General features: G+C 72.3%; 45 protein-coding genes (1 of these 45 only partly in view). 31 read left to right on the forward strand and 14 right to left on the reverse strand.

Annotated features, from left to right (window positions below; all coding sequences use genetic code 11):
* Positions 1-109 carry the beginning of an ATP-binding protein gene (locus tag ACIPAE_RS22390; RefSeq protein ID WP_402447421.1) on the reverse strand. Its footprint begins 512 nt before the window's first position, so only the first 109 of its 621 coding nucleotides appear in the window; it begins with the start codon at positions 107-109; its stop codon lies off the left edge, out of view.
* 262 nt (positions 110-371) lie between these two features.
* On the opposite strand from ACIPAE_RS22390, the gene ACIPAE_RS22395 reads away from it, so the two are divergent.
* From ACIPAE_RS22395 to ACIPAE_RS22445, 11 genes are all read left to right on the forward strand, one after another.
* The gene (locus tag ACIPAE_RS22395) at positions 372-1628 is read left to right on the forward strand and encodes a helix-turn-helix transcriptional regulator (RefSeq protein WP_402447423.1); all 1257 of its coding nucleotides are present in this window, start codon (positions 372-374) and stop codon (positions 1626-1628) included.
* Positions 1629-1647: 19 nt separating this feature from the next.
* The gene (locus tag ACIPAE_RS22400; protein WP_366412383.1) at positions 1648-2016 is read left to right on the forward strand and encodes a hypothetical protein; all 369 of its coding nucleotides are present in this window, start codon (positions 1648-1650) and stop codon (positions 2014-2016) included.
* A gap of 73 nt (positions 2017-2089) precedes the next feature.
* Complete coding sequence (locus tag ACIPAE_RS22405; RefSeq protein ID WP_366412384.1) at positions 2090-2608, forward strand: ArsR family transcriptional regulator; 519 nt, start codon at positions 2090-2092, stop codon at positions 2606-2608.
* Entirely contained in the window at positions 2599-3846 is a 1248-nt protein-coding gene (locus tag ACIPAE_RS22410) for an MFS transporter (protein WP_329365549.1), read from the forward strand. The genes ACIPAE_RS22405 and ACIPAE_RS22410 overlap by 10 nt, the downstream gene beginning before the upstream one ends.
* 266 nt (positions 3847-4112) lie before the next feature.
* Entirely contained in the window at positions 4113-5420 is a 1308-nt protein-coding gene (locus ACIPAE_RS22415) for a M20 family metallopeptidase (protein WP_402447426.1), read from the forward strand.
* A gap of 154 nt (positions 5421-5574) precedes the next feature.
* Positions 5575-6603 (forward strand): BMP family ABC transporter substrate-binding protein, encoded by a 1029-nt coding sequence (locus tag ACIPAE_RS22420; RefSeq protein ID WP_328468381.1) that lies wholly within the window; start codon positions 5575-5577, stop codon positions 6601-6603.
* 306 nt (positions 6604-6909) lie between these two features.
* Complete coding sequence (locus ACIPAE_RS22425; RefSeq protein WP_329373999.1) at positions 6910-8520, forward strand: ABC transporter ATP-binding protein; 1611 nt, start codon at positions 6910-6912, stop codon at positions 8518-8520.
* Positions 8517-9632 carry an ABC transporter permease gene (locus ACIPAE_RS22430; protein ID WP_329365547.1) on the forward strand — a complete coding sequence of 372 codons (1116 nt, stop codon included), beginning with the start codon at positions 8517-8519 and terminating at the stop codon, positions 9630-9632. The genes ACIPAE_RS22425 and ACIPAE_RS22430 overlap by 4 nt, the downstream gene beginning before the upstream one ends.
* The gene (locus ACIPAE_RS22435; protein WP_366412385.1) at positions 9629-10921 is read left to right on the forward strand and encodes an ABC transporter permease; all 1293 of its coding nucleotides are present in this window, start codon (positions 9629-9631) and stop codon (positions 10919-10921) included. The genes ACIPAE_RS22430 and ACIPAE_RS22435 overlap by 4 nt, the downstream gene beginning before the upstream one ends.
* Complete coding sequence (locus ACIPAE_RS22440) at positions 10918-11415, forward strand: cytidine deaminase (protein ID WP_402447429.1); 498 nt, start codon at positions 10918-10920, stop codon at positions 11413-11415. The genes ACIPAE_RS22435 and ACIPAE_RS22440 overlap by 4 nt, the downstream gene beginning before the upstream one ends.
* 13 nt (positions 11416-11428) lie before the next feature.
* Positions 11429-12712 (forward strand): thymidine phosphorylase, encoded by a 1284-nt coding sequence (locus ACIPAE_RS22445; protein ID WP_402447431.1) that lies wholly within the window; start codon positions 11429-11431, stop codon positions 12710-12712.
* Between the two features lie 129 nt (positions 12713-12841).
* On the opposite strand, the gene ACIPAE_RS22450 is transcribed toward ACIPAE_RS22445, so the two are convergent.
* Positions 12842-13624 carry an alpha/beta hydrolase gene (locus ACIPAE_RS22450; RefSeq protein ID WP_329365540.1) on the reverse strand — a complete coding sequence of 261 codons (783 nt, stop codon included), beginning with the start codon at positions 13622-13624 and terminating at the stop codon, positions 12842-12844.
* Between the two features lie 100 nt (positions 13625-13724).
* Between ACIPAE_RS22450 and ACIPAE_RS22455 the strand changes: the two genes are divergently transcribed.
* Positions 13725-14888 (forward strand): adenosine deaminase, encoded by a 1164-nt coding sequence (locus tag ACIPAE_RS22455; protein WP_329365538.1) that lies wholly within the window; start codon positions 13725-13727, stop codon positions 14886-14888.
* A 92-nt stretch (positions 14889-14980) separates the two neighbouring features.
* The gene (locus ACIPAE_RS22460) at positions 14981-15292 is read left to right on the forward strand and encodes an ATP-binding protein (protein WP_329365536.1); all 312 of its coding nucleotides are present in this window, start codon (positions 14981-14983) and stop codon (positions 15290-15292) included.
* A gap of 251 nt (positions 15293-15543) precedes the next feature.
* Here ACIPAE_RS22460 and ACIPAE_RS22465 read toward each other — a convergent pair whose 3' ends face one another.
* The 4 genes from ACIPAE_RS22465 to ACIPAE_RS22480 form a co-directional block, all read right to left on the reverse strand.
* On the reverse strand, positions 15544-16041 hold the full coding sequence (locus ACIPAE_RS22465; protein WP_328468395.1) for a VanZ family protein: 498 nt from the start codon (positions 16039-16041) through the stop codon (positions 15544-15546).
* A 134-nt stretch (positions 16042-16175) separates the two neighbouring features.
* Entirely contained in the window at positions 16176-16847 is a 672-nt protein-coding gene (locus tag ACIPAE_RS22470) for a hypothetical protein (RefSeq protein WP_329365534.1), read from the reverse strand.
* Positions 16847-18505 (reverse strand): ATP-binding protein, encoded by a 1659-nt coding sequence (locus tag ACIPAE_RS22475; protein WP_402447434.1) that lies wholly within the window; start codon positions 18503-18505, stop codon positions 16847-16849. Before ACIPAE_RS22475 ends, ACIPAE_RS22470 begins: the two co-directional genes overlap by 1 nt.
* Positions 18502-19179: a response regulator transcription factor gene (locus tag ACIPAE_RS22480; RefSeq protein WP_328468401.1), complete on the reverse strand. Its 678-nt coding sequence runs from the start codon at positions 19177-19179 to the stop codon at positions 18502-18504. The genes ACIPAE_RS22475 and ACIPAE_RS22480 overlap by 4 nt, the downstream gene beginning before the upstream one ends.
* Positions 19180-19583: 404 nt before the next feature.
* Here ACIPAE_RS22480 and ACIPAE_RS22485 point away from each other — a divergent pair, with 404 nt between their 5' ends.
* Positions 19584-20363, forward strand: coding sequence for a SigE family RNA polymerase sigma factor (locus ACIPAE_RS22485; RefSeq protein WP_329373995.1), 780 nt, complete (start codon positions 19584-19586; stop codon positions 20361-20363).
* 115 nt (positions 20364-20478) lie between these two features.
* Here ACIPAE_RS22485 and ACIPAE_RS22490 read toward each other — a convergent pair whose 3' ends face one another.
* The gene (locus ACIPAE_RS22490; RefSeq protein ID WP_366413826.1) at positions 20479-21129 is read right to left on the reverse strand and encodes an ATP-binding protein; all 651 of its coding nucleotides are present in this window, start codon (positions 21127-21129) and stop codon (positions 20479-20481) included.
* A gap of 111 nt (positions 21130-21240) precedes the next feature.
* Between ACIPAE_RS22490 and ACIPAE_RS22495 the strand changes: the two genes are divergently transcribed.
* Positions 21241-21633, forward strand: a complete 393-nt coding sequence (locus ACIPAE_RS22495; protein WP_329365526.1) for a hypothetical protein — start codon at positions 21241-21243, stop codon at positions 21631-21633.
* 65 nt (positions 21634-21698) lie between these two features.
* Here ACIPAE_RS22495 and ACIPAE_RS22500 read toward each other — a convergent pair whose 3' ends face one another.
* From ACIPAE_RS22500 to deoC, 3 genes are read right to left on the reverse strand one after another with little or no spacing between them, the layout of a single operon-like run.
* Positions 21699-22601, reverse strand: a complete 903-nt coding sequence (locus ACIPAE_RS22500; RefSeq protein ID WP_402447437.1) for an aldehyde dehydrogenase family protein — start codon at positions 22599-22601, stop codon at positions 21699-21701.
* Entirely contained in the window at positions 22598-24088 is a 1491-nt protein-coding gene (locus tag ACIPAE_RS22505) for an aldehyde dehydrogenase family protein (protein ID WP_329365524.1), read from the reverse strand. Before ACIPAE_RS22505 ends, ACIPAE_RS22500 begins: the two co-directional genes overlap by 4 nt.
* Before the next feature lie 6 nt (positions 24089-24094).
* A complete protein-coding gene (gene deoC, locus ACIPAE_RS22510; RefSeq protein ID WP_328468411.1) occupies positions 24095-25078 on the reverse strand; it encodes a deoxyribose-phosphate aldolase in 984 nt (327 codons plus the stop codon).
* A 680-nt stretch (positions 25079-25758) separates the two neighbouring features.
* Between deoC and ACIPAE_RS22515 the strand changes: the two genes are divergently transcribed.
* From ACIPAE_RS22515 to ACIPAE_RS22565, 11 genes are all read left to right on the forward strand, one after another.
* Positions 25759-26433, forward strand: coding sequence for a PH domain-containing protein (locus ACIPAE_RS22515; RefSeq protein WP_329365522.1), 675 nt, complete (start codon positions 25759-25761; stop codon positions 26431-26433).
* Positions 26434-26669: 236 nt separating this feature from the next.
* Positions 26670-27062, forward strand: coding sequence for a DUF1508 domain-containing protein (locus ACIPAE_RS22520; protein WP_402447438.1), 393 nt, complete (start codon positions 26670-26672; stop codon positions 27060-27062).
* Positions 27063-27189: 127 nt separating this feature from the next.
* Positions 27190-28209, forward strand: a complete 1020-nt coding sequence (gene pstC / locus ACIPAE_RS22525; protein ID WP_329365518.1) for a phosphate ABC transporter permease subunit PstC — start codon at positions 27190-27192, stop codon at positions 28207-28209.
* 90 nt (positions 28210-28299) lie between these two features.
* A complete protein-coding gene (pstA, locus tag ACIPAE_RS22530) occupies positions 28300-29847 on the forward strand; it encodes a phosphate ABC transporter permease PstA (protein WP_402447440.1) in 1548 nt (515 codons plus the stop codon).
* Positions 29844-31541: a phosphate ABC transporter substrate-binding protein PstS gene (locus ACIPAE_RS22535; protein WP_366413822.1), complete on the forward strand. Its 1698-nt coding sequence runs from the start codon at positions 29844-29846 to the stop codon at positions 31539-31541. Before pstA ends, ACIPAE_RS22535 begins: the two co-directional genes overlap by 4 nt.
* Complete coding sequence (locus ACIPAE_RS22540) at positions 31538-34033, forward strand: hypothetical protein (RefSeq protein ID WP_402447443.1); 2496 nt, start codon at positions 31538-31540, stop codon at positions 34031-34033. The genes ACIPAE_RS22535 and ACIPAE_RS22540 overlap by 4 nt, the downstream gene beginning before the upstream one ends.
* 272 nt (positions 34034-34305) lie before the next feature.
* Positions 34306-35409 (forward strand): substrate-binding domain-containing protein, encoded by a 1104-nt coding sequence (locus ACIPAE_RS22545; protein WP_329365514.1) that lies wholly within the window; start codon positions 34306-34308, stop codon positions 35407-35409.
* An 85-nt stretch (positions 35410-35494) separates the two neighbouring features.
* A complete protein-coding gene (locus ACIPAE_RS22550; protein WP_402447445.1) occupies positions 35495-36622 on the forward strand; it encodes a hypothetical protein in 1128 nt (375 codons plus the stop codon).
* 114 nt (positions 36623-36736) lie between these two features.
* The gene (locus tag ACIPAE_RS22555; protein ID WP_402447446.1) at positions 36737-38224 is read left to right on the forward strand and encodes a hypothetical protein; all 1488 of its coding nucleotides are present in this window, start codon (positions 36737-36739) and stop codon (positions 38222-38224) included.
* A 420-nt stretch (positions 38225-38644) separates the two neighbouring features.
* A complete protein-coding gene (locus ACIPAE_RS22560) occupies positions 38645-39595 on the forward strand; it encodes a sortase (protein WP_402447448.1) in 951 nt (316 codons plus the stop codon).
* A 95-nt stretch (positions 39596-39690) separates the two neighbouring features.
* Positions 39691-40641 (forward strand): phosphate ABC transporter ATP-binding protein, encoded by a 951-nt coding sequence (locus ACIPAE_RS22565; protein ID WP_402447450.1) that lies wholly within the window; start codon positions 39691-39693, stop codon positions 40639-40641.
* A 58-nt stretch (positions 40642-40699) separates the two neighbouring features.
* Here ACIPAE_RS22565 and ACIPAE_RS22570 read toward each other — a convergent pair whose 3' ends face one another.
* From ACIPAE_RS22570 to ACIPAE_RS22580, 3 genes are all read right to left on the reverse strand, one after another.
* A complete protein-coding gene (locus tag ACIPAE_RS22570) occupies positions 40700-42382 on the reverse strand; it encodes a phospho-sugar mutase (protein ID WP_402447452.1) in 1683 nt (560 codons plus the stop codon).
* A 117-nt stretch (positions 42383-42499) separates the two neighbouring features.
* Positions 42500-43309 (reverse strand): purine-nucleoside phosphorylase, encoded by an 810-nt coding sequence (locus ACIPAE_RS22575; RefSeq protein ID WP_328468437.1) that lies wholly within the window; start codon positions 43307-43309, stop codon positions 42500-42502.
* 173 nt (positions 43310-43482) lie between these two features.
* Positions 43483-43920, reverse strand: coding sequence for a gamma-glutamylcyclotransferase (locus tag ACIPAE_RS22580; protein WP_328468439.1), 438 nt, complete (start codon positions 43918-43920; stop codon positions 43483-43485).
* A gap of 364 nt (positions 43921-44284) precedes the next feature.
* Between ACIPAE_RS22580 and ACIPAE_RS22585 the strand changes: the two genes are divergently transcribed.
* The 4 genes from ACIPAE_RS22585 to ACIPAE_RS22600 all read left to right on the forward strand — a co-directional run bounded on the left by ACIPAE_RS22585 (position 44285) and on the right by ACIPAE_RS22600 (position 48061).
* The gene (locus ACIPAE_RS22585) at positions 44285-45733 is read left to right on the forward strand and encodes an NAD(P)H-quinone dehydrogenase (protein WP_329365503.1); all 1449 of its coding nucleotides are present in this window, start codon (positions 44285-44287) and stop codon (positions 45731-45733) included.
* A gap of 131 nt (positions 45734-45864) precedes the next feature.
* Positions 45865-46188, forward strand: a complete 324-nt coding sequence (locus ACIPAE_RS22590) for a hypothetical protein (RefSeq protein WP_402447455.1) — start codon at positions 45865-45867, stop codon at positions 46186-46188.
* Between the two features lie 261 nt (positions 46189-46449).
* A complete protein-coding gene (locus ACIPAE_RS22595) occupies positions 46450-46947 on the forward strand; it encodes a hypothetical protein (RefSeq protein WP_402447457.1) in 498 nt (165 codons plus the stop codon).
* A 187-nt stretch (positions 46948-47134) separates the two neighbouring features.
* Positions 47135-48061 (forward strand): DeoR/GlpR family DNA-binding transcription regulator, encoded by a 927-nt coding sequence (locus ACIPAE_RS22600; RefSeq protein WP_402447458.1) that lies wholly within the window; start codon positions 47135-47137, stop codon positions 48059-48061.
* A gap of 147 nt (positions 48062-48208) precedes the next feature.
* Here ACIPAE_RS22600 and ACIPAE_RS22605 read toward each other — a convergent pair whose 3' ends face one another.
* Complete coding sequence (locus ACIPAE_RS22605; RefSeq protein WP_329365492.1) at positions 48209-48865, reverse strand: helix-turn-helix domain-containing protein; 657 nt, start codon at positions 48863-48865, stop codon at positions 48209-48211.
* A gap of 120 nt (positions 48866-48985) precedes the next feature.
* Between ACIPAE_RS22605 and ACIPAE_RS22610 the strand changes: the two genes are divergently transcribed.
* Positions 48986-50500 carry an MFS transporter gene (locus ACIPAE_RS22610; RefSeq protein ID WP_366414669.1) on the forward strand — a complete coding sequence of 505 codons (1515 nt, stop codon included), beginning with the start codon at positions 48986-48988 and terminating at the stop codon, positions 50498-50500.
* Positions 50501-50665 lie beyond the last annotated feature (165 nt).

The raw sequence follows: 50665 nt of genomic DNA on the forward strand, positions 1-50665 counted from the left end.
CCACGCCCCAACGTGCCAGCGTCTGCCGCGTGTGATCACGCGCGAGCTGTATCGAGGCAGGTTCGCACGTCAGATCCAGCCTGCTGCAGAAGCCGGTGTCGAGTGACATCGTCCACACCTCCTGGTCGGGCGCAGTGCGGCCTTCCGCCGACATCAATCACCCACCGGACACAAAGGGCTACCGACCGAACACGGTGGCGGTACGGTGGTTCATCGGCTGGACGGCAAGTTCCCGTCGGACGCCGCGGTACCGAAAGGCAACCTGAGCCGGAGCTACGGGAACAGAGCAGACAGGGCACAGCTGTGACGCACAGTTGGTGCACCGGCCGCGCTGACCAGGGACTGTTCAGCGCGGACAACTGGGGGAAGGTATGGCGGCACGAAGGCAGTTGGCGAGACGCCGTAAAGCCCTCGGCTACAGTCAGGAAAGCCTTGCGGAGGCCCTCCGCGCGGATCGAGCAACGGTCGGGCGGTGGGAGCGCGGTGAAACCGATCCTCATCCCTACCTGCGTCCACGCCTGGCCGAAGCCCTCCGGGTCAGCGTCACCGAACTGGACGTACTGCTGTCGGCGGAAGACGGATCAAGGGCGGAGAGCCCAGAGGCGACCATCCCGCCGGAAACTCCCAAGACGCGCCCGGAAGAGGGGGACACCGACGAGATGATCAGACGCGACTTCCTCAGTCTGATGAGCCTGACCGGTGCGCTCATCTCGCTGCCCACCAGTGACGTGGGGTACCGCGCTGACGAGGCCCCGGTTGATGCTCAGGCGGCAACTCCTCACCTCTGGCAGGTTTACGGCCTCGCGAAGGCGAAGCGAAGCGTGTATCCGCTGGTGCGCGACCACCTTTCGGATCTGGCGTACACACTGGGCCGCCCGCATCCTGAGTTCCGCCACCGGGCGATCTGCGCTGAGGCGGCCGACCTCTACCAACTCGCCGGCGAGATCTACTTCGACGGCAACCGTTACACGCAGGCCGCGGAGTGCTACGCGCTCGCCGCCAGCGCGAGCAAGGAGGCGCGAAACGCCGACCTGTGGGCAGCCGCACTCACCCGGCACGCTTTCATCGGCATTTGTGAACGGCGCTTCCGGCAGACCAAGCCCCTCCTCGATGCAGCCGGCCTGCTTGCCTGCAAGGGAGACAGCCAGCTGTCCACCCGTTACTGGGTGGCGGCGGTTCAGGCGCAGGTCCACGCCGGTCTCGGCGACCTGGACGCGTGCAACCGCGCATTGGAAACCGCCCGGGAGGTACACCACCTCAACGCACCTTGCCCTGGTGGCTGGCTACGGTTCGACGGCTCCCGCCTGGACGAGGAACGCGGCAGTTGCTACGTAACGCTGGGGCGCCTGGACCTTGCCGAGACCGCCCTCAACGACGCACTCAGCCGCAAGCTCACGATGCGCCGTCGGGGGAGCGTACTCACGGACCTCGCGGAGATCGGCGCCCGGCGCCGGGACGTCGACTGCCTGCTCTCGTACGGAACCGCGGCCGTCGAGTTGGCCGAACGGACCTCGTCCGGGTACATCGGCAGGAAGTTGGAAGGGCTTCGTGGGCACCTCGCACCCTTCCTGACCGACAAGAGGGTCTTCGGCTTCGATGAACGCATCTCGTCACTGTCCGCCGCATGAGCGCGCAGGAGGAATCACGATGACCGAGCAGAGCAGGGCCTTTCGGGCAGCCTGGATCAAGGGCGTGACCACGCACTATCCGGGTGAACCGAAGGCGGGGTATGTCGCGCCGTGGGAGGAGATGCCCGACTGGGAGCGGGACGCGGCGGCCTCGGTGTACGGGCAGGTGGAGGACCTTCTGAAGGTCAGCGCGGGCGGCGCCGCCAAGCTGGGCCGGGAGCAGAAGGGGCGGTTCGTGTCGCTGTGCTGGATCGCCCAGATCCACCTGCACTTCCCCGATCCGAAGCCGTCCTACGTGGCGGACTGGGACGACCAGCCGGCCTGGCAGCGGGAGACCAACTCCGACATCTTCGAAGCGATCGAGCGGGCCGTCGGGATCGGGGCCTGACGCGGCACGGAGGCTGAGGTGCGCCCCGAAAACGTTTTGACGGTGCTTATATAAGTGCTGTTACATCGTGGGCATGGCGAGCAGAGAACCGGCGACCGGCCCCGCGGCGTACGACCCCTCCGAGGAGAGCGTGTGGCGGCCGCTGCGGCTGCTGCTCGGCGCGATGGACGACGACATCGCCCGCGTCTACGCCGACGCCGCGCTCGACGGCATCCGGCCCACCCATGTGATGGAACTGCTGCGGCTGCACGCCCGCGGCCCGATGACCATCACCGAGTTGGCCGCCTCCGTGCACCTGACCCACTCCGCGGTCAGCCAGAAGGTCGCCGCGCTGCGCAAGGCCGGGATGGTCCGTACGGTGCCCGGGGCGGACGCCCGCACCAAACGGGTCGCCCTCACCGCGAAGTCCCGCCGCATCATGCCCCGGCTGGCCGCGGAGTGGCAGGCCACCGAACAGGCCCTGGTCGAGCTGGAAGCCGAACTGCCGTACCCGCTCAGCCGGGTGGTGGCCGACATCGGGCAAGCCCTGGAGCGCCGCAGCTTCCACGACCGGATCACCGCACTGCTCGCGCGGGACCCGGCATGGCAGTGAGGCACCTGCTGGTCGACACCACCCCGCTGCGCGTCTCCCCGGCGTTCCGGCGGCTGTGGACCGGCCGCGCGCTGTCCGGCTTCGGCGGGCAGATGACGCTCGTCGCCGTCATGTACCAGGTGTGGCAGTCGACCGGCAGCACCGTGTGGACCGGCGCCGTCGGCCTGGCCCAGGCGATCCCGGTGGTCGCCCTCGGCCTGCCGGCCGGCGCGGTCGCGGACCGGGTGGACCGGCGCCGGCTCTGCCTGGTGATGGCCGTCGGCCAGGCGGCCTGCTCGGTGCTGCTCGCCGTCCAGGGGCTCGGCGGGCGCTTCCCGGCGGCCGCCGTGCTCGGCCTGGTCGCCGTGCAGTCGTCGTTCGGCGCGTTCTCCGGACCCGCGTCAGGCACGTTCCTGCCCCGGCTGCTCCCGAAGGAGTCGCTCGCCGCCGGACTCGCCCTGAACCGGGTCGCGTTCCAGGGGCAGATGCTCCTCGGCCCCGCGCTCGGCGGCCTGGTGATCGGCGCCTGGGGCGTCGGCGGCTGCTACCTGGTCGACGCGCTCTCCTTCACCGCCGGCCTCTACGGCCTGATCGGGCTGCCCGCGATGCTCCCCGGTGACGAACCGGCCCGCCCCGGACTGCGCGGTGTCGCCGACGGCCTGGCCTTCCTCGCCCGCACCCCGGCGGTGCGCGGCGCCCTGCTCACCGACCTGGCCGCCACCGTGCTGTCCATGCCGATCAGCCTCTTCCCGCTGGTCAACGCCGAACGCTTCGGCGGCAACCCGCGCACCCTCGGGCTGTTCCTCACCGCGGTCGCGGTCGGCGGGATCGGCGCCTCCGTGCTGTCCGGGTCCTTCACCCGGCTACCGCGCCCCGGCCTGGTGATGCTCTGCGGGTCGGCGCTGTGGGGCGTCGCGCTGACGCTCTTCGGCCTGTCGACGCGGCCATGGGTGGGGCTGGCCTGCCTGGTGGTGGCCGGCGCCGCCGACACGGTCGCGGTGGTCTCGCGCGGCACCATCGTGCGGCTGCACACCCCGAGCGCGCTGCTCGGCCGGGTCGGCGCGGCCGAACAGATCGTCGGCCAGGCCGGCCCGGACCTCGGCAACATGCGCGGCGGCCTGGTCGCGCACGCCTGGTCGGGTACGGCCGCGCTGGTCAGCGGCGGCGTCCTGTGCGTGGCCGCGGTCGCGATGGTCGCCGCGCGCACCCCGGGCCTGCGCCTGGCCCCCACCCACCCGGTCGACGCCCCTACGACCTGACCCCCGCCGGCACCCGGCCGTCCCGAGCCCCGCGCCACCCTCATTCCCGGACGCGCGCCCCGCCGTCCGGCCCCGTTCGCGCCCCCATCCCCGCCCCCGTTCCCGCCACATCGCTGTAACACCGGAGCCGTAAGGTGTGGGGCCGCACGTGTGAGGCGCCCTCAACGGTGCCGCGTTGCCTCGCGTCCACTCGTTCGTTGAGCGACTATGGATGTGTTCATGCCCGAACCCCAAAAGGGAGGGCATACCCCAGAGGATGACCAGGTATGCGCCGATCGGGCGACTCTTTCTCCTCCCAGCCGACACCGTCAAACATCATTTTTTCCCGATCACCCGATGAGGAGCAGGTCGTGGGGCATACCCTGAGCCGGGTGGAAGACTCACCCGCAGCGCCGTCCGGCGCGCATGCCGAGGCCGTACTGACCGATGCGCTGCGTGCCGAACTGATCGCTTTCCGCCGCGACCTGCACCGCCACCCCGAGCTCGGCCGGCAGGAGTTCCGTACCACCGAGCAGGTCAGAGCCCGCCTGGAGCGGGCCGGGCTGAGCCCGCGCGTGCTGCCGGCCGGCACCGGACTGGTCTGCGACATCGGCTCCGCCGACGACGGCCGGCCGCGGCTCGCGCTGCGCGCCGACCTCGACGCGCTGCCGGTGCCGGACACCAAGGCGGTCCCGTACCGCTCCACCGTCGAGGGCCGCGCACACGCCTGCGGGCACGACGCGCACACCACGATCGTGCTCGGCACCGGCCTGGTGCTCGCCGAACTCGACCGGCAGGGGCGGCTGCCGCGCCCGGTGCGGCTGGTCTTCCAGCCCGCCGAGGAGGTGATGCCCGGCGGCGCGCTCGACGCGATCAAGGCCGGCGTGCTCGACGGGGTGGAGCGCATCCTCGCGGTGCACTGCGACCCGAAGGTCGAGGTCGGCCGGATCGGGCTGCGGGTAGGCCCGATCACCTCGGCCGCGGACAAGCTGAAGCTGTCGCTGGACGGCCCCGGCGGCCACAGCGCGCGGCCGCACCTGACCACCGACCTGGTGATGGCCACCGCGAAGCTCGCCACCGAACTGCCGGCCGCGCTCGCCCGCCGGGTCGACCCGCGCTCGGGCCTGAGCATCGTGTGGGGCCGGATCGAGTCCGGGCACGCGGCGAACGTCATCCCGCAGCACGCCGAACTCGAAGGCACCGTCCGCTGCCTGGAGCTGGGCGCCTGGCACGACGCCCCCGACCTGGTGCACGAGGTGATCGACCAGGTCGCCGCGATGTACCGGGCCAAGTGCGAGATCACCTACCAGCGCGGGGTGCCGCCGGTGGTCAACGAGGCGACGTCGGTGGAACTGCTGCGCGACGCCATGGTGGGCCGGTTCGGCGCCCACAGCGTGGAGGACACCGAACAGAGCCTGGGCGGCGAGGACTTCTCCTGGTACCTGGAGCACGTGGACGGCGCGCTGGCCCGGCTCGGTGTGCGGCCGGTCGGCGACACCGCCAAACGTGATCTGCACCAGGGTGACTTCGACATCGACGAGGGCGCCATCGCGGTCGGCGTGGAACTGTTCACCGCCGCTGCGCTGCTGTCCTGACTGGCGGTGAAGCCCCGGCTACCGGGGCTTCACCTGGTCGAAATGCGTCGATCCGATAACGGGTCTTCATGCGGTCTTTACCTGGGATCTACGCGCGTTAAGCTCCGGCTTAGCCAGCGCCGGATGGGGCGCTTTCGAACTGAAGGGGACCCTCTTGCGCCGGGTATCCAAGATCGCTGCCGCGGGCGTGGTGTCCGCGGCCCTCGCGCTGACCGCCACCGCCTGCGGCAGCAGCTCCACCGACAGCGGCAGCAAGGACAAGGGCGTCGGCATGGCCTACGACGTCGGCGGTCGTGGCGACCACTCCTTCAACGACTCCGCGGCCCGTGGCATGGACAAGGCCACCAAGGAGTTCAAGCTCGGCGAGAAGGAGCAGACCGCCAGCCAGGACGAGACCGAGTCCGACCGCGAGGAGCGGCTGGACCAGCTCGCCGGGGCGGGCTACAACCCGGTGATCGCGGTCGGGTACACCTACGGCGACGCGGTCACCGCGATAGCCAAGAAGTACCCCGACACCACCTTCGCCATCGTCGACTCCGTGGTGGCCGCGAAGAACGTCGACAGCATGGTCTTCGCCACCGAGCAGAGCTCGTACCTCGCCGGGGTGGCCGCCGCGCTGAAGACCAAGACCAACAAGGTCGGCTTCATCGGCGGCGTGCACAACACCCTGATCGGCACCTTCCAGGCCGGCTTCGACCAGGGCGTCAAGGACACCAAGCCCTCGGTCCAGGTCACCGACCAGTACCTGTACGAGACCGACTCCAAGGGCTTCGCCGACCCGGCCGCCGCCACCGGCAAGGCCAAGGGCATGCTCGACAAGGGCAACGACGTCATCTACACCGCGGCCGGCCTGTCCGGCGACGGTTCGATCCAGACGATCGCCGGCAAGCCCGGCACCTGGGCGATCGGCGTCGACTCCGACCAGTACCAGGACCCGGCGCTGGCGAAGTACAACAAGCAGATCCTCACCTCGGCGGTGAAGAACGTCGACGTGGCCGTGTACGACCTGATCAAGTCGGTGCACGACGGCAAGCCGAAGACCGGCACCAACACCTACGACCTCGCCAACGGCGGTGTCTCGCTGTCCACTTCGGGTGGCTTCATCACCGACATCCAGGCGCAGCTCGACGCCGCCAAGCAGAAGATCGTCTCGGGGGCGATCAAGGTCAAGTCGACTCCGTGACCCACCCCGGGGTCACGCGGTGGCCCACCCGGGTCGCTCGCTGACCCGCTCCGGGTGAACCGGTAGTCCACGGCAGGACCGCAGCGCGGAGGCTCGGCAGGGGGGTTGCTCCGGCACCCCCTTGCCGGGCCTTCCTCTTGCCGTTCCCTTGCCGTCTCGTTGCCGTGGCTGCCCGCCTGCTGTGGATCTCTGCCGCAACGCGCGTAGATTCACCTCGGCGCGATACCTTCACCCCCACGTTCTGCCCGCCCGAGCTTTCCCCGAGGGGAGTGCGCCATCAACGCGTCCACGAGTCCACCCGCGCCGATCCCGTCGCAGCCGCCGCAACCCGGCAGCGCGGCCGCGGTCGAGCTGCGCGGCATCACCAAGCGCTTCCCCGGGGTCGTCGCCAACCACGACATCGACATCACCGTGCGCGGCGGCACCGTGCATGCCCTCGTGGGCGAGAACGGCGCCGGCAAGTCCACCCTGATGAAGATCCTCTACGGCATGCAGAAGCCGGACGAGGGCACCATCGCGATCAACGGCGAGCAGGTCTCCTTCGGCGACCCGGGCGCCGCGATCGCCCGCGGCATCGGCATGGTGCACCAGCACTTCATGCTCGCCGACAACCTGACCGTGCTGGAGAACATCGTGCTGGGCAGCGAGAAGCTGCACGGCATCGGCGGCCGGGCCAAGGCGAAGATCACCGAGATATCCGACGCGTACGGCCTGGGGGTGCGGCCCGACGTCCTCGTGGAGGACCTGGGCGTGGCCGACCGCCAGCGGGTGGAGATCCTCAAGGTCCTCTACCGCGGCGCCCGCATCCTGATCCTCGACGAGCCCACCGCGGTCCTGGTGCCGCAGGAGGTCGACGCGCTCTTCGAGAACCTGCGCGGGCTGAAGTCCCAGGGCCTGACGGTCATCTTCATCTCGCACAAGCTCGGCGAGGTGCTCTCGGTCGCCGACGAGATCACCGTCATCCGGCGTGGCACCACCGTCGGCAGCGCGGACCCCGCGCACACCACCGCCAAGCAGCTCGCCGAACTGATGGTCGGCAGCGAACTGCCCTCGCCGGAGACCCGCGAGTCCACCGTCACCGACGAGGCGATGCTCAGCGTCGCCGGCCTGCGGCTGGCCGCGGTCGACCCGGAGGGCGTCGAGCGCATCCTGCTGGACGACGTCGGGTTCACCATCCACAAGGGCGAAGTGCTCGGCATCGCGGGCGTCGAGGGCAACGGCCAGGCCGAACTGGTCGAGGCGATCATGGGCATCCGCGCGCTGGACGCCGGTTCGCTCGTGCTGGACGGCCGGGACATCACCACCGTGCCGACCCGGCGCCGCCGCGAGGACGGCATCGGCTACATCCCCGAGGACCGGCACCGGCACGGCCTGCTGCTGGAAGCGCCGCTGTGGGAGAACCGCATCCTCGGCCACGTCACCGAGCAGCCCAACAGCCGGGGCTTCCTGATCGACCCGGCCGCCGCCCGCCGCGACACCGAGCGGATCGTCCGCGAGTACGACGTGCGCACCCCCGGTATCGAGGTCACCGCGGCCTCGCTGTCCGGTGGCAACCAGCAGAAGCTGATCGTCGGGCGCGAGATGAGCCACCTGCCGAAGCTGCTGATCGCCGCGCACCCGACCCGGGGCGTGGACGTCGGCGCGCAGGCGCAGATCTGGGACCAGATCCGCGAGGCGCGCCGCGAGGGCCTGGCGGTCCTGCTGATCTCCGCGGACCTGGACGAGCTGATCGGCCTGTCCGACACGCTGCGGGTGATGTACCGGGGCCGGTTGGTCGCGGACGCCGATCCGTCGACGATCACCCCGGAGCAACTGGGTTCGGCGATGACCGGCGCCGCGTCCGGTCACCTTGAGCGGCAGACCGGGGACGCCGGTCCGGCCGGAGCGGCCGAGCCGGCCGGGGGAGAGGACCGATGAAGAAGTTCGACAAGGACCGCGCCCTGCTGGGGATCGCCGCGCCGGTGCTGGCCGTGGTCAGCGCGCTGGTGGTCACCGCGCTGGTGCTGCTGGCCACCGGCAAGGAGCCGTTCCACGCGTTCAACGTGATGGCCACCTACGGCAGCAAGTCCAACAGCCAGGTCTACATCCTCAACAAGGCCACCACGTACTACCTGGCCGGCCTCGCGGTCGCCGTCGGCTTCCGGATGAACCTGTTCAACATCGGTGTCGACGGGCAGTACCGGCTGGCGGCGTTCTTCGCGGCCGTGGTCGGCGGCGCGCTGTCCATCCCGGGCATCGTCGAGGTGCCCGTGATCATCCTGACCGCGATGGCGGTCGGCGCGGCGTGGGCGGCGATCGCCGGCGTGCTGAAGGTGACCCGCGGGGTCAGCGAGGTCATCTCCACGATCATGCTGAACTCGATCGCGGGCATCGTGATCGGCTACTTCCTGCAAGGCGGCCGGCTCGGCGTGCTCGACAAGAACGCCAACATGGTGTCCACCAAGCCGATTCCGGTCTCCAGCCACCTGTTCAGCTTCAAGACCGCCACCGATCCGATCTTCGGCTTCATCGTCTTCGCGGTGCTGGCCGGCGTCGTCTACTGGTTCCTGCTCTCCCGCACCCGCTTCGGCTTCGACCTGCGGGCGGTCGGCCGCTCGGAGTCCGCGGCCGAGGCGAGCGGGGTCAGCGTCAAGCGGATGGTGATCAGCAGCATGCTGATCTCCGGCGCCATGGCGGGCCTGGTCGGCATGCCGACGCTGCTCAACCAGTCCTACGACTACGGCACCGACTTCCCGACCGGCATCGGCTTCACCGGGATCGCGGTCGCCCTGCTGGGCCGCAACAACCCGATCGGCATCGGCGTCGGCGCGCTGCTGTGGGCGTTCCTCGAACGCTCCTCCGCGGGCCTGGAGTTCCAGGGGTACGACAAGGAGATCGTCGGCGTCATCCAGGGCGTGATCGTGCTCGCGGTGGTCATCGCGTACGAACTGGTGCGCCGCTACGGCCTCACCCGGCAGCAACGCCAGGTCGGCGCGGAACTCGCCGCGGCCGGCGCGGGCAGTGACGACAAGCAGGAGGTCGCGGCATGAGTGCCACCACGACTCAGACGCCGCCGCCCGCCGCGCCGCGGGTGAAGCCCGCGGGCCGGGCGAACGGGCGGATCAAGCTCACCCTGCCGGTGGTCCTGCTGATCATCGCGGGCGCGCTGATCGCGGTCTCCGCGGTGCGCGCGGTCACCGGCGCGGAGGACGTCACCTCCTCCGGGCAGGTCGCGGGCGCGCTGGCCAGCGCGGTGCCGATCGGCCTGGCGGGCCTGGCCGGCCTGTGGTCGGAACGGGCCGGGGTGGTCAACATCGGCCTCGAGGGCATGATGATCCTCGGTACGTTCTTCGGCGCGTGGGCGGGCTGGCAGACCAACGCGTGGGTCGCGGTGCTGGCCGGCGTCCTCGGCGGCGCCCTGGGCGGCCTGGTGCACGCGATCGTCACCATCACCTTCGGGGTGGACCACATCGTGGCCGGTGTCGCGATGAACATCCTCGCCGCCGGCGTCACCTCCTACCTCGCCAAGCGCTGGTTCAACGTCGGCGAGGCCGCGCGCAAGGGCGGCACGCCCAAGCAGTCGCCCCAGCTGGACAACGCCAAGCAGTTCACCGTGCCCGGCCTCTCGCACTGGCTGGACAGCGTGGAGAAGCACCACTGGTTCGTCATCTCCGACATCGCCGGGATGATCGGCGGCCTGGTCACCGACATCTCCGCGATCACGCTGCTGGCCATCGTGCTGTTCGTGGCCACGTTCTTCATCCTGTGGCGCACGCCGTTCGGGCTGCGGCTGCGGTCCTGCGGCGAGAACCCGGTGGCCGCCGAGTCGCTGGGCGTCAACGTCTACACGTACAAGTACGCCGCGGTGATCATCTCCGGCGGGCTCGCCGGACTCGGCGGGGTGTTCCTCGCCATGAGCACGCACTTCTACCTCGAAGGGCAGACCGGCGGCCGCGGCTATATCGGTCTGGCCGCGATGATCTTCGGCAACTGGCGGCCGGGCGGTCTGGCCATGGGCGCCGGGCTCTTCGGCTACGCCGACAGCCTCCAACTGCGCAACGGCGGCCCGTCGGTGCACGCGCTGCTGCTGCTGATCGCGGTGCTGCTGCTGGCCATGGCGGTGTGGAAGTTCTACCGCGGCTCGCGGATCGGCGCGGCCGTGGCGCTGGGCTTCGCGGTGCTGCTGGCAGTCTGGTACATGCTGACCGACTCCGTGCCCGACGAGATCGTGGAGGGCACGCCGTATGTCGTGACGCTGCTGGTCATGGGCCTGTCGGCACAACGGCTACGGATGCCGAAGGCGGACGGCCTCCCGTACCGGAAGGGGCAGAGCGGATGACGGACGACACCGGAGGACCGGCCGAGGGCGGGTCCGACGGGCGCGGCGGGGCCGGGCCGCTGCCGGGGACCGGCGCGCTGCCGGCCGCCGCGGCGGTGCCCGGGCCCGACGTGGACTGGAAGGCGCTGCGCAGCGCCGCCCGGGAGGCCATGGAGCGGGCGTACGCGCCCTACTCGGGCTTCCCGGTCGGCGCGGCCGCGCTCACCGACGACGGCCGCACCGTGGTCGGCTGCAACGTGGAGAACGCCGCCTACGGGGTCGCGCTGTGTGCCGAGTGCGGACTCGTCTCGGCGCTGCACGCCTCCGGCGGCGGCCGGCTGGTCGCCTTCTCCTGCTCCGACCTGCGCGGCGACCTGCTCATGCCGTGCGGGCGCTGCCGGCAACTGCTGTGGGAGCACGGCGGCCCCGAAATGCTCGTCGACACCCCGCGCGGGGTACGGCCGATGAGCGATGTCCTGCCCGACGCCTTCGGACCCGAAGACCTCAACCGCTAGGAACCCCCGTTTCATGGACGCCATTTCCGTCATCCGTGCCAAGCGTGACCGCGGCCGGCTCGGCGACGAGCAGATCGACTGGGTGATCGACGCCTACACCCGCGGCGAGGTCGCCGACGAGCAGATGTCGGCGCTGGCCATGGCGATCCTGCTCAACGGCATGGACCGGGCCGAGATCGCCCGCTGGACCGCCGCGATGATCGCCTCCGGCGAGCGGATGGACTTCTCCGGGCTGGCCCGGCCCACCGCCGACAAGCACTCCACCGGCGGGGTCGGCGACAAGATCACGCTGCCGCTGGCACCGCTGGTCGCCGCCTGCGGCGCGGCCGTGCCGCAGCTGTCCGGGCGCGGCCTGGGCCACACCGGCGGCACCCTCGACAAGCTGGAGTCCATCCCGGGCTGGCGGGCCTCGCTCGGCAACGACGAGATGCTCGCGGTCCTCGCCGACGTCGGGGCCGTGATCTGCGCCGCCGGGGACGGGCTGGCGCCGGCCGACAAGAAGCTGTACGCGCTGCGGGACGTGACCGGGACCGTCGAGTCGATCCCGCTGATCGCCTCCTCGATCATGTCCAAGAAGATCGCCGAGGGCACCGGCGCGCTCGTCCTGGACGTCAAGGTCGGCTCCGGCGCGTTCATGAAGTCCCTCGACGACGCCCGCGAGTTGGCGTCCACCATGGTCGGGCTCGGCACCGACCACGGGGTGCGCACCGTCGCGCTGCTCACCGACATGTCCACCCCGCTCGGCCGCACCGCGGGCAACGCGCTCGAAGTACGCGAGTCCGTCGAGGTGCTGGCCGGCGGCGGCCCCGCCGACGTCGTCGAGCTCACCCTCGCGCTCGCCCGCGAGATGCTCGACGCCGCAGGGCTGGCCGACGCCGACCCCGCCAAGGCGCTCGCCGACGGTTCCGCGATGGACGCGTGGCGCCGGATGATCAAGGCGCAAGGCGGCGACCCCGGGGCCGCCCTGCCCGTCGCCCGCGAGCAGCACGTCCTGACGGCCCCCGCGAGTGGCGTTCTCACCGTGCTCGACGCCTACGCCGTCGGCGTCGCCGCCTGGCGGCTCGGGGCCGGCCGCGCCCGCAAGGAGGACTCCGTCCAGGCGGGTGCGGGTATCGAACTGCACGCCAAACCGGGTGATGTGGTCACCCAGGGCGCCCCTCTCCTCACCCTCCACACCGACACCGCGGAGAAGTTCGAGGGCGCCCTGGAGGCGTTGAACGACGCCTTCTCGATCGCCCCGGCCGGCACGTCCTTCACCCCGCCGCCGATCGTCCTCGACCGCATCGCCCGCGCATGACGGTGTGCTGACCCCCCGGGCTGCCCGTCCACGCCGTCACGGGACGGGGCAGTCCGCGGCCGGCCGACCGCGGGCCGCGAGGTCCCGTGGCGCGCGGGACGGGGCAGCCGGGTGGGTCGGGGGCGGGCTTCACGCCCTCAGGGAGCGGCCGAAGCCCGAGGCCAGGGGCATCCGCAGACCCAGGGGCGGCGGAGCCGCGAGCGCGTCGGCGACGGGACGCGCGAAGGGCCGCTCCAGGAGGGAGCCGAGGACGAAGTCCGCGGTGAGCGCGAAGACTTCCGGCCGGTGGTGGTGCAACCCGTGCCCGTCGGTGTGCACTTCGAACCTGCACACCTCGCGGTTGACCTTCTTCGCCCGCTCGGCGAGCCCGTACGACAACTCCGGGTCGGTCGTGGCGTCGTCGGTGCCGTGCACGATCAGCACCTGCCGCCCGTTGAGCTGCTTCACCGGCTCCGGCTCGGGCCCCTCCGGCAGCCAGGGTGCGAGCGCGACGACGGAACGCACGGCGGAGTGCCCGCCGGCGTGGAGTGCCGCCCGCGCGCCCATGTCCAGCCCGACCAGGCACACGGGCACGTCGCCGTAGCGGCGCACCGCCTCGCTGACCGCCCACTCCGCGTCCTCCGCGGGGTGCGCGTGGCCGCCGTTCCAGCCGCGGAAGCGGTAGTGCACGACGTGCGCCGCCACCCCGTCGGCCGCGCCGGCCCGTACGAGGTGCCGGGCCAGCGGCCATATCGCGGCCGCGGCCATCGGCGAACGCCGGCGGGTGCTCAGCGCGTTGCCGCCCGGCAGCGCGAGCACCACCGCGCGTACGGTCGGCACTTCGGCACGCTGCTCGCGCTGCCGGGGCACGAGACCGGGTGCGACCTGCCGCCCGAGTCGCGCGCCACGTGCCGGTAATGCTTGCGAAGCCATGGCGCAACGATGGCAGACAGGAGGGTGTGCGTTCGATGGCCAAGCGGAAAATAGTTGGCCCGAACACGATATCTACGCGCGTAGGGGCTATCGTTCGGTCATGGAGAACGCCACACCGAACCTCCCCGCGGGGGAGCAGATCCGCCGTGCCCCGAAAGTCCTGCTCCACGACCACCTCGACGGCGGGCTGCGGCCCGGCACGATCGTGGACATCGCGCGAGCGACCGGATACCGAGCGCTGCCCGAGACCGACCCGGACAAGCTCGGCCGTTGGTTCCGCGAGGCGGCCGACTCCGGCTCCCTGGAACGCTATCTGGAGACGTTCACGCACACCTGCGCGGTGATGCAGACCCGCGACGCGCTGGTCCGGGTCGCGGCGGAGTGCGCCGAGGACCTGGCCGCCGACGGCGTGGTCTACGCCGAGGTGCGGTACGCCCCCGAGCAGCACCTGGAGGGCGGGCTCACCCTGGAGGAGGTCGTCGAGGCGGTCAACGAGGGCTTCCGCGAAGGCGAGCGGCGCGCCCGCGAGGATGGCAACCGGATCAGGGTCGGCGCCCTGCTCACCGCGATGCGGCACGCCGCCCGCTCCCAGGAGATCGCCGAACTCGCCAACCGCTACCGGGACCTGGGCGTCGTCGGCTTCGACATCGCCGGCGCCGAGGCGGGCTTCCCGCCCACCCGGCACCTGGACGCGTTCGACTACCTCAAGCGCGAGAACAACCACTTCACCATCCACGCCGGCGAGGCGTTCGGGCTGCCGTCGATCTGGCAGGCCCTCCAGTGGTGCGGCGCGGACCGGCTCGGCCACGGGGTGCGGATCATCGACGACATCACGGTCGACGACGACGGCGTGCACCTGGGCCGGCTCGCCTCCTACGTCCGCGACAAGCGGGTGCCGCTGGAGATGTGCCCGACCTCCAACCTGCAGACCGGCGCGGCCTCCTCCTACCGGGAGCACCCGATCGGGCTGCTGCGGCGACTGCATTTCAGGGTCACGGTCAACACCGACAACCGGCTGATGTCCGGGACCAGCATGAGCGAGGAGTTCGCCCACCTGATCGAGGCGTTCGGATACACCTTCGACGACATGCAGTGGTTCACCGTCAACGCGATGAAGTCCGCGTTCATCCCTTTTGACGAACGACTCGCCATGATCAACGAGGTGATCAAGCCCGGATACGCCGAACTCAAGGCCGAGTGGCTGTTCGCACCGGGTGTCGCCGTACCGCCCGTGGCCAGCGGTTCCGCCGCCGGGCGCGGCTGATCGGAGCGGTGGCGCGGCGTGACCCGCCAAAAGGTCACGGCCGCGCCATGCCGCTTGCACACGACGCGTTCGGCTGACTACGTTCCGACGTCATGCAGACCCTCACCAAGAAGACCCTCACGACCGCCGCCCTCGGCCTGGCTGTCACCGCCGCCGCGGCCGGTACCGCCTCCGCCGCCGGCCTGGTGCAGTCGAGCGACGCCCTCGCGCCGGTCGGCTCGGCCGCCAACCTGGTGCCCGGTGCCACGTCCACGGTGTCCGGTGCGCAGACCGCGCTCAGCAACGGGACGACAGCGCTGCCGACGGGTTCGGCGAGCAACCTGCTGCCGTCGAACAACCACGTCTCGGGCAACTCGCTCGGCCCGGCCACCGGCCTGCTCGGCGGGCTCCCGGTCGGGGGCTGACCGCTTCTCGGGGTGCCCTGACCCTCCCGGGCGCCCCGGTCCGCCGGTCGCGGGACCTCGCGTCCGGCGGTGGCCGCTCGTGCGCCGCGCTCCGCGCTCCTGAGTCCGTGGCCGTCCTTCCGTGGAAGGACGGCCACGGCAGGAGGCGCGGAGCGCTGTGCTTTCCGAGCTTTCCGAGGGCTTCGCGCGCACCCGGGCGACCCGCGCACCTTTGCCGTCAGCGGACCCTGGCGGTCAGCGGACCCTGGCGGTCAGGGCACGCTCGCGGGCACGGGCTCGCGGGCCGGGGGAGCCGGCTCGGTCGTGCGCAGGAGGCGGCGCCTGGCCGCGGGGACGACCAGCAGGTGGGCCGCGGCGACGCCCACCGTGTTGAGGATCAGCGCGTCGATGTCGAAGATCTGCCCGGGAACCATCGTCTGGGAGAACTCCAGCAGCATCGACACCATCAGACCGGCGAAGACCGTACGGACGAAGGACGCGAGCGCCGACGCCTCCGCGCGCCCGCCGGCCATCGGCAGCAGGACGCCGAGCGGCGCCAGCAACCCGAGCCCCGCGCCGAGCCGCTGGGCGGCCTCGACCGGGCCTCTCGCGAGGTCGTCGCGGATCGTGTCGAGCGGCCGCAGGTTGGGCGCGGACACCCAGGCCACGTAATGCGGCCGCAGCAGCAGCCACCCGATCAACACCAGATACGCGGCGGTGAGCAGCAGCCCGGCCGCGCGCACCCTGAAGACGAAGCCGTCGTGCCGCACGTTCTCGATGACGTCCGGGCCGTGCGTGCCGGTTCCCGTTCCGCTACCGCGACACGCCTTTCACCTGCGTGATCCCGATCACAAGGTGCTCCCGGGACCGGCCGGCGACGCCCCGCCGCCCCGCGCCCGGGCGGTCAACTGACGGGCGTGCCCGCGCTGTCCGCCGCGTCGGAGCGGGTGCGCAGATCCGGCGTGCACGTGTACGAGCGCAGCTTGCTGTCCGGTCCGGGGCCGCCGAGGACCACCGAACCGCCGGGCGAGATCAGCGGATCGGCGGCCAGCGTGCAGACGATCTGGGCGAGCGCGAAGGACGGCAGGTCCTGCGGCCGGTCGTTGAGCAGCAACGCGTCCTTGTGGTCGCCCTGCCCGGTCGCGAAGACCTCAAGGGTGCCGGGCACCGCCGTGGAGAACCCGCCCTTGCTCTCGGCGGTGCGCGGGCTGATCTGGAGCTGGGCGAGGAGCAACCTGACCTCGTTGAAGCGGTCGATCCGGCCGTCGCGCACTTCGACGCTGCGGCTGACCGGTGTGACCTGGGTGTTGCAGACCAGGTAGATCTTCTCGGCCATCGCGTCCGGTCCGGGGGTGGCGGGCGCCTTGGGCGGCGCGCAGGCCACCCGGGAGGGCGCGGGGCCGTCGTCCACCGGCACGGTGGTGGTGCGGATGCCGCACCCGGCCAGCGCGGTCAGCGCGGCGCACGAAGCCGCCAGAACGGCCACGGACCCGCGCGGGGTGCGTATCCGGCCACCGGGGCGCACCCGCCGCCCGCCGGGCCGTGTGGCGCCCGCCGGAGCGTTCCTCGCCGTCATCACGCGCTCCCCGCCGGCCCGTCGGTGCCGCCCGCGCGGTCACCCGCGCCGTTCCTGCCGGCCGAGCCGGCGGTTCCAGCCCCCGCGGGCCCGTCGCTCCCGCCGTTCCCGCCGCCCGCCCGGCTCGCCTCGGTGGCGCCGCTCGGGCCGCGCCCGCCGCCGCCCCCGCCCTCCGCGCCGTCCTCGCCCTCGTCCGCCCGCGGCCGTACCGGCATGCGCAGCGTGAACACGGCGCCGCCGTGCGGGCCGTTGGCGGCCGTGATGTCGCCGCCGTGGATGTGGGCGTTCTCCATCGCGATGGACAGGCCCAGGCCGCTGCCCTCGGAGCGGGCCCGGGAGGCGTCGGCCTTGTAGAAACGGTCGAAGACGTGCGGCAGCACGTCCTCGGGGATGCCGGGGCCGCGGTCGGAGACCACGATCACGATCTCGCCGTCCTCGCCGCCCTCCCGGCGCAGGGTGACCCGTACCGGGGAGCCGCCGTGCTTGAGCGCGTTGCCGATCAGGTTCGCCATGATCACGTCGAGCCGGCGCGGGTCGATGGTGGCCAGCAGCCCGCGCGGCGCGTCCAGTTCCACCGAGTCCAGCCAGGCCCGCGCGTCCATGCACGCCATGATCATGTCGGCGACGTCGACCTCGTCGACCCGCAGCTTCGCCGTCCCGGCGTCGAACCGGGTGACCTCCATCAACGTCTCCACCAGTTCGTTCAGCCGCCGGGTCTCGCTGACCACCAGCCGTACCGCCGGGGCGATCATCGGGTCCAGCGCGTCCGCCTCGTCCTCCAGCACGTCGGTGACCGCGGTGATGGCGGTCAGCGGGGTGCGCAGCTCGTGCGACATGTCGGCCACGAAGCGGCGGCTGGCGGCCTCGCGGGCCCGCAACTCCTCGACCCGGCCCTCCAGCTGCTCGGCGGCGTTGTTGAAGGTCCGCGACATCTCGGCGAGTTCGTCGGTGCCCGACACCTTCAGCCGGGTGTCCAACTGCCCCTCGCCGAGCCGCTTGGCGGCCTCGCCCAGCCGCCGCACCGGGCGCAGCACCGCGGAGCCGGCCGCCTGCGCCAGCAGGGCCGCGCCGATCAGGGCCAGCAGCGTGGCGATGCCCAGCGACCACGCGAGCGAGTTGAGGTCCTTGCGCTCGGCGTCCAGGGACTTGAGCATGTAGCCGGTCGGGCCGTTGTCGTTGATCCGCGCGCCCGCCACCAGATAGGGGTGGTCCTCCAGCGAGATCCGTTCCCAGTGCAGGTGGTAGCGGTCGTCGTCCTTCGTGTGCTTGGTGTTCACCGCCCGCACCAGCGACGCGGGCACGTCGTCCATCGAGAACGTGCTCCCGTCCGACTGCTCCGCGCACCGCCCGTCGGCCGAGGAGTCGATCAGGATGACCTGATACGTGTCCGGGCCGCCGATCCGGTTCGCGGCCATGCCCAGCGACTCGCAGGTCGGCTGCACCGGCAGCGAGGCGGCGTTGCGCTGCAACGAGTCGCGGAAGTCGTCGAGCGCGCTGTTCTGCGCCCGCGTCAGCACCGCGTCGCGGTTGAGCCAGTACGCGATGCCCGACACCGACACCGCCGCGGTCAGCGCCACCAGCGCGAACACCGCGATCAGCCGCAGCCGCAGGCTGGTCCAGCGCAACAGCCAGAACGGGCTGCCTTGGGCACGGCTCACTGAGGCGTGTCCAGGCGGTAGCCGACACCACGGACGGTACGGATCAGGGTCGGCGACGACGGTACGTCCTCGATCTTCGCGCGTAGCCGCTGCACGCAGGCGTCCACCAGCCGCGAGTCGCCGAGGTAGTCGTGCTCCCACACCAGCCGCAGCAACTGCTGCCGCGACAGCGCCTGGCCCGGCCGCCGGCTCAGCTCCAGCAGCAACCGCAGCTCGGTCGGCGTGAGCTGCAGGTCCTGGCCGTCCTTGGTGACGGTCATCGCGCTGCGGTCGATCACGATCGCGCCGAACGCGGCCGAGTCGGTGCTGTCGCGCTCGCCGCGCCGCAGCACCGCGCGGATACGCGCGTCCAGCACGCGCGGCTGCACGGGCTTGATCACGTAGTCGTCGGCGCCGGACTCCAGGCCCACCACCACGTCGATGTCGTCGCTGCGCGCGGTGAGCAGGATGATCGGCAACTGGTCGGTGCGCCGGATACGCCGGCACACCTCGAAGCCGTCGATCCCGGGCAGCATCACGTCCAACACGATCAGGTCAGGGCGCTGCTCCTTGAGCAGTCTCAGCCCGTCCTCGCCCGTCGCAGCGGCCACCACGCGGTGACCCTGACGGGACAGGCCGAGTTCGAGACCCGTACGGATGGCGTCGTCATCCTCGATCAGCAACAGGAAAGGCACGGGCGCCATTGTTGCCTACCCGGGCAGGTGAGCGGGAAGGGGTCTCGCGGCATGGTTGTGCTCTCGTTGCAGACGGTGCCCCGTTTTCCGGTTGGGCACCGTCGTCGGTCGAGCCCACCGAGCGGCACCGAGACAGCCGGTCCGGGAGGTCCCGCACGTACCCAGGGGCGCGGGGAACCGCGCGACCAGCCCCTACGGGCAGGTGGTCCCCCGACCGACGGAACTGGGCACCCGGGCGGGTCCGCCCAGCCACTTCGCGGGAGCCTCTGTGACGGGTCTGTGACACTCGGCGGACAGCCCGATGAAACTGGCCCGGCAGTCTTATGCCCATCGGAAGAACGCGACGCCACAAAGGCATCGACGCCGAAGACCACGCGGCAGGTTCCACCAACGGGGGCGCGATGATGAACGCACTGCACAGCACCACCACAACCGCAGTTCACACCGCGCACGCGCACCCCGGGTTCCGGGCCACGGAGATGTCCGGTGCTGCGAGCGGACGGGGGTACGTTCGCAGCACCGGACGCGCGACCACCTACCAGGCGCCCCGCCCGCGCCCCGCGCACATCGCGCCGGTCGACTCGGCGGAGCCCACCGACACCGCCACCGCGCCCGGCGCGGAGCGGGTGCCGGCGCAGGCCGGTACGGCACACTCCGCCGAGGCGGAGGCCGCGTTCACCGCATACGTGCAGGAGCGCCGGGCCTCCCTCTACGCCACCGCCTACCACCTCACCGGTGACCGTTTCGCCGCCGAGGACCTGTTGCAGAGCGCGCTGTTCTCCACGTACCGCGCCTGGGACCGGATCAGCGACAAGGCGGCCGTCGGCGGGTACCTGCGGCGCACCATGACCAACCTGCACATCAGCGCGTGGCGGCGGCGCAAGCTCAACGAGTACCCGACGGAGGAGCTGCCCGAGACGGTCGGCGACACCGACGAGATGGGCGGGACCGAGCTGCGGGCCGTGCTGTGGCAGGCGCTCGCGCGGCTGCCCGAGCAGCAGCGCACCATGCTGGTGCTGCGTTACTACGAGGGGCGTACCGACCCGGAGATCGCGGACATCCTCAACATCAGCGTCGGCACCGTGAAGAGCAGCATCTGGCGGTCGCTGCGGCGCATGCGGGAGGACGAGGCGCTGAGCTTCGGGCACAGCGAGGAGGACGCTTTCGGGGAGCTCGTCGCATAGTCCGGGGGGACACGGGGGACTGGGCCGGACGGCACGGAGGGGTGCCGTCCGGCCCTTACCCGTGCGTGCGGCGCCCCTGGCTGCCGGGTGGCCCGCGGGCGACCCCGGGGAGCGGTCAGGTGGGGACGGACGGCGCCGTGGTGGTGGTGCGGGCGGGCCGGGCGGAGTCCATCGCGGCGATACGGGAGAGGGTCTCGCGCTGGTCGCACGGCGTGCAGCCGAACCCGACCTGGCGCCCCACGATCGCGCGCTCCGCGCGGAAGAGGTGCCAGCCGCGCCGCATCAGGAAGCGCACCGACTTGCGCCCCTCGCGCAGGTCGCGCAGGAAGCGGCGCCACGCGGTCGTCGCGGGACTGCCGCGCAGGCAGATCGCGTCGGCCAGCAGCCCGAGTTCGCGGCAGCGCCCGACGATCTCGGCCGCGAAGATGCCCTCGGCGACGAAGTAGGGCGCCCCGGCGAGGTCCAGCCGGCTCCATCCGCTGATCGCGCTGGCCGAGATGTCGTAGCGCGGGGTGTCGGCGCTGCCGCGTTCGCACAGCTCGCCGATCGCGGCGACGGCGGCGTCCGCGTGCCAGGAGCCCGGCGCGTCCCAGTCGACCGCGTCGCCGCCGGGCAGCAGCGGGAGGGTCGGGTCGCCGTCCTCCTTGTAGAAGTCGTCGAGCGCGAGCACCGGCAGCCCGGTGCGGGCGGAGAGCGAGGACTTGCCCGAGCCGGACGGCCCGGCCAGCAGGATCACACGGGAACGGGGAGGTGGACTCACGGACAACGATTCTCCCGCAACCCCGCCCGGAGGGATGACCCGCGGTATGACAACTACCGTTCGCGGTCATTGCGTTACGCTGCGACAGCAACCACTACGTCGACAGGAGCCCGTTCCATGCCCTCGCTGCGCACCGCCCTCGTTCTCACGCTGACCGCCGCGGCGGCCGCGGTCGCCGTACCCGCGGCCACCGCCGTCGCCGCGGACGCCCCGGCGACGCTGCCCGACCTCCAGGGCGCCACCGGCACGCTCCCCACCTCCGGGATCACCTCCGCGCTGCCCACCCAGTCCGTGACCGGCGCCCTCGCCGACGGCGTCGCCCCCGTCCGCGACCTCAAGCTCGACCCGCTCAACAACACCACGGTCGACCCGCTCACCAACGGAGTCGGCTCCCAGGTCGCCGACTTCCGCCCCGTCTCCACCACCGACGCCACCGCTCCCCTCACCAACGGCGGCTCCCTGGGCACCCTCCCCCTCGTCGGCCCCGTCACCGGAGCCGTCACGCGCTGACGCCGGGAAGCGCGGCGCCGTCCTGCCGAGCCCGAAGGGACCCGCGGGCGCGGGGACCTGAGGTGTCACACCCCCATGGGGTGCCAGACCGTTTTGGTCTCCAGCCAGGCGGTCAGGCGGGAGGTGCCCGGGTCGGTGAGCCAGTTCTCGGTCGGGGAAGGGCGGCGGACGCGTTTGAGGTTGTCGGCCGCGGCGGCCTCGAGTTCGGCGGCGAGTTGGGGGGACGCGCCGGTGAGGTCGATCGCGTTGACGTCCTGGTGGGCCGCGAGGGGCGCGGCGATCTCGGCGGTGCGGCCGGAGAGGATGTTGACGACACCCGCGGGGACGTCGGAGGTCGCGAGGACCTCGCCGAGGGAGAGCGCCGGCAGGGGCGCGTGCTCGGCGGCGACCACGACCGCGGTGTTGCCGGTGGCGATCACCGGGGCGAGCACCGAGACCAGCCCGAGCAGCGAGGAGTCCTGGGGGGCCAGCACGGCGACCACGCCCGTCGGCTCGGGTGTGGACAGGTTGAAGTAAGGACCGGCAACCGGGTTGGCACCCCCTACCACCTGAGCGATCTTGTCCGTCCAGCCCGCGTACCAGACCCAGCGGTCCACCGCCGCGTCCACCACGGCCGCCGCCTTCGCCTTGGACAGCCCCTCGGCGTCGGCGACCTCGCGGACGTACTGCTCCCGCCGCCCCTCCAGCATCTCCGCGACGCGGTACAGCACCTGCCCGCGGTTGTACGCGGTCGCGCCCGACCAGCCCGCGACCGCCTTGCGCGCGGCGACCACCGCGTCCCGCGCGTCCTTGCGGGAGGCGAGCGGCGCGTTCGCCAGCCACGCCCCGCCGCCCCGGCCACCCTTGGAGTCCGTCACCTCGTACACCCGGCCGCTCTCGGAGCGGGGGAACTTGCCCCCGACGTACAGCTTGTAGGTCTTGAAGACGCTCAGCCGCGCCGCGCCTTCAGAACGCTCGGACACCGTCATCGGTCGAGCTCCCCTTCTTCCTCGCCACGCCCGCTCGTCGACTCGCCCGGCTCGGCGAGATACGCCGCCAGGCCGTGCCGGCCGCCCTCCCGGCCGTAGCCGGACTCCTTGTAACCGCCGAACGGCGAGGTCGGGTCGAACTTGTTGAACGTGTTCGCCCACACCACCCCCGCCCGCAGCTTGCTCGCCATCGACAGGATGCGCGAGCCCTTCTCGGTCCAGATCCCCGCGGACAGCCCGTACGGGGTGTTGTTCGCCTTCTCCACGGCCTCGGCGGGCGTGCGGAAGGTCAGCACCGACAGCACCGGGCCGAAGATCTCCTCCCGGGCGATCCGGTGCGCCTGGGTCACCCCGGTGAACAGGGTCGGCGCGAACCAGTAACCGGACTCGGGCAGTTCGCACCGCGGCGCCCACCGCTGCGCGCCCTCCGCCTCGCCCGCCTCGGCGAGCGCGGTGATCCGGGCGAGCTGCTCCGCGGAGTTGATCGCCCCGATGTCGGTGTTCTTGTCCAGCGGGTCGCCGACCCGCAGGGTGCTCATCCGCCGCTTCAGCGCGTCCAGCACCTCCTCCTGCACCGACTCCTGGACCAGCAGCCGCGACCCGGCGCAGCAGACATGGCCCTGGTTGAAGAAGATCCCGTTGACGATGCCCTCGACGGCCTGGTCGACCGGGGCGTCGTCGAAGACGATGTTCGCCGCCTTGCCGCCCAGCTCCAGGGTGACCTTCTTCCGGCTGCCCGCGACCGTACGCGCGATCGCCTTGCCGACCTCCGTCGACCCGGTGAAGGCCACCTTGTCCACGCCCTCGTGGGCGACCAGCGCCGCGCCCGCGTCGCCGTATCCGGTGAGGATGTTGACGACCCCGCGCGGCAGGCCGGCCTGGCGGCACACGTCCGCGAAGAACAGCGCGCTCAGCGGGGTGGTCTCGGCGGGCTTGAGCACCACGGTGTTGCCCGCGGCCAGCGCCGGCGCGACCTTCCAGGCGAGCATCAGCAGCGGGAAGTTCCACGGGATGACCTGCCCGGCCACGCCCAGCGGCCGCGGGTCGGGGCCGCAGCCGGCGTACGCCAGCTTGTCCGCCCACCCCGCGTAGTAGAAGAAGTGCGCGGCGACCAGCGGCAGGTCCACGTCGCGGGTCTCGCGGATCGGCTTGCCGTTGTCCAGCGACTCCAGCACCGCCAGTTCCCGCGAGCGCTCCTGGAGGATGCGGGCGATCCGGAACAGGTACTTGCCGCGCTCGGCGCCCGGCAGCGCCGACCACGTGCCGAACGCCTTGCGCGCGGCCCGCACCGCCCGGTCGACGTCGGCCTCGCCGGCGTGCGCGACCTCGGCGAGCACCTCCTCGGTGGAGGGCGAGACCGACTTGAAGACCCGGCCGTCGGCGGCCTCGGCGAACTCGCCGTCGATGAACAGCCCGTACGAGGGCGCGAGGTCGACGACCGCGCGGGACTCCGGCGCGGGCGCGTACGCGAACTTCTGGTGTGCCATGAGGGATCAGTCCACCGTGACGTAGTCGGGACCGGAGTACCGGCCGGTGCTGAGCTTCTGCCGCTGCATCAGCAGGTCGTTGAGGAGGCTGGAGGCGCCGAACCGGAACCACTCCGGCGACAGCCAGTCGTCGCCGAGGGTCTCGTTCACCATCACCAGGTACTTCACCGCGTCCTTCGCGGTACGGATGCCGCCGGCCGGCTTCACCCCGACCTGGACGCCGGTGGCCCGGCGGAAGTCGCGGACCGCCTCCAGCATCACCAGGGTGTTCGGCGGAGTGGCGTTCACCCCGACCTTGCCGGTGGAGGTCTTGATGAAGTCCGCGCCCGCCAGCATCGCCAGCCAGGAGCAGCGGCGGATGTTGTCGTACGTGGACAGCTCGCCGTTCTCGAAGATCACCTTCAGGTGGGCACGGGTGCCGTCGGCGCGGACGCAGGCCGCCTTCACCGCCTGGATCTCCTCGAACACGTCCAGGTAGCGGCCGGACAGGAACGCGCCGCGGTCGATCACCATGTCGATCTCGTCCGCGCCCGCGGCGACCGCCTCCGCGGTGTCGGCGAGCTTCACGCTGCGCGCGGCGCGGCCGGAGGGGAAGGCGGTGGCCACGGCGGCCACGTGCACCTCCGGGCCGCCCGCCGCGGCCAGCGCGTCCTTCGCGACGCCGACCATGTCGCCGTAGACGCAGATCGCCGCGACCCGCGGGGCGGTGCGGTCGGTCGGGTCGGGCCGCACGCCCTTCGCGCACAGGGCGCGGACCTTTCCGGCGGTGTCCGCGCCTTCCAGGGTGGTCAGGTCGATCATCGAGATCGCCAGGTCGATCGCGTACGCCTTCGCGGTCGTCTTGATCGAACGCGTACCCAGGGCTGCCGCCCGCGCTTCCAGGCCGACGGCGTCCACGCCGGGCAGGCCGTGCAGGTAGCTGCGCAGGGCCTGGGGGGAGGAGGTCACGCCGTGCAGGTCTGAAGGGGGCGGGAGAACTTCGGAGGACATGGTCACCACATCACCATATCTACGCGCGTAACCTCCCCGCCAGTCCCTGCGGGCGGCCGGGCGGGACCGAAGGTCCCTGACCGTGCCGGCCGTATGCCGGACCTTCGGTGGGGTGGTGGGGGTCGGGCTGTTGTGGGTGGTGTTGCGGGATTGCGGGTCTTCGGTGGGGTGGTGGGGGTCGGGCTGTTGTGGGTGGTGTTGCGGGATTGCGGGTCTTCGGTGGGGTGGTGGGGGGTCCGGCTGTTGTGGGTGGTGCTGCGGGAATGCGGATCTTCTGCGGGGTGAGTGGGATGCCGCGGAGGGTGCGTGGTGCTGTGGTGTGCCGGACCTTTCGCCGGTGGGTGGCCGGTCGCGCAGTTCCTCCCCAGGGCTTCGCCTGGGTGGTGCCCAGCGCCCCTGGCAATGCCGCGGGTCCCCCGGGGCAAGCACGTGGGAAGCCGCACTACCCAGGGGCGCGGGGAACTGCGCGACCGGCCACGACCCTGCTCGACTGTGGACGCGGTGAGCAACCACCCCAAAGGGGCGCGGGGAACTGCGCTCCCCCAGCGCTTCGCCTGGGCGGTACCCCCATCCGCCCACCACTCAGAGGTGGTCCCTGAGCCGACAGAACGGGGCAGTCCGGGGGGTCAGGCTCGCTCGGTTCACACGGGGGGTGGGGGGATCAGGCAGAATCGGAACTTATGACGAGTCCCAAGAACGACCGCTCGGGGACGGCCACCGCCGGAGACGGGCAGCCGAAGTACGCCGACCGGGCCTACCGGTCCGTCGCCGGAGTCGTCGGCGGTGTGCTGCTCCTCGTACTCGCCGGCTGGCTCGGCGGCGACGCGGTCGCGCGCGGCACCGGCCACACCCCGTGGCTGGCGCTGGCCGCCCTGCTCTGCGCGGTGCCGCTGATCATCGCGTTCAGCCTCCGCCCGGTGGTCTACGCGAACGACGACCGGGTCCGGGTGCGCAACCCGTTCCGTACCATCACGGTCCCGTGGTCCGGCGTGGACAGCATCCGCTCGGCGTACTCGACCGAGCTGCTGGCCGGCGGCCGCAAGTTCCAGATGTGGGCGATCCCGGTGTCGGTGCGGGCCCGCAAGAGTGCCGCCCGGCAGACCGCCCGGGCGCAGTCCGGCGACCCCCGTGAGTCGGTCGGTGTGATGCCGCGCCGCCACCCCGGCCAGCCCGGCGCCGACGGCACCTTCCGCGCGCCCTCCGACCGCGCGGTGAACGAGCTGCGCGAGCTGGCCGACCGGCACCCCGTGAAGGACGACGAGCGCCCGAACCCGGTGATCCGCTGGTGCTACGAGATCATCGCGCCCTCGGTGGCCGGCGCGGTCGTGCTGATCGTCCTCGCCGTCATCGGCTGACGTCCGGCCGCCCCGGGAAGGCGAGGCGCCCCCGGCCGGAAAGCCCCTACCGTGCGGTCCTTACGGTCCGTGAACGAGGGGCAACTTCGCGGTGAAGTATCCCGCGGTGATCCTGTGAAGCCCCACTGAGTCAACCTTTCGCAAATACATTGCCGGTGCCGTGCGCGGTGCTGCGTGCGGCCCGTGCCGCGCGTGAGGTGCAGGGGCGGGGGGAGCCGACAGGGGCGGGTGGGGCGATGACCGGCGACAGCCGGGAATTCGGGGTCGGTGGCATCGGAACCCGGTGCCGGATCGACATCGACGAGGACGGTCGGTACGCGTGGCGGCTGACCGCCAGCAACGGGCGGGTGATCGCGCACGGCGCCACCAGCCATCCGGACGACCGGGCGTGCCGGGCGGCGTTCGAGGCGCTGTGCGAGCAGGCCGCGCTGCTCACCGGCAGCGTGCAGCACGCGGCGGAGTCCAGCGGCTGGGTCTGGCGATTAAGGGACCCTGACGGGCACCTGCGGGCGGTGTCCGCGCGGGCGTACGAGCGCCACTCCACCTGCCAGGCCGCGTACGACCGGTTCCGGGTGCTGCTGGTCGGCCTAGGCGCCGTCGAGTCCGTGCCGTGGGGCGACGTGCACTGAGCCGCCCGGCGGGGCGGGGCGGCGGCCGGCCGGGGTTGAACGCGGGTGAACGGAAGTTGCCCCTACGGGTGCTGTCGTTCACACATCCGTGCGGGCCCGGCCATGGCACACCGTGAGCGTTCGTGCGGTGACGATACGAACGCAGGCTCGACCGGCCGGGCCGGACGGCGCCGAGGACCGGGCCCGCCGGCTGCACGCCGACTCCGGCCTGCCCGACCGGCTGTTCCGGGGCGTCGCCCGCGGCGGCGGCGGGCTGGTGCTCGCGGTGATGCTGCTCGTCGGCGGCTTCCTGCTGTACCGGGCCTGGCAGGCACTGCGCCGGGCCGGCTTCAGCTTCCTGACCACCGCCGCGTGGGACCCGGACGCCGGCCACTTCGGGATCGCCGCGGTGCTCACCGGCACCGTGCTGATCGCCGCGGTGGCCGTGGTGATCTCGGTGCCGCTGGCGATCGGCACCGCGCTGTACATCGCCGAGTACGCGCCGGCCCGGCTGCGCCGCACCCTGGTCAGCGTGGTCGACCTGATGGCGGCGGTGCCGTCGGTGGTCTACGGACTGTGGGGGCTGTTCTTCCTTCAGGGCAAGGTGATCGGCCTGTCCCGGTGGCTGTCGACGTACCTCGGCTGGTTCCCGCTGTTCAAGGTCGACGGCGCCGACCCGCACGACCCGCTGGCCACCGCCACCGTCTACACCGCGTCCACGTTCATCGCGGGGATCGTGGTGGCGATGATGGTGACGCCGATCATCTGCTCGGTGATCCGCGAGGTCTTCTCGCAGGCCCCGGTCGGCGAGCGCGAGGGCGCGTACGCGCTGGGCGCCACCCGCTGGGGGATGATCCGCTCGGTGGTCCTGCCGTTCGGCACCGGCGGCATGATCGGCGGCACCATGCTCGGCCTCGGCCGCGCGCTGGGCGAGACGATCGGCGTCTACCTGGTGATCTCCCCGGTGTTCGCGATCCAGCCGCACATCCTGCAGAGCGGCACCAGTTCGGTGTCGTCACTGATCGCGCTGCGGTACGGCGAGGCGAGCCCGTTCGGGATGTCCGCGCTGATGGCCGCGGGGCTCGCGCTGTTCCTCATGACGCTGGTGGTCAACTTCGCCGCGTCCTCGATCGTCGCCCGCAGCCGTTCCGGTGCCACCGCCGAGTAGCTGGCCGCGCGGTCCGGCCCGCCCGGCCGGCCGCGCCGCCCGGCACGCGAGCAAGCCGAACGACCGGCGCCGTCAGGAGAGGCAATCCGCATGACCACGGACATCACCAACGCCGCCACCGAGGCGGCGCCCGGCCCGCCCGGCGCCCTGCTGCCGGACCTCGCCGCGCCGCCCGCGGCCACCACCACCCTGCCGGGCCCGGCCGGTCCGGCCGCCGAACGGCGCCGCTCCACCAGCACGGTGCGCCGGACCGACGTGTTCTCCGCGGTCGGTGCCGCGGCCGCGTCGCTCGCCCTGACCTGGCTGTTCTTCACCCGCCTCGCGCCGTTCAGCGGCGGCCTCGGCTTCGTGGTGTGCGCGTACGCGCTGTTCCTCGCGCTGTACGCGCTGCTGGTGTCGTACGACGAGGACGGTCCCACGGTGCGCGACCGGATCGCGTCGGCGATCGTGCACAGCCTGGCCGTCCTCCTGCTGGTCGCGCTGGGCTTCGTGCTCGTCTACACGCTGTGGTCCGGCCGCGAGGCGCTGCCGCACCTGAACTTCTTCACCCAGGACATGCGCGAGGCCGGGCCGCTGGACCCGCTGAGCGTCGGCGGTATCCGGCACGCGATCGTCGGCACGCTGATCCAGATCGCCATCGGCCTGGTGCTCACCGTGCCGGCCGGCCTGCTGTGCGCGGTGTTCCTCAACGAGGTGCCCGGCCGATACGCGCGCTTCGTGCGGACCGTGGTCGAGGCGATGACCGCGCTGCCGTCCATCGTGGCCGGCCTGTTCGTCTACGCCACCGCCATCCTGGCGGTCGGCCTGGACAAGTCCGGCTTCGCGGCGGCGCTGGCGATCTCGGTGATGATGCTGCCGATCATCATCCGGGCGTCCGATGTGGTGATCCGGCTGGTGCCGGGCACCCTGCGGGAGGCGTCGTACGCGCTGGGGGCGCCGCGCTGGCGCACGGTGTGGCACGTGGTGCTGCCGACGGCCCGGTCCGGGCTGACCACCGCGGTGATCCTGGGCACCGCCCGCGGCGTCGGCGAGACGTCCCCGGTGCTGCTCACCGCGGGGTTCACCGCGGTCACCAACTACCAGCCGTTCCACAACCCGATGGTGTCGCTGCCGCTGGCCGCCTTCGAGTTCGTGCAGTCGCCCCAGCCGGCGATGATCGCCCGCGGCTTCGGCACCGCGTCGGTGCTGGTGGTGCTGGTGCTCGCGCTGTTCGTGGCGGCCCGGGTCGTCGGCGGGCGCGGACCGGGCGAGTTGACCCGGCGCGGCACCCACCGGCGGGTGGTCGCGTCCCGGCGCGACCAGGAGCGGTTCGCCCGGCGGGCGGCGCGGAGCGCGGGCGGACGGGCGGAAGCGGGCGAGGTACGGACCGAGGCGCTGTGGCGGACCGCGCGGGCCGGCTCCGCCACGCCTGCCGTTCGCGCCGCCCCGGGCGACCCGGGTGAACCCGGCGGCCCGGGTGAACCCGGCGCCTCCACGGCACCTGGCGCCTCCTCCGTGCCGACCGTTCCAGCCGCGCCCGGCGGCCCGGGCGAACCCGGCGGCCCGGACACCCCACGTCCCCCCGACACACCAGCCACCACCGATCAGGACCAGGAACACCCCGACCAGGGCACCGCACAGGGAGTTGACGGATCGTGAGAAGGATTCGGGCGGCGGCAGCGGCTCTCGCGCTGCTGATCTGCTCGCTGCTGGTCCTCGGACAGGGCCCGACCGCCTCGGCGGCCACCTACGCGCGGATCAGCGGCGCGGGCTCCACCTGGAGCCAGAACGCCATCGACCAGTGGCGCCGCAACGTCACGCAGTACGGCATGACCATCGACTACGCCGGCACCGGCTCCTCCGACGGGCGCCAGCAGTTCCGCAACGGCACCGTCGACTTCGGGGTGTCCGAGATCCCGTACGGGATGACCGAGTTCGGGGTCCGCGAGGCCCCGCCGACCCGCGGCTACGCCTACATGCCGATCGTGGCCGGCGGCACCGCGTTCATGTACAACCTGCAGATCGGCGGGAAGCGGGTCACCAACCTGCGGCTGAGCGGCGACACCGTCAGCAAGATCTTCACCGGGAAGATCACCAACTGGTCGGACCGGCAGATCGCCGCCGACAACCCCGGCCTGACCCTGCCCAGCCGCAAGATCATCCCCGTGGTCCGCTCCGACGGCTCCGGCACCACCGCCCAGTTCACGCTGTGGATGTCCAAGGAGCACGGCGCCGTCTGGAACGACTACTGCCGGCGCGTCGACAAGCCGGTGCCCTGCGGCCTGACGTCGTACTTCCCGACGGTCCCCGGCTCCGGCTTCATCTCGCAGTCCGGGTCGCTCGGGGTCTCCGGCTACACCCGGCAGAACTACGCCGACGGCGCCATCACCTACGTCGAGTACTCCTACGCGGTGACCACCGGCTTCCCGGTCGCCAAGATCGAGAACGCGGACGGGTACTACACCGAGCCGACCGCCTCCAACGTCGCGGTCGCGCTGACCCAGGCGCAGATCAACGACAACAAGAGCTCGTCGCAGTACCTGACGCAGATCCTCGACAACGTCTACCACTACAAGGACGCGCGCACGTATCCGCTGTCCAGCTACAGCTACATGATCCTGCCGACGAAGGTGGAGGACGGCCTCACCACCGACAAGGGCAGGACGCTGGGCGCGTTCGGCTACTACTTCCTGTGCGAGGGCCAGCGGCAGGCCGAGCCGCTGGGCTTCTCGCCGCTGCCGATCAACCTGGTGCAGGCCGGCTTCGACCAGCTCAGACGGATTCCCGGGGTCGAGGTCCAGAACATCAACCTCAAGGGCTGCGACAACCCGACCTTCTCCACCAACGGCACCAACACCCTGGCGAGGAACGCGCCGTTCCCCAAGTCCTGCGACAAGGCCGGGCCGACGCAGTGCTCCGACGGCACCGGCGGTGCGAGCAAGACCAGGACGCCGGTGAAGTCGTCCGCGTCGGGCGGCAACTCCACGGCCGGCTCCGGCTCGGGCGGCGGCGCGAACAGCGGTGGCACCGGCAGTAGTTCGGGCACCGCCTCGGGAAGCACCGCGGGGGCGGGCCCGGCGGGCGGCACCTCGGGCGGGGGCACCGCGACCACCACGGCCGGCGGCACCTCCGGCGGCGTCGACCCCGACACCGGCCAGGCGATCGGCGACGCCGGCGGCTCCGGCGACGGCGGCCAGGACATCGCCGCATCGACCGTGCCGGTGGGCGCCGACTCGTTCTGGGGCCTGCGGACCTGGCTGATGGGCCTGTCCGCGCTGCTGCTGCTCCTCGTCGTGATCGCCCCGCCGGCCGTCGCCCGCCGGCTCACCGCCAGAGCGGGAGGGCGCAAATGACCGCGCGCGACACCCGACCCCGGGCGAACCGGGGGCTGTTCGTACGCCTCGGCGGGCTGGGGTGCGCCCTGCTCGCCGCCGTCGGCCTGGTGCTGCTGCCGCTGCCGGCGGCCGGCACGGCGCACGCGGACGACACCGGCAGCGGGTCCGCCGTGACGAAGTCCGGTACCAAGGGCACGTGGGACGACTTCACCTCTCTGAAGGTGACCGTCGAGCAGACCAGGGAACTGCGCGGCCAGGGCCTGAAGGTCAACTGGACCGGCGGCGCCCCGACCGCCATGGCCGACTCCAGCAGGTACGGCTACAACTTCCTCCAGATCATGCAGTGCTGGGGTGACTCGCCGGACGGACCCACCCGCGAGCAGTGCGAGATGGGGACGCCGTCCGGCGGCATCGGCCCGTCCCAGACGGCCAGGCGCGAGGTCGGCTTCACGGTCGGCACCGGGCGGTACGACCCGCAGGAGACGACGTACACCAGCGGGCAGCAGACCCTGCCCTTCCAGCCGGTGAAGGGCGCCGCCACCACCAACATGAACACGTACTTCAGCACGTTGACCAGCAACGAGCAGGACTACGCGCCCACCGGGGCCGACGGCACCGGCTCGGTCGTCTTCAGCCTGACGGACACGGACTACCTCGGCTGCGGGCAGGTGCTCAAGGACGGCGTGCCGCCCGAGCCGTGCTGGCTGGTGGTGGTTCCCCGCGGCACCCACGAGCCCGACGGCTCCACCCCTGACCTCGGCGACGGCGGCCTGGTCACCTCGCCCCTGTCGGCGACGAACTGGGCCCAGCGGATCGTCTTCCGGCTGGACTTCGCACCGGTCGGCGCCTACTGCCCGATCGGGCAGAAGGAGCGGATGACCACCGGGTCCGAGCTGGCCGACGAGGCGATCACCTCGTGGCAGCCGACGATGTGCACCGAGGACAAGATCACCTTCGGCTACGAGTTGCAGAGCGACGATGTCGGCCGCGGCCAGATCGCCCACCCGAGCGACGGCTCGGCGGGACTGGCCTTCATGGAGTCGCCGATCTCGCCGCCGCCGGACGGCCCGGCGATCGTGTACGCGCCGGTGGCGGTCTCCGGCCTGGTGATCAGCTACAACGTCGAGGTCGCGGGGTCGACCAAGATGGTGCCGAGAATCCGGCTGGATGCCCGGCTGGTCGCCAAGATGCTGACCCTTTCCTACCAGTGGGACGTGCCGGGGCCGGACATTCCGCGCGGAAAACTGTCGGCGCAAAACGCGGAGGGTCTTTCCAAGGACCCGGAGTTCCTGAAACTCAATCCGGATCTCGGGAACGACCCGGGTTCCAGCCAGATCGAGGGTATCGCGCTCCCGCAGAGCTCCGGCGACTTCACCGCGGAACTATGGCGCTGGCTGCGTTCCGACCCGGACGCGAAGAGTTTCCTGGCGGGAAAGCCGGACCCCTGGGGAATGACGATCAATCCCTATTTCCTCTCGCTGAAACCGGCCACGTCCGCCATCGCGGACTACCCGAGGCCCGATCCGACGTCGTACACGCCGTCCGCCCAGTACCCGAACCTGCTGATCGACAGCACCGCGACCAATCCGTACAACGCCGACCTGCACGGCGACGCGACCAGGGTGCTGTCCGCGGCGCAGCCCGGCGCGACGGGCGCGGACCTCACCGCCCAGCCGCCGAAGCTCCAGACCGGTATGTCCCTGCCGGGGAAGTTCTTCTCCTTCGGTGTGACCGACGCGGCCACCGCCTCCCGCTACCGGCTCGGCGTGGCCGAACTGCTCAACCCCGCCGGCCAGTGGGTCTCCCCGACCACCGACGCCCTGACCAAGGCGGTGGCGGGCTGGAAGGCCGGTTCCACCAAGGGTGTGCTGGACGCGGACCCGGGGCTGAAGACGCCGGGCGCCTACCCGCTGGCCACGGTCACCTACGCGGCCGCCTCGCTCGGCCAGGACGCCGCCGCGCGCAAGGACTACGCCACCATGCTGCGGTACGTCGCCGGCCCCGGACAGACCACCGGCATCGGTCCCGGCCTGCTCCCGCCCGGCTACGCGCCGCTGCCGGCCGCACTGCGCGACCAGACGCTCACCGCCGCGTCCGAGCTGGTCACCGGTGTGGTGCCCTCCTCGTCCGGCGGCTCAGGCGGTGGTTCCGACGGCGCGTCCGGCGGCGGTTCGGGGCTCTCGGGCGGGTCCGGCGGCGGACCGGGCGGCGGCACCGGTACGGCCGGCGCGACGGCGGGCGGCACCGCGGGCGCCACGCCCTCGTCCTCGCAGTCCGCGTCCCCGGCCGCGCTGAAGAACGGCTCCGGCGGTCCCTCGAACGGCACACCCGTGGCCAAGACCGGCATCACCCCGGGCGCGGTGCTCGGCGCGGTGCGCTGGGTGCTGCTGATCGTGCTGATCGCGGGCATCGCCGCCTCGCTCGGCGGACCGCTGCTGATGCGCGCGGGCGGCCTACGCGGCGCGGGCCGCTCCCTGATACCGGCGCGCTTCCGGCGGAGCACGGCGTGAGCGGGCCGCCGTCCGCCGGCGGGAACGCGCGCCGCCCGCCGCGGGACCTGCGCGCCCCGTGGAAGGAAAATCGAGATTACTTCTGCCGCCCTTCTGTTCACTTTACCGGGGCTTTTGATTTGGTTGCCGCGCGGAGATGAAGTGGGCAGAGTATTCGGTGTCCGGCCCGGCCGGATGTTCCAGGGAATAGCGCACTGCCCAGGGAACGGGGAATTGCGTGGTTCCCGGCACGTCACACCTGAAATTCCATCCGCCTCATACGGAGGAAGCAAGTGAACGTGAAACTCGCCAAGCGGGCGGCGATCGCCGCGGGCGTCGCCGCACTGAGCTTCGGACTGGCCATGCCCACCGCGCAGGCCGACCCGGGCAGCGACCCTGTCACCGGCAGCAACTTCCGTGAGCTCGTCGGCGTCGGTTCCGACACCACGCAGGACGTGCTCAACGGTCTGGCCAACGAGGTCCAGGACCCGGATCTCGACCCGGCGTCGCTGTTGATCGCCTCCTACGACGCGGTCGACCCCGCCACCGGCGCGGTGCACGGCAATATCACCACCCGGGCCGGACACTCCCCGGTGCAGCGGCCGAACGGCTCCGGCGAGGGCGTCAACGGCCTCGCCGCCGACATCACCGCCGGCACCAACAACTTCGACTTCGCGCGTTCCTCCAGCGCGCCCAGCCACCCCGCCTCCGACGGCATCAGCGGCACCTGGGTTCCGTTCGCCCTGGACGCGGTCACCGTGGCGGTCTCCGGCACCAGCACCCTGCCGGCGAACTTCACCACGCAGCAGCTCACCCGCGCCTACAACTGCCAGGACCCGGCGACCGGCAACCCGCTGGCGGCCGGTCAGTTCCCCGTGATCGGCGGTGTGACCGTCCACCCGCTGGTGCCGCAGGCCGGCTCCGGCACCCGGAAGTTCTGGGCGGCCACCCTCGGCTTCAACGCCACCACCCTGCCCTCCTGCGTCAAGGACACCGACAAGGACGGTGTCTCGGTCGAGGAGCACGACGGCAGCTCGCTGAAGCGCACCGTCGCCGCCGACGGCGCCGAGGACATCGCCCCGTTCTCCATCGCCCAGTACATCGCGCAGAGCAACAGCGCGGTGACCGGGGTGCGCAACCGCATCCACGGCGCGCAACTGCGCTCGATCGACAACGTCGCCCCCGTCGTCAGCAGCAAGTTGAACACCTCGTTCCCGATCCACCGCGACGTCTACAACGTGTTCCAGACCTCCCGGCTGACCGAGCCGGACATCGCGCAGGCCTTCGTCGGCCCGAACTCCGATGTCTGCGCCAGCACCGACGTCATCCAGGAGTACGGCTTCGGCACCCTCACCGACTGCGGCAGCACCAGCGTGACCGGCGCGCTGATCCTCTGACCTGACCCGTCGTACCACCGCCGGGGCCGGGCACCCGTTCGCGGGTGCCCGGCCACCCCCCGGACCTCCAGGGAGAAGACCACCGATGAACCGAAGACTGTACGGCGCGCTGGTCGGCGCGCTGACCGTGCTCCTGGGCGCCGGCGCCGCGCTCACCACGAGCGGCACCGCGAGCGCGCGGACCGCGACCCGGGCCGCGACGGCCGGGCCGAAGGTCACCCTCACCGCCCGCGGTGACAGCCTCACCGACAGCTCGCCGTTCAGTTCCGTCTCGGTCGCCCGGGCCTGCCCGGCCGGCTACCAGGACAACCTCGCCGTGTACCTCGTGGTGCCCGACGGCCGCGAATCCGCGCTCGCGGCCAACCTCACCGACGGCGCCCCGTACAGCGGCGACGCCGTCACCACCCGGCCGCCCGCGCAGTCGGGCCCCGGCGTCCTGGTGCGGTCGATCGCCTCCGCCTTCCAGACCGTGCACGTGCCCGTGGCCGACGGCGTCTACCCGATCCACGTGGTGTGCGGCAACGCCGACCACGCGGACTTCCCCGACCGGCCGTCGGCCACCGGCTTCGTCCGGATCACCGGCAGCACCTTCGCCGTCGACGACCTGCCCGCGCCGGTCGAGACCACGCTGCGGCTGTCCGGCGATCCGGCGGGCCACGTCCAGGCCGGCAGCCCCTTCACGCTGACCGCGCACGTCGGCCCGAAGGCGAGCGGCACGGTCCGGTTCACCACCGACAACACCACCCCGATCGGCGATCCGGTGCCGGTGGTGGACGGCATCGCGCGTGTCACCGCGCCGGCCAACGCCACCGCCGCGGTACGCCGTTACGTCGCCACCTTCGTGCCGTCCGACCCGATCGGCTACGCGCAGGACGTGGCGGTCTTCTCGTACTCCTTCACCTCGGCGCCCGGCATCCAGGTCACCGACGCGGACGGCGACCCGCTCGGCGGCACCCCGCGCCTGGTGCCCGGCAGGCACATCGAGGTCTCCGCGCAGGGCTTCCTGCCCGCCGCGCAGGAGCAGGTCGACCTGCGCGTCAGCGGCGCGCTCGCGCTCTTCCCCGCGGTCACCACCGACACGGCCGGCTCGGTGAGCGGCTACGACCTCCAGGTGCCGTGGCTGATCGCCGACGGCACCCACACGCTGACCCTCCAGGGCAGGACCAGCCACCTCTCGGTCACCTTCACCTTCACCACGAAGTGGCGGTCATGACGGGCTGACCCGCACGAACCGCACCACTGGCCGGGCACCCCACAGGTGCCCGGCTGCCGCCGTGGACACGGCGGCACCGCACCGCCGACCGCACCCCCGAGGGGACGAGGAGAGATGAAACGAAGAATGCACGCCGCAGTGCTGAGCGTGCTCGCACTGATCCTGGGCACCGGAGCGCTGGTGTTCACCACATCGGGGGCCGCGCACGCGGACATCAACGGCACCGTGACCCTCACACCGAGCGGCGGCACCGTCACCGACAAGCCCTTCGTCACCGGGCTGTCGCTGTCGGCGGGTTGCCCGGCGCCCTACCAGGACGCGCTGCGGGTCTCGCTGATCACGCCGGACGGCCTGACGAAGGCCCTGCTGGTCGTCAAGGACGGCGCCCCGTACACGAGCGTGCCGGCGGAAGTGACCCTGCCGGCCACCGCGCCCACGGGTGACGCCTACGTCTCCATCAGCACCGCGCTGCGGACGGTCGCCGACGGCACCTACCCGCTCACCGTGGAGTGCGGTCTCGCCACCCCGGCCACCGACCAGGCGCTGCGGACGTACACCATGGCCATCGAGATCACCGGGCAGAACTGGGCGGTGAAGCAGACCGCGCCGGCCACGCAGACCACGGTCACCCTCACCGAGAGCCCGGTCGGCCACGCCCAGGTGAACAACAAGGTCGCCCTCACCGCGAAGGTCCAGCCGGCCGACGCGGCGGGGCGGGTCCAGTTCCTGCGGGACGGCACCAGCCAGATCGCGACCGCCACCGTGGCCGACGGCACGGCGACGGCGCAACTCCCGGCGCTGGCCAACCCGGCGCTGGTGCCGCTCGGGGCGATCTTCGTGCCGGACGACAACACGAAGTACACGCAGAGCTCGACGACGGTGAGTTACGCGATCGTCGACGAGCCCGACGTGACGGTGCTCGACGACACCGGCAACGCGCTGAGCGACACGCCGAACCTGAAGGGCGGCCAGAAGATCGCGGTGACGGCCACCGGGTTCCTGCCGGCGCCGTCCGGCAGTTCGGGGGAGAGCGTGGACCTCACGCTGGACGGTGCCGCGGCGACGCCCGCCACCGCGCCCGCCGACAGTGCCGGCGCCGTCGACAACCTCGCCTACACGCTGCCGGGTTCCGTTGCCGACGGCAGTCACAAGCTGACGCTCACCGGGCACACCAGCGGCATCGCGGTGGACTTCCCGTTCACCGTCGGCGCGGCGGCGAGCACCAGCGGTACGACCGCGGGGGACACGTCGGGTGACACCTCGGGGGACTCGTCCGGCAGCACGGCCGGTGACACCTCCGGGGACTCCTCGGGCGCCACGGCCGGCGACACCTCCGGGGACACCTCCGGTGACACGTCCGGCGCTTCGGGCAGCGACACCGGTGGGGACTCCGGTGGCGACATCGGCGGCGGGTCCGGCGACAGCGGTGGTACCAGCGGCGGCACCTCCGGCGGCGGCGGAACGCTCGCGGCCACCGGCGCCACCGGGGTCCTCCCGCTGACCGGGCTCGCCCTGGTGCTCGCCGCGGGCGGCGGCTACGCCGTCCACCGGGTGCGCCGCAACGGCAAGTTGCTCAGCTTCGGCCCGAGCGCGAGGGACTGACCCACGCAGCCGGGCCGGCGCGGCGCGATCCGGGGCGACCCGGTCCGAGCCGCGCCGACCCGGCGGGTCAGGTCCCCACTTGCCGTACCCGGCACGGCGATCAGCCCGCGCTACGGGTCCCCGCGCGCCGTCGACCGTCGGCGTGAACTTCCAACCACCGCACCCTTGATCCGGCGGGGAGGGGCCCCAACTGCCCTAGCCCGCACGGCGATCAGCCCGCCCTACAGGTCCTCGCGCGCCGTCGATCGTCGGCGTGACTCTCCAACCACCGCACGCCTGACCCGGCGGGTCGGGGCCCCAAGCGCCCTAGCCCGCATGGCGATCTGCCCGTCCTACGAAGTTTCCGCGCGCCGCCCGCTCGCCCACTCGCCTCCCAACCACCGCACCCCACCGCCCGATCCGCATCGAAGGAGCGCACCCGTGGCCGTCGTCTCACCGTCGCAGCCTCAGGCCGGGCCGCCGTACCCGCCGTCGCGATCGCGGGCGGAGCCGGCGCCGGAGCCGCCGTCCGGCAGGGGCGGCGGCGGCCGGCCGGACCCGTGGCTCGCGATCCCGGGCGCGGCGCTGACCGTCCTGGCCGCGCTGCTGCTCGGCTTCGCCGCGAACCTCACGGTGCTCGGCCACATCGAGCACGCCCGCGCCCAGCAGACCGGATACGACCGGCTGCGTGCCGAACTCGCCCTGGGTACCGCCCCGGTGGGACCGAAGGACGCGCGCGGCAAGGAGGTGCGCGACGGCGCCCCGGTCGCGGTGCTGCACATCCCCGCCATCGGCCTGCGCGAAGTCGTCTTCCAGGGCACCACCTCCGGCGTGCTGATGTCGGGGCCGGGCCACCTGCGCAACACCCCCATGCCCGGCCAGGCCGGCACCAGCACGATCATGGGACGGCAGTGGGGCTACGGCAGCCCCTTCAACCACCTCGCCCGGCTGCACGCCGGCGACCCGATCACCGTCACCACCGGCCAGGGCCACGCGCGGTACAAAGTGACCGACGTACGCCGGGCCGGCGACCCCACTCCGCCCCAACTGACCTCGGGCGGTGGACGGTTGACGCTGGTCACCGCGACCGGTGGGCTCTACACGCCGCACGGGGTGCTGCGGGTCGACGCCGACCTGGTCGGCACCGCGCAGCCCGCACCGGCGATCGGCGGCGCCGTCTCCTCGGCCGAACTGCCGCTGTCCGGCGACCCGTCGGCGTGGCTGCCGGTCCTGCTGTGGCTCCAGGCGTTGCTGCTCGCCACGGTCGCGGTGAGCTGGGCGCACCGCCGCTGGGGCAGCTGGCAGAGCTGGATCACCGGGGTGCCGGTGCTCACCGCCCTGGTCATCGCGCTGTCGGGCGCGGCCACCGAACTGCTGCCCAACCTGCTGTGACCCGCCCCGTCGTGACCCGCCTTGCTGTGACCCGCCCGGGCCGGGCGCGGTCCGCGCCGCCCGCACATCGCTCCGTCTGAGGGGATCGCCACTCGATGTCAGCCACCGACAAGACCGTTCCGCTGCCGCCCGTACCGGCGTCGCCCGCGCCATCCGTATCGCCCGCGTCGTCGGCGGCGGGACCTGCGGGACCTGCGGGGACGGCCGCCGGCAGCGCGCCGTTCGCCGGCGCGGCCGTGCTCGCGCCGCCGCCGTCCGGGGCGGGTTCGCGCTCCGCCACGCTGGAGGCCCGCGACGTGTCCGCCTGGTTCGGCGACCACAAGGTCCTCGACCAGGTCTCGCTCACCATGCCCGCGCAGCGCGTCACCGCGCTGATCGGCCCGTCCGGCTGCGGCAAGTCCACCTTCCTGCGCATCCTCAACCGGATGCACGAACTGGTCGGCACCGCCGCACTGGCCGGCCAGGTGCTGCTGGACGGCCAGGACATCTACGACCGGGGCCGCCGGATCACGCACGCCCGCCGCGAGATCGGCATGGTCTTCCAGAAGCCCAACCCCTTCCCCGCGATGTCGATCTACGACAACGTGCTCGCCGGGCTGCGGATGAACGGGGTCAAGGCCGACCGCTCCGCGCGGGACGCCCTGGTCGAGGAGTGCCTGACCAAGGCCGGGCTGTGGCGCGAGGTCGCCGACCGGCTGCGGCAGCCGGGCGGCGCGCTGTCCGGCGGGCAGCAGCAACGCCTGTGCATCGCCCGCGCGTTGGCGGTGCGCCCCCGGGTGCTGCTGATGGACGAGCCGTGCTCCGCACTCGACCCGACCTCCACCCGGCGGATCGAGCAGACCATCGGCGAGCTGTCCGACGAGGTGACGATCGTGATCGTCACCCACAACATGCAGCAGGCCGCCCGGGTTTCCCACCAGTGCGCGTTCTTCCTCGCCGAACAGGGCACCCCCGGGGCGGTGGTGGAGCACGGCCCCACCGACGCGATGTTCAACCACCCCCAGGACCGGCGCACTTCGGACTACGTCCAGGGCCGCTTCGGCTGAGGCGAGAGCCCGACGCCAGGTTCCGACGCCAGGCCCTGACGCAGGGCGACCGCGGCGCTCAGATGCCGGCCGCGGTCGCCAGGTCGCGCTTGAGGGCGGCGAGCAACTCGGCCGCGGCGGCGCGGGCCTGGGGCAGGGCCGAGGGCTCGGGCACCGGCACCACCGCTTCGAGGTAGCACTTGAGCTTGGGCTCGGTCCCGCTGGGCCGGACCACGACACGGGCGCCGTCGACCCCGGGCCCGGCCAGGCGGTAGCGCAGGCCGTCGGTGGGCGGCAACTCCGCGGAACCGGCGGCGAGGTCGTCGACCCCGGTGACGGCGAGGCCGGCCAGCTCGGTCGGGGGGTGCGCCCGCAGGCGTTCCATGGCCGCGCCGATCAGCGACAGGTCGGCGACCCGGGCCGAGAGCTGGTCGGTGGCGTGCAGCCCGTGGGTGAGGGCGAGTTCGTCGAGCAGGTCGCCGAGCGTGCGGGAGTCCCGCTTGAGGTCGGCGGCGAGTTCGGCGATGAGCAGCGCGGCGGTGATGCCGTCCTTGTCACGGACCCCCGCCGGGTCGACGCAGTAGCCGAGCGCTTCCTCGTAGCCGTACCGCAGGCCCGGCACGCGGGAGATCCACTTGAAGCCGGTGAGGGTGTCGGCGTAGCCGAGGCCGGCGCGGGCGGCGATCTTCGACAGCAGCGAGGAGGAGACGATGCTCGCCGCGAAGGTGTCCCGGCCGGGGACGGCGGCGCCGCGCCGGACCAGGTGGACGGCGAGCAGCGCGCCCAGCTCGTCGCCGCGCAGCATCCGCCAGCCGCCGGGGGCGGCCGGGTCGGGTACGGCCACGGCGCAGCGGTCCGCGTCGGGGTCGTTGGCGATCACCAGGTCGGGGCGGTGCGCGCGGGCGGTCTCGAAGGCGAGGTCCATCGCACCGGGTTCCTCGGGGTTCGGGAATGCCACGGTGGGGAAGTCCGGGTCGGGTTCGGCCTGCGACGGCACCACGGCGGGCGCGGGGAACCCGGCCCGGTCGAACGCGGCGAGCAGCGTCCGCAGGCCCACACCGTGCAGCGGCGTGTAGACCGTCGACACCTCGCGCGGGCCGTCCGGGGCGACCACGCCCACCGCGCGGTCCAGGTACGCCGCCACGACGTCCTCGCCGAGCACCGTCCAGCCGTCCTCGGGCGTCGGCACGGTCTTCAGCGGGCCGACCGCCGCGATCCGCTCGGCGATCTGCGCGTCCGCGGGCGGCACGATCTGCGAGCCGTCGCCCAGGTAGACCTTGTAGCCGTTGTCCTGCGGCGGGTTGTGGCTCGCGGTCACCATCACCCCGGCGGCCGCGCCGAGGTGGCGGATCGCGAACGCCAGGACGGGGGTGGGCAGCGGGCGTGGCAGCACCGCCGCGGCCAGGCCCGCGCCGGTCATCACGGCGGCCGTGTCCCGCGCGAAGCGTTCCGACTTGTGCCGGGCGTCGTACCCGATCACCACGAGGCCGGGGCCCTGGTCCGCCGGGCGGGTGTCCTGTACGTACGCGGCCAGGCCCGCCGCCGCGCGCATCACCACGGCGCGGTTCATCCGCATCGGGCCGCCGCCCATCGCGCCGCGCAGCCCGGCGGTGCCGAACTCCAGGGTGCCCCGGAAGCGGTCCGCGAGGTCCGCCCGGGCGTCCTCGTCCCCGCCGTCCGCGGCCCGTACGAGGGCTTCGAGTTCCGCCCGGGTGTCGGGGTCGGGGTCCTCAGCGATCCACTGCGTGGGCTCGAACCGCACGTCGGTCCTCCTTTGTCCGTTCGTCTGCCCTCGATCGCCGGGCGGGCTCGCTCGTGCTCGGGCCGGTCCGCCTCTTTGCCCTCAATCGCCGGGCGGCTTGGTTCTTGCTCGGGTGGGTCAGAGTCGGCCCAGGACCTGGTGGAGGAGGGCGCCCATGCGGGCGGCGGAGACCCGGCCGGCTTCGAGGACCTCCTCGTGGTTGAGGGGCGCCCCGGTCATCCCGGCCGCGAGGTTGGTGACGAGGGAGATCCCGAGGACCTCGGCCCCCGCCTCGCGCGCGGCGATCGCCTCCAGGGCGGTGGACATCCCCACGAGGTCACCCCCTATCGCGCGGACCATGCCGATCTCCGCGGGGGTCTCGTAGTGCGGGCCGGGCAACTGGACGTAGACACCCTCTTCGAGGGAGGGGTCGACCTCCTGGCACAGCGCCCGCAGCCGCGGCGAGTAGAGGTCGGTGAGATCGACGAAGCGCGGCCCGCGCAGCGGGGAGGTCGCCGTCATGTTGATGTGGTCGCTGATCAGGACGGGCTGGCCTGGCCGGTACCCGGGGCGGAGCCCTCCGCAGCCGTTGGTGAGCACGATCGTCTTGCAGCCGGCCGCGACCGCGGTACGGACGCCGTGCACGACGCTGTCCACGCCGCGCCCTTCGTACAGGTGGGTGCGGCCGAGGAAGACGAGGGCGCGCACCTCGCCGATCCGTACCGAGCGGACCTGCCCGGAGTGCCCGGCGACCACGGGCGCCGGGAACCCGGGCAGATCGGTGATCGGTACCTCGTGGTCGTGGGTGCCGAGTTCGTCGGCGGCGGGCACCCAGCCCGAGCCCATGACGAGGGCCACGTCGTGCGTGTCGGCGCCGGTCAGCTCGCGGAGGCGGGCAGCGGCGGCATCGGCCGCGGCGTAGGGATCGGGTTCTGCGGAAGCGTTCACGCGGATGAGCGTAACCCGTGTTTCCCTACGCGCGTAGACGCCGCAGAAACATGACGTCCGGAAATCGGATCTTCCGACAATTGACGACCGGGGTGGGCTCGGCCACCCGGGTGGCCGGAGTGCGGCGGCCCGGTGCGGTGGACGGCGCGTGGACGGCGGCTCCGCGGGGTGCCTCAGCAGGGCCGCTTGCGCAGCTCCATCACGTAGTCGTACGGCGCGCCGGCGGACTCGGCGGCGTCCGCGAGCTCGCCGAGGTAGCGGGCGGAGGGCAGGCCGCCCTCGTAGTCGTTGAGGACGTACAGCCAGGCCGCCTCGTCGCCGTCGAGGGTGTGCACGCGCAGGGTCGTCCGCCGGTAGATGCCCAGCGGTACGCCCTCCCACCGGTCCATGGACTCCTCGTCCACCTCGGCGATGTCGTACAACCCGATGAACACCTGGTGGCCCGGCGCCTCCACGACCGTGGCCAGCGCGCCCTCCCAGCCCATCTGCTCGCCGCCGAAGGTCAGTCGCCACCCGTCGAGCCACCCGGTGCCGCGCAGCGGGGAGTGCGGGGCGCGGCGCGTCATCAGCCGCGCGTCGAGGTTGCTTCCGTAGGCGGCGTAGAGCGACATGGTCACGAGAGTACGGGAGCGGGGTTCGCGCGGCGTAAGGAGCGGACGCGGCGTCCGTGTGTGATCCGGGGGGCGGGCGGCTGCGCCGGGCCTTCGCCGGTGCCCGCGGCGCGACCTGCGACGTCGCCCGGGAGGTGGGCCGGGGGGCGGTCCGCGAGGTGGCTCGGGAGGTGGTCCGTGAGGTGGGCCGCGAAGCCGCCGCGAACCCGCCCGCGAGGCCGCCCGTTTTCGTACGGCGGAGGGCCGGGGGCGGGCGCCCGTCGTGGCGCCGTCGTGGCCCCGTCGCGGTGTCGCGCGCCCGTACCACTGCCCCGCCGCCGTACGGGCAGGACCCTGGCGGCGAGCGCTTGGCACGTGCGGGACAATGGGGTACGTGACTCGGATCGTGATCATCGGTGGCGGACCCGGCGGCTACGAAGCCGCGCTCGTAGCGGCGCAGCTCGGCGCGGAGGTGACCGTCGTGGACACCGACGGCTTGGGCGGGGCGTCGGTGCTGACCGACTGCGTGCCGTCCAAGACCCTCATCGCCACGGCCGAGGTGATGACGACCTTCGACTCCTCGTACGAGGAGCTGGGCATCATCGTCGCCGACGACACGCCGCCGCTGGACCGTTCGGCCCGGGTGGTCGGGGTGGACCTCGGCAAGGTGAACCGCCGGGTGAAGCGGCTCGCGCTCGCCCAGTCGCACGACATCACCGCCGCCGTGACCCGGGCCGGCGCCCGGGTGATGCGCGGCCGGGGCCGGCTGGAGGGCTGCCCGACCGCCGAGGGCACCCGCTGTGTCGTGGTCGAGGCCGCCGACGGCAGCAGCGAGCGGCTGACCGCTGAGGCGGTGCTGATCGCGACCGGTGCCCGCCCGCGCGAGCTGGAGGACGCGCTGCCCGACGGCGAGCGCATCCTGAACTGGACCCAGGTCTACAACCTCGACGAGCTGCCGGAAGAGCTGATCGTGGTCGGTTCCGGCGTCACCGGCGCGGAGTTCGCGGGCGCCTACCAGGCGCTCGGCTCCCGGGTCACGCTGGTCTCCTCCCGCGACCGGGTGCTGCCGGGCGAGGACCCGGACGCCGCCGCCGTCCTGGAGGACGTCTTCCGCCGCCGCGGCATGAACGTGATGGCCCGCTCCCGCGCGCAGTCCGTGAAGAGGGTCGGCGACCGGGTCGAGGTGGCACTCTCCGACGGCCGGATGATCAGCGGCACGCACTGCCTGATGGCGGTCGGCGCGATCCCCAACACCGGCGGGATGGGCCTGGAGGAGACCGGCGTCAAGCTCACCGACTCCGGGCACATCAAGACGGACAAGGTCTCCCGCACCAGCGCCCCCGGCGTCTACGCGGCCGGCGACGTCACCGGCATCTTCGCGCTCGCCTCGGTCGCCGCGATGCAGGGGCGGATCGCGATGTACCACTTCCTCGGCGACGCGGTGGCCCCGCTCAACCTCAAGACCGTCTCCTCCAACGTCTTCACCGACCCGGAGATCGCCACCGTCGGCTACACCCAGGCGGACATCGACGCCAAGCGGATCGAGGCGAACGTCGTCAAGCTGCCGCTGCTGCGCAACCCGCGGGCGAAGATGCAGGGGGTCCGCGACGGCTTCGTCAAACTCCTCTGCCGCCCCGGCACCGGCATCGTGGTCGGCGGCGTCGTGGTCGCGCCCAAGGCGAGCGAGCTGATCCACCCCATCTCGATCGCCGTCGACAACAGCCTCACCGTCGAGCAGATCGCCAACGCCTTCACCGTCTACCCCTCCCTCTCCGGCTCCATCGCCGAGGTCGCCCGCCAGCTCCACACCCGCAAGACCGGCCACGGCGGCTGAAGTCCCCCTCACCCGGCGTCACATGCCGATCACGGCTGTCCCGATCCCGTAACACCCGCCCCCGACCGCTCCCTTGCCGCGCGCCCACGCCCCTACGGTGACACCACATGGCGAACACCGGGGGGTAACGCATGGGGCAGAAGCAGGAAGATCCGGGCGAGACACCCGAGCAACTGAAGCAACGCGCCACCGACTTGCGGGACTGCGCCCGTACCGCCCGCAAGCTCGCGGGATCGATGGGTCCCTACCTGGACAACGCGGTGGGCCAGGCCAAGGCCGGCAGTCCTCCGAGTTGCTCGATCGGTGTGGCCTCCAAGGGGCAGTACCTCGCCTCGTATCGCGATCTCCTGGTAGGGGACACGGTCGAGATCGCCGGCCGGAACATGGATGCCGCCATCGACTCCCCGGACTTCGCACCCGGCCGGGTGCGGCTCCACGAACTCGGAGACGCGTAGGGCGGGTTGGTGGTGGGGGGCCGGACAGGTGGGGAAGGGAACGCACGGTCGGGTGGGGCGCTTGGCCGTCTGGTGGTGGGTGGCTGTCTTGCTGCGGCCGTGGCCGCGTGCGGCGGGGCGGGAGCGGGGAGCGGGCATTCGCCCCGTCCTTCCGCTTCGGTCACCCCGGACCCGGGGCCGGTCTGTGTCGGTGATCTGAGTCCGGTCGGCGGGCTGCACATCCTGCGCGGGGGAGGGGTGGCCCTGCCGGGCGGTCGGTGGGTGACGTACGCGTCGGCGGCCGCGGACGGCAAGAGCCGTACCGCGGTGCTGACCCAGGGCGGTCGCAAGACCACCGTGGCTCCGCGGCAGAAGGTCACCCTCGGCCGTGGCGTCTACGTCGTCGCCCAGATCTGCACCTACCGGGTGGTCCTCACCGCGCCCGGTAAGAACCTCACGGAGCAGGAGAAGGACATGGCCAGGTGGCCGAGCATCGACAACGGCCGCTGGACGCTGCGCTGGCACGTTCCCGACACCGGCCCGGACATGAGCGTGGTCGCCGACAACTTCGCCGAAAGTCCTCCGAGTTGCTCGATCGGCGTGGCTTCCAAGGGACAGTACCTCGCCTCGTATCGCGATCTCCTGGTCGGTGACACGGTCGAGATCGACGGTCGGCGCTGGCAGGTCGCGTCCATCGACGCCGGGAACATGGATGTCGCCATCGACTCCCCGGACTTCGCACCCGGCCGGGTGCGGCTCAGGGAACTCGGTGGCGCGTAGGGCGGGTTGGTGGGGGGTGGTGGGTTCCGGACAGGTGGGGAAGGGAACGCACGGTCGAGCTATAGCACTTGACGGTCTGTTTTGTGCACGACTTCCATCAACGGGTGCAAAACGCTGAAACCGTCCGGTCGTTGGCGTTACTGTCGGTTCCGTGTTCGCTGCAGAACGTCGTCAGTTGATTCTGGAAATGGTGCGGGCTAACGGAGCGGTGTCGCTGCGGGAGCTCGCCCGGGTCGTCCAGACGTCCGAAGTGACCGTGCGCAGGGACGTACGGGCGCTGGAGGCGGAAGGACTGCTGGACCGCCGGCACGGCGGTGCGGTGCTGCCGGGTGGCTTCACCAGGGAGTCCGGCTTCCCGCAGAAATCCCATCTAGCGACCGCGGAGAAGACGGCCATCGCCGATCTCGCGGCCGGCCTCGTCGAGGAGGGCGAGGCGATCGTGGTCGGTGCTGGTACGACCACGCAGGAACTGGCCAGACGGCTGGCGCGGGTGGCCGGGCTGACCGTGGTCACCAACTCCCTGCTGGTGGCCCAGGCGCTGGCGCACGCCAACCGTGTCGAGGTGGTGATGACCGGGGGCACCCTGCGCGGCTCGAACTACGGGCTGGTCGGCAGCGGTGCCGAGCAGTCGCTGCACGGGCTGCGGGTGTCCCGGGCGTTTCTGTCCGGCGCGGGGCTGACCGCCGAGCGCGGGCTGTCGACGTCCAACATGCTCGCCGCGAGCGTGGACCGGGCGTTGGTGCAGGCCGCCTCGGAGGTGGTGGTGCTCGCCGACCACACGAAGCTCGGCGCCGACACGATGTTCCAGACCGTGCCGACCGACCAGATCACCCATCTCGTCACCGACGAGCCCGAGCCGGACGACGAGCGCGCCGGCACGGAGTTGCAGGCGCTGGCCGACCGGGGGGTGCAGGTCACCGTCGCCTCGCTGCCGGGGAGCGGGTCCAGTGCGGCGGTGGCCGCGGCGGCGGCAGCGGACGGGCTGGCGTCCGGGCGCGGGTTGCCCGGGCCGCGGCGGCACCACCCGCTGCGCGGCGCCCCGCCGTTGGGCGCGGGTCCGGTCGGCAACGGGGAGAGCCCCACGCCCCGGCTCGCCGACGTCCGCCGCCGCTGAGCCCTGGGCCCTGCGTGAGCCCTGAGCCCTGGGCCCTGCGTGAGCCCTGCGCGCTGAACCCTCAGCCCTGAGCCACGCGCCCCACGCCCCTGAGCGGCTCCCCTTCCGTGAAAGGAGAGCCGCTCAGAGGCGCGGAAGGCCACCCGCTCAGCGGGACCCGGCGTGCGCGTCGGACGCGGCCGGGACCGTCGCGGCGGGACGACGCTCCCCGGCCGAAGCCACCGCCGGTGCTCCCGCCGGCGACCCCGCCGACGCCTCCGCGGACGGCCTCGTACGGATGCCCTCCATCATGATGCTCATCAGCCGCTGGAAGACCCCCTTCTCCGTGGAGTCCTTCTCCGCGGCCTGCACCACCGCGTACGTCAGCTTGAGCAGGTCGCCGATGCGGATGTCCTCCCGTACCGCGCCCGCCTGCTGCGCACGGGTCAGGAGTTGCCCGCCGGACTCGCGCAACTTGAACTTGCACGCGGGCATCTGCGTGTCGGACGCCTCACCGATGGCCGCGGCCATGCCGCGGTACGCCGACGAGTGCGCCGCCATCGCGTACAGCCATGAGGTGAGGGCCTCGGTCGGGTCGTCCGCGGACATCAACTCGATGGAGCGAGCGCCGAGCGCGTCGATCTCGCGGACGAAGACCGCGTTCATCAGGCTGTACCGGTTGGGGAAGTGCCGGTAGAGCGTGCCGATGCCGACGCCCGCGTGCCGGGCGATGTCCTCCAGCGCGACATCGGTGCCGTGCACGATGAACGCCTGCCGGGCCTCTTCGAGCAACCGGTCGTAGTTGCGTTGCGCGTCTGCCCGCATCGTCGGTCCCGCCTCCACTCCGGAATATCTCGCCGAAAGCGATTGTAGTTCCGGAGGAAGCCTCCGTATAGTTTTCGGAGGAGACCTCCGTTTACTCTCTCCGCTGGAGGCTTACTCACCATGTCCACGCCCACGACGCGTGACTCCGACAGCACCAACAGCACCGGAGGAACAGACCTGACCCACAGCACCCAACAGGCCGGCAGCGCCACCACCGGTGCCGCCCCCGCCCCCACCCGGCAGCCGTCGTCCCCCGCGAGCCGCCACCCGTACCTCGTCCTCGGTGCCATCGTCGGCACCCAGCTGATGATCCTGCTCGACGCCACCGTGGTGAACGTCGCGCTGCCCGGCATCGGCACCCACCTGGGCTTCTCGGCCACCGGCATGTCGTGGGTGCTCAACGTCTACACCCTCGCCTTCGGCGGCCTGTTGCTGCTCGGCAGCCGAATAGGCGACCTGATCGGCCGCCGTACGGCGATGGTGTGGGGCGTCGCCGCCTTCACCGTCGCCTCGATCGCGGGAGGGCTGGCCAACGACGCGACCACCCTGCTGGTCGCCCGCGGCTTCCAGGGGGCCGCCGCAGCGCTGGCCGCGCCCAGCACCCTGGCCCTGATCGCCACGTCGTTCAGCGAGGGCACCGAGCGCAACCGGGCGCTGAGCGTGTTCTCGGCCGTGTCCGGCGCGGGTTCGGCGATCGGCCTGACCGCCGGCGGCATCCTCACCGACCTGGGCTCCTGGCGCTGGGTGTTCTTCATCAACGTGCCGGTCGGCGCCCTGATCATGGTGCTCGCACCGCGCTTCATCAACGAGACCGCCCGCCACCGCGGCGGCCGCTTCGACATCGCGGGCGCGCTGACCGGCACGCTCGGCATGGCCACCTTGGTGTACGGCTTCATCCGGGTCGGCGAGAGCAAGTGGACCGACGGACGGGCGCTCGCGTCGTTCGTGATCGCGGTCGCGCTGCTCGGCGCGTTCCTCGTCAACGAGACGCGGGTCGAGCGCCCGCTGGTGGTGCTGCGGCTGTTCGCCGACCGCAACCGGGCCATCGCCTACAGCGTGATGCTGCTGGTGCCGGCCGGGATGTTCGGCGTCTTCTACTTCAGCACCCAGTACCTTCAGACGTATCTGCACTTCAGCCCGTTGAAGACCGGCTTCGCGTTCCTGCCGCTGGCCGGGCCGCTCTTCGTCGCCGCGCGGCTCGCGCCGCGCATGATCGGCAGGTTCGGCGCGAAGACGGTGGTGAGCATCGGGCTGCCGATCAACCTGGCGGGCACGATCTGGATCACCCAGCTCGGCCCGACCGACGGCTACGCGGCCGGACTGCTCGGCCCGCTGATGCTGGTCGGCTTCGGGGTCGGCTGGACGATGATGCCGCTCAACACGTTCATCCTCTCCGGCGTCCAGCCCCAGGACGCGGGCTCCGCGTCCGGCCTGCTCCAGACGATGCAGCAGATCGGCGGCAGCCTCGGACTGTCGGTGCTGGTCACCGTCTTCGGTACGGTCTCCCGGCACGCGCACGGCAACGCGTTCATCAACGGCGCCACCGCCGCGTTCACCCTGGCGGCGATCTTCGTCTCGGCCGCGGTGGTGATGGTGTTCCTGCTCAAGGCGCCTCCGAAGCCGGCGCTGCGCTGAGCGGGAGCGGCGGCGCGCCGCGGGCGCGCCGCCGGGGCCCGACCGTATGACGTGCGGCGGGGGGGGGGGGGGGGCCCCGCCCCCCCCCCCCCCCCCCCCCGGGGGGGGGCCGGGGGGGGCCCCCCCCCCCCCCCGCCGGGTTAAGCCCAAGTCACCCCCCGCGGG

It is taken from the genome of Streptomyces sp. NPDC087270 (assembly GCF_044744625.1).
Taxonomy (GTDB): domain Bacteria; phylum Actinomycetota; class Actinomycetes; order Streptomycetales; family Streptomycetaceae; genus Actinacidiphila.

Excerpts from the sequence above, each read along its gene's own strand:
- ACIPAE_RS22455 (WP_329365538.1), top strand. The coding sequence starts at position 13,725 with ATGGAGAACGCCACACCGAACCTCCCCGCGGGGGAGCAGATCCGCCGT.
- ACIPAE_RS22505 (WP_329365524.1), bottom strand. The coding sequence starts at position 24,088 with ATGGCACACCAGAAGTTCGCGTACGCGCCCGCGCCGGAGTCCCGCGCG.
- ACIPAE_RS22410 (WP_329365549.1), top strand. The coding sequence starts at position 2,599 with ATGGCAGTGAGGCACCTGCTGGTCGACACCACCCCGCTGCGCGTCTCC.
- ACIPAE_RS22540 (WP_402447443.1), top strand. The coding sequence starts at position 31,538 with ATGACCGCGCGCGACACCCGACCCCGGGCGAACCGGGGGCTGTTCGTA.
- ACIPAE_RS22450 (WP_329365540.1), bottom strand. The coding sequence starts at position 13,624 with ATGGCTTCGCAAGCATTACCGGCACGTGGCGCGCGACTCGGGCGGCAG.
- ACIPAE_RS22515 (WP_329365522.1), top strand. The coding sequence starts at position 25,759 with ATGACGAGTCCCAAGAACGACCGCTCGGGGACGGCCACCGCCGGAGAC.
- ACIPAE_RS22415 (WP_402447426.1), top strand. The coding sequence starts at position 4,113 with ATGCGCCGATCGGGCGACTCTTTCTCCTCCCAGCCGACACCGTCAAAC.
- ACIPAE_RS22600 (WP_402447458.1), top strand. The coding sequence starts at position 47,135 with ATGGTGCGGGCTAACGGAGCGGTGTCGCTGCGGGAGCTCGCCCGGGTC.
- ACIPAE_RS22500 (WP_402447437.1), bottom strand. The coding sequence starts at position 22,601 with ATGACGGTGTCCGAGCGTTCTGAAGGCGCGGCGCGGCTGAGCGTCTTC.
- ACIPAE_RS22495 (WP_329365526.1), top strand. The coding sequence starts at position 21,241 with ATGCCCTCGCTGCGCACCGCCCTCGTTCTCACGCTGACCGCCGCGGCG.
- ACIPAE_RS22605 (WP_329365492.1), bottom strand. The coding sequence starts at position 48,865 with ATGCGGGCAGACGCGCAACGCAACTACGACCGGTTGCTCGAAGAGGCC.
- ACIPAE_RS22555 (WP_402447446.1), top strand. The coding sequence starts at position 36,737 with ATGAAACGAAGAATGCACGCCGCAGTGCTGAGCGTGCTCGCACTGATC.
- ACIPAE_RS22520 (WP_402447438.1), top strand. The coding sequence starts at position 26,670 with ATGACCGGCGACAGCCGGGAATTCGGGGTCGGTGGCATCGGAACCCGG.
- ACIPAE_RS22590 (WP_402447455.1), top strand. The coding sequence starts at position 45,865 with ATGGGGCAGAAGCAGGAAGATCCGGGCGAGACACCCGAGCAACTGAAG.
- ACIPAE_RS22470 (WP_329365534.1), bottom strand. The coding sequence starts at position 16,847 with ATGACGGCGAGGAACGCTCCGGCGGGCGCCACACGGCCCGGCGGGCGG.
- deoC (WP_328468411.1), bottom strand. The coding sequence starts at position 25,078 with ATGTCCTCCGAAGTTCTCCCGCCCCCTTCAGACCTGCACGGCGTGACC.
- ACIPAE_RS22580 (WP_328468439.1), bottom strand. The coding sequence starts at position 43,920 with ATGTCGCTCTACGCCGCCTACGGAAGCAACCTCGACGCGCGGCTGATG.
- ACIPAE_RS22430 (WP_329365547.1), top strand. The coding sequence starts at position 8,517 with ATGAAGAAGTTCGACAAGGACCGCGCCCTGCTGGGGATCGCCGCGCCG.
- ACIPAE_RS22550 (WP_402447445.1), top strand. The coding sequence starts at position 35,495 with ATGAACCGAAGACTGTACGGCGCGCTGGTCGGCGCGCTGACCGTGCTC.
- ACIPAE_RS22585 (WP_329365503.1), top strand. The coding sequence starts at position 44,285 with ATGGGGTACGTGACTCGGATCGTGATCATCGGTGGCGGACCCGGCGGC.
- ACIPAE_RS22460 (WP_329365536.1), top strand. The coding sequence starts at position 14,981 with ATGCAGACCCTCACCAAGAAGACCCTCACGACCGCCGCCCTCGGCCTG.
- ACIPAE_RS22445 (WP_402447431.1), top strand. The coding sequence starts at position 11,429 with ATGGACGCCATTTCCGTCATCCGTGCCAAGCGTGACCGCGGCCGGCTC.
- ACIPAE_RS22440 (WP_402447429.1), top strand. The coding sequence starts at position 10,918 with ATGACGGACGACACCGGAGGACCGGCCGAGGGCGGGTCCGACGGGCGC.
- ACIPAE_RS22435 (WP_366412385.1), top strand. The coding sequence starts at position 9,629 with ATGAGTGCCACCACGACTCAGACGCCGCCGCCCGCCGCGCCGCGGGTG.
- ACIPAE_RS22405 (WP_366412384.1), top strand. The coding sequence starts at position 2,090 with ATGGCGAGCAGAGAACCGGCGACCGGCCCCGCGGCGTACGACCCCTCC.
- pstA (WP_402447440.1), top strand. The coding sequence starts at position 28,300 with ATGACCACGGACATCACCAACGCCGCCACCGAGGCGGCGCCCGGCCCG.
- ACIPAE_RS22565 (WP_402447450.1), top strand. The coding sequence starts at position 39,691 with ATGTCAGCCACCGACAAGACCGTTCCGCTGCCGCCCGTACCGGCGTCG.
- ACIPAE_RS22610 (WP_366414669.1), top strand. The coding sequence starts at position 48,986 with ATGTCCACGCCCACGACGCGTGACTCCGACAGCACCAACAGCACCGGA.
- ACIPAE_RS22400 (WP_366412383.1), top strand. The coding sequence starts at position 1,648 with ATGACCGAGCAGAGCAGGGCCTTTCGGGCAGCCTGGATCAAGGGCGTG.
- ACIPAE_RS22485 (WP_329373995.1), top strand. The coding sequence starts at position 19,584 with ATGAACGCACTGCACAGCACCACCACAACCGCAGTTCACACCGCGCAC.
- ACIPAE_RS22395 (WP_402447423.1), top strand. The coding sequence starts at position 372 with ATGGCGGCACGAAGGCAGTTGGCGAGACGCCGTAAAGCCCTCGGCTAC.